Origin of the sequence: Kitasatospora sp. NPDC051984 (genome assembly GCF_044593455.1) — a bacterium.
GTDB lineage: Bacteria > Actinomycetota > Actinomycetes > Streptomycetales > Streptomycetaceae > Kitasatospora.
In genome coordinates, this window is record NZ_JBIUCB010000005.1 from 1 (window position 1) to 55903 (window position 55903).

51 protein-coding genes (1 of these 51 cut by a window edge) are annotated in these 55903 nt (G+C 72.3%); 22 read left to right on the plus strand and 29 right to left on the minus strand.

Features of this window, described 5'->3' with window-relative positions; genetic code table 11:
• Positions 1-489: 489 nt before the first annotated feature.
• Complete coding sequence (locus ACIHEI_RS11475; protein ID WP_396606430.1) at positions 490-1713, minus strand: PucR family transcriptional regulator; 1224 nt, start codon at positions 1711-1713, stop codon at positions 490-492.
• A gap of 170 nt (positions 1714-1883) precedes the next feature.
• Between ACIHEI_RS11475 and ACIHEI_RS11480 the strand changes: the two genes are divergently transcribed.
• Complete coding sequence (locus ACIHEI_RS11480; RefSeq protein ID WP_396606431.1) at positions 1884-3221, plus strand: lipase family protein; 1338 nt, start codon at positions 1884-1886, stop codon at positions 3219-3221.
• Between the two features lie 60 nt (positions 3222-3281).
• On the opposite strand, the gene ACIHEI_RS11485 is transcribed toward ACIHEI_RS11480, so the two are convergent.
• Positions 3282-3881: an HdeD family acid-resistance protein gene (locus ACIHEI_RS11485; protein WP_387859471.1), complete on the minus strand. Its 600-nt coding sequence runs from the start codon at positions 3879-3881 to the stop codon at positions 3282-3284.
• A gap of 164 nt (positions 3882-4045) precedes the next feature.
• Between ACIHEI_RS11485 and ACIHEI_RS11490 the strand changes: the two genes are divergently transcribed.
• The 3 genes from ACIHEI_RS11490 to ACIHEI_RS11500 all read left to right on the plus strand — a co-directional run bounded on the left by ACIHEI_RS11490 (position 4046) and on the right by ACIHEI_RS11500 (position 10801).
• Complete coding sequence (locus ACIHEI_RS11490; RefSeq protein WP_396606432.1) at positions 4046-5887, plus strand: NAD-binding protein; 1842 nt, start codon at positions 4046-4048, stop codon at positions 5885-5887.
• Positions 5888-5937: 50 nt separating this feature from the next.
• A complete protein-coding gene (locus ACIHEI_RS11495; protein WP_396606433.1) occupies positions 5938-6954 on the plus strand; it encodes a VanZ family protein in 1017 nt (338 codons plus the stop codon).
• A gap of 241 nt (positions 6955-7195) precedes the next feature.
• Entirely contained in the window at positions 7196-10801 is a 3606-nt protein-coding gene (locus ACIHEI_RS11500) for a HEAT repeat domain-containing protein (RefSeq protein ID WP_396606434.1), read from the plus strand.
• Positions 10802-10860: 59 nt separating this feature from the next.
• Here the strand turns inward: ACIHEI_RS11500 and ACIHEI_RS11505 are convergent, their stop codons facing one another.
• The 7 genes from ACIHEI_RS11505 to ACIHEI_RS11535 all read right to left on the minus strand — a co-directional run bounded on the left by ACIHEI_RS11505 (position 10861) and on the right by ACIHEI_RS11535 (position 18820).
• Positions 10861-11637, minus strand: coding sequence for an enoyl-CoA hydratase (locus ACIHEI_RS11505; RefSeq protein ID WP_387635113.1), 777 nt, complete (start codon positions 11635-11637; stop codon positions 10861-10863).
• 95 nt (positions 11638-11732) lie between these two features.
• Positions 11733-12770 (minus strand): enoyl-CoA hydratase/isomerase family protein, encoded by a 1038-nt coding sequence (locus ACIHEI_RS11510; RefSeq protein ID WP_396606435.1) that lies wholly within the window; start codon positions 12768-12770, stop codon positions 11733-11735.
• A 159-nt stretch (positions 12771-12929) separates the two neighbouring features.
• A complete protein-coding gene (gene fahA / locus ACIHEI_RS11515; protein WP_396606436.1) occupies positions 12930-14144 on the minus strand; it encodes a fumarylacetoacetase in 1215 nt (404 codons plus the stop codon).
• Positions 14141-14950, minus strand: a complete 810-nt coding sequence (locus tag ACIHEI_RS11520; protein ID WP_392944752.1) for a hypothetical protein — start codon at positions 14948-14950, stop codon at positions 14141-14143. The genes fahA and ACIHEI_RS11520 overlap by 4 nt, the downstream gene beginning before the upstream one ends.
• Positions 14929-16116, minus strand: a complete 1188-nt coding sequence (locus tag ACIHEI_RS11525) for a homogentisate 1,2-dioxygenase (protein WP_396606437.1) — start codon at positions 16114-16116, stop codon at positions 14929-14931. Before ACIHEI_RS11525 ends, ACIHEI_RS11520 begins: the two co-directional genes overlap by 22 nt.
• A 41-nt stretch (positions 16117-16157) precedes the next feature.
• Entirely contained in the window at positions 16158-17369 is a 1212-nt protein-coding gene (hppD, locus tag ACIHEI_RS11530) for a 4-hydroxyphenylpyruvate dioxygenase (RefSeq protein WP_387635100.1), read from the minus strand.
• Positions 17370-17503: 134 nt separating this feature from the next.
• A complete protein-coding gene (locus ACIHEI_RS11535) occupies positions 17504-18820 on the minus strand; it encodes a phosphoribosyltransferase family protein (RefSeq protein ID WP_396606438.1) in 1317 nt (438 codons plus the stop codon).
• A gap of 194 nt (positions 18821-19014) precedes the next feature.
• On the opposite strand from ACIHEI_RS11535, the gene ACIHEI_RS11540 reads away from it, so the two are divergent.
• Positions 19015-19467: an SPW repeat protein gene (locus ACIHEI_RS11540; RefSeq protein WP_392944747.1), complete on the plus strand. Its 453-nt coding sequence runs from the start codon at positions 19015-19017 to the stop codon at positions 19465-19467.
• A 63-nt stretch (positions 19468-19530) separates the two neighbouring features.
• Here ACIHEI_RS11540 and ACIHEI_RS11545 read toward each other — a convergent pair whose 3' ends face one another.
• On the minus strand, positions 19531-20937 hold the full coding sequence (locus tag ACIHEI_RS11545) for a class II fumarate hydratase (RefSeq protein WP_396606439.1): 1407 nt from the start codon (positions 20935-20937) through the stop codon (positions 19531-19533).
• Positions 20938-21051: 114 nt separating this feature from the next.
• On the minus strand, positions 21052-22047 hold the full coding sequence (locus ACIHEI_RS11550; protein ID WP_396606440.1) for a chitinase: 996 nt from the start codon (positions 22045-22047) through the stop codon (positions 21052-21054).
• A gap of 183 nt (positions 22048-22230) precedes the next feature.
• Here ACIHEI_RS11550 and ACIHEI_RS11555 point away from each other — a divergent pair, with 183 nt between their 5' ends.
• The 8 genes from ACIHEI_RS11555 to ACIHEI_RS11590 all read left to right on the plus strand — a co-directional run bounded on the left by ACIHEI_RS11555 (position 22231) and on the right by ACIHEI_RS11590 (position 29319).
• Positions 22231-23424 carry an acyl-CoA dehydrogenase family protein gene (locus ACIHEI_RS11555; RefSeq protein ID WP_396606441.1) on the plus strand — a complete coding sequence of 398 codons (1194 nt, stop codon included), beginning with the start codon at positions 22231-22233 and terminating at the stop codon, positions 23422-23424.
• 43 nt (positions 23425-23467) lie between these two features.
• Complete coding sequence (locus ACIHEI_RS11560) at positions 23468-23827, plus strand: hypothetical protein (RefSeq protein ID WP_396606442.1); 360 nt, start codon at positions 23468-23470, stop codon at positions 23825-23827.
• 60 nt (positions 23828-23887) lie between these two features.
• Positions 23888-25093 (plus strand): helix-turn-helix domain-containing protein, encoded by a 1206-nt coding sequence (locus tag ACIHEI_RS11565; protein WP_396606443.1) that lies wholly within the window; start codon positions 23888-23890, stop codon positions 25091-25093.
• Positions 25094-25188: 95 nt separating this feature from the next.
• Positions 25189-25650, plus strand: coding sequence for an ATP-binding protein (locus ACIHEI_RS11570; RefSeq protein WP_396606444.1), 462 nt, complete (start codon positions 25189-25191; stop codon positions 25648-25650).
• 4 nt (positions 25651-25654) lie between these two features.
• Positions 25655-26800, plus strand: a complete 1146-nt coding sequence (locus ACIHEI_RS11575) for an adenosylhomocysteinase (protein WP_396606445.1) — start codon at positions 25655-25657, stop codon at positions 26798-26800.
• Positions 26784-27332 (plus strand): NUDIX hydrolase, encoded by a 549-nt coding sequence (locus ACIHEI_RS11580; RefSeq protein ID WP_396606446.1) that lies wholly within the window; start codon positions 26784-26786, stop codon positions 27330-27332. Before ACIHEI_RS11575 ends, ACIHEI_RS11580 begins: the two co-directional genes overlap by 17 nt.
• Positions 27333-27481: 149 nt before the next feature.
• The gene (locus tag ACIHEI_RS11585; protein ID WP_392944703.1) at positions 27482-27967 is read left to right on the plus strand and encodes a hypothetical protein; all 486 of its coding nucleotides are present in this window, start codon (positions 27482-27484) and stop codon (positions 27965-27967) included.
• Positions 27968-28047: 80 nt separating this feature from the next.
• Positions 28048-29319 carry a multidrug effflux MFS transporter gene (locus tag ACIHEI_RS11590; RefSeq protein WP_396606447.1) on the plus strand — a complete coding sequence of 424 codons (1272 nt, stop codon included), beginning with the start codon at positions 28048-28050 and terminating at the stop codon, positions 29317-29319.
• A 267-nt stretch (positions 29320-29586) separates the two neighbouring features.
• Here the strand turns inward: ACIHEI_RS11590 and ACIHEI_RS11595 are convergent, their stop codons facing one another.
• The 14 genes from ACIHEI_RS11595 to ACIHEI_RS11660 all read right to left on the minus strand — a co-directional run bounded on the left by ACIHEI_RS11595 (position 29587) and on the right by ACIHEI_RS11660 (position 44104).
• The gene (locus ACIHEI_RS11595) at positions 29587-30687 is read right to left on the minus strand and encodes an LPXTG cell wall anchor domain-containing protein (protein WP_396606448.1); all 1101 of its coding nucleotides are present in this window, start codon (positions 30685-30687) and stop codon (positions 29587-29589) included.
• Positions 30688-30917: 230 nt separating this feature from the next.
• Entirely contained in the window at positions 30918-32966 is a 2049-nt protein-coding gene (locus tag ACIHEI_RS11600) for a carbohydrate binding domain-containing protein (protein WP_396606449.1), read from the minus strand.
• A gap of 285 nt (positions 32967-33251) precedes the next feature.
• Positions 33252-34166 carry an ABC transporter substrate-binding protein gene (locus ACIHEI_RS11605; protein WP_387635069.1) on the minus strand — a complete coding sequence of 305 codons (915 nt, stop codon included), beginning with the start codon at positions 34164-34166 and terminating at the stop codon, positions 33252-33254.
• A complete protein-coding gene (locus ACIHEI_RS11610) occupies positions 34163-34876 on the minus strand; it encodes an ABC transporter permease (protein WP_396606450.1) in 714 nt (237 codons plus the stop codon). The genes ACIHEI_RS11605 and ACIHEI_RS11610 overlap by 4 nt, the downstream gene beginning before the upstream one ends.
• Positions 34873-35535 (minus strand): ABC transporter permease, encoded by a 663-nt coding sequence (locus tag ACIHEI_RS11615; protein WP_396606451.1) that lies wholly within the window; start codon positions 35533-35535, stop codon positions 34873-34875. Before ACIHEI_RS11615 ends, ACIHEI_RS11610 begins: the two co-directional genes overlap by 4 nt.
• On the minus strand, positions 35522-36586 hold the full coding sequence (locus ACIHEI_RS11620) for an ABC transporter ATP-binding protein (protein ID WP_396606452.1): 1065 nt from the start codon (positions 36584-36586) through the stop codon (positions 35522-35524). The genes ACIHEI_RS11615 and ACIHEI_RS11620 overlap by 14 nt, the downstream gene beginning before the upstream one ends.
• A gap of 76 nt (positions 36587-36662) precedes the next feature.
• Positions 36663-37061 carry a rhodanese-like domain-containing protein gene (locus ACIHEI_RS11625; RefSeq protein WP_387635059.1) on the minus strand — a complete coding sequence of 133 codons (399 nt, stop codon included), beginning with the start codon at positions 37059-37061 and terminating at the stop codon, positions 36663-36665.
• Positions 37055-37555, minus strand: a complete 501-nt coding sequence (locus ACIHEI_RS11630; RefSeq protein WP_396606453.1) for a cysteine dioxygenase — start codon at positions 37553-37555, stop codon at positions 37055-37057. The genes ACIHEI_RS11625 and ACIHEI_RS11630 overlap by 7 nt, the downstream gene beginning before the upstream one ends.
• A 399-nt stretch (positions 37556-37954) precedes the next feature.
• A complete protein-coding gene (locus tag ACIHEI_RS11635; RefSeq protein WP_396606454.1) occupies positions 37955-38155 on the minus strand; it encodes a hypothetical protein in 201 nt (66 codons plus the stop codon).
• Positions 38152-38538, minus strand: a complete 387-nt coding sequence (locus tag ACIHEI_RS11640; RefSeq protein WP_396606455.1) for a hypothetical protein — start codon at positions 38536-38538, stop codon at positions 38152-38154. The genes ACIHEI_RS11635 and ACIHEI_RS11640 overlap by 4 nt, the downstream gene beginning before the upstream one ends.
• Positions 38539-38634: 96 nt before the next feature.
• Positions 38635-40095 carry a sensor histidine kinase gene (locus ACIHEI_RS11645; protein WP_396606456.1) on the minus strand — a complete coding sequence of 487 codons (1461 nt, stop codon included), beginning with the start codon at positions 40093-40095 and terminating at the stop codon, positions 38635-38637.
• Positions 40092-40796, minus strand: coding sequence for a response regulator transcription factor (locus ACIHEI_RS11650; RefSeq protein ID WP_396606457.1), 705 nt, complete (start codon positions 40794-40796; stop codon positions 40092-40094). Before ACIHEI_RS11650 ends, ACIHEI_RS11645 begins: the two co-directional genes overlap by 4 nt.
• 62 nt (positions 40797-40858) lie before the next feature.
• Positions 40859-41287 carry a DUF4440 domain-containing protein gene (locus tag ACIHEI_RS11655; RefSeq protein WP_387635047.1) on the minus strand — a complete coding sequence of 143 codons (429 nt, stop codon included), beginning with the start codon at positions 41285-41287 and terminating at the stop codon, positions 40859-40861.
• Positions 41288-41395: 108 nt separating this feature from the next.
• Entirely contained in the window at positions 41396-44104 is a 2709-nt protein-coding gene (locus ACIHEI_RS11660) for a DUF6923 family protein (RefSeq protein WP_396606458.1), read from the minus strand.
• Positions 44105-44316: 212 nt separating this feature from the next.
• Between ACIHEI_RS11660 and ACIHEI_RS11665 the strand changes: the two genes are divergently transcribed.
• The 5 genes from ACIHEI_RS11665 to ACIHEI_RS11685 all read left to right on the plus strand — a co-directional run bounded on the left by ACIHEI_RS11665 (position 44317) and on the right by ACIHEI_RS11685 (position 47192).
• Complete coding sequence (locus tag ACIHEI_RS11665) at positions 44317-44685, plus strand: VOC family protein (RefSeq protein WP_396606459.1); 369 nt, start codon at positions 44317-44319, stop codon at positions 44683-44685.
• Between the two features lie 187 nt (positions 44686-44872).
• Positions 44873-45403: an RNA polymerase sigma factor gene (locus ACIHEI_RS11670; RefSeq protein ID WP_396606460.1), complete on the plus strand. Its 531-nt coding sequence runs from the start codon at positions 44873-44875 to the stop codon at positions 45401-45403.
• Positions 45400-45657, plus strand: coding sequence for a hypothetical protein (locus tag ACIHEI_RS11675; RefSeq protein ID WP_396606461.1), 258 nt, complete (start codon positions 45400-45402; stop codon positions 45655-45657). Before ACIHEI_RS11670 ends, ACIHEI_RS11675 begins: the two co-directional genes overlap by 4 nt.
• A 144-nt stretch (positions 45658-45801) precedes the next feature.
• Entirely contained in the window at positions 45802-46743 is a 942-nt protein-coding gene (locus ACIHEI_RS11680; RefSeq protein WP_392944672.1) for a terpene synthase family protein, read from the plus strand.
• Positions 46744-46910: 167 nt separating this feature from the next.
• Positions 46911-47192, plus strand: a complete 282-nt coding sequence (locus ACIHEI_RS11685) for a S26 family signal peptidase (protein WP_396606462.1) — start codon at positions 46911-46913, stop codon at positions 47190-47192.
• Positions 47193-47198: 6 nt separating this feature from the next.
• On the opposite strand, the gene ACIHEI_RS11690 is transcribed toward ACIHEI_RS11685, so the two are convergent.
• A complete protein-coding gene (locus ACIHEI_RS11690; protein WP_396606463.1) occupies positions 47199-47729 on the minus strand; it encodes an NUDIX domain-containing protein in 531 nt (176 codons plus the stop codon).
• A gap of 137 nt (positions 47730-47866) precedes the next feature.
• Here ACIHEI_RS11690 and ACIHEI_RS11695 point away from each other — a divergent pair, with 137 nt between their 5' ends.
• Positions 47867-48133 (plus strand): GlsB/YeaQ/YmgE family stress response membrane protein, encoded by a 267-nt coding sequence (locus tag ACIHEI_RS11695; RefSeq protein ID WP_387635029.1) that lies wholly within the window; start codon positions 47867-47869, stop codon positions 48131-48133.
• 62 nt (positions 48134-48195) lie between these two features.
• On the opposite strand, the gene ACIHEI_RS11700 is transcribed toward ACIHEI_RS11695, so the two are convergent.
• Entirely contained in the window at positions 48196-49095 is a 900-nt protein-coding gene (locus ACIHEI_RS11700) for an ADP-ribosylglycohydrolase family protein (protein ID WP_396606464.1), read from the minus strand.
• A 546-nt stretch (positions 49096-49641) separates the two neighbouring features.
• On the opposite strand from ACIHEI_RS11700, the gene ACIHEI_RS11705 reads away from it, so the two are divergent.
• Positions 49642-50889: a M20 family metallopeptidase gene (locus tag ACIHEI_RS11705; RefSeq protein WP_392944665.1), complete on the plus strand. Its 1248-nt coding sequence runs from the start codon at positions 49642-49644 to the stop codon at positions 50887-50889.
• A 106-nt stretch (positions 50890-50995) separates the two neighbouring features.
• On the opposite strand, the gene ACIHEI_RS11710 is transcribed toward ACIHEI_RS11705, so the two are convergent.
• Positions 50996-52402, minus strand: a complete 1407-nt coding sequence (locus ACIHEI_RS11710) for a M1 family metallopeptidase (protein ID WP_396606465.1) — start codon at positions 52400-52402, stop codon at positions 50996-50998.
• 26 nt (positions 52403-52428) lie between these two features.
• Positions 52429-53331, minus strand: a complete 903-nt coding sequence (locus ACIHEI_RS11715) for a M28 family peptidase (RefSeq protein WP_396606466.1) — start codon at positions 53329-53331, stop codon at positions 52429-52431.
• A gap of 156 nt (positions 53332-53487) precedes the next feature.
• Here ACIHEI_RS11715 and ACIHEI_RS11720 point away from each other — a divergent pair, with 156 nt between their 5' ends.
• Positions 53488-54204: a response regulator transcription factor gene (locus ACIHEI_RS11720; RefSeq protein WP_396606467.1), complete on the plus strand. Its 717-nt coding sequence runs from the start codon at positions 53488-53490 to the stop codon at positions 54202-54204.
• Positions 54194-55903, plus strand: partial view of a sensor histidine kinase gene (locus tag ACIHEI_RS11725; protein ID WP_396606468.1) — the 5' portion only. It continues 120 nt past the right edge of the window; only the first 1710 of its 1830 coding nucleotides appear in the window; it begins with the start codon at positions 54194-54196; its stop codon lies off the right edge, out of view. The genes ACIHEI_RS11720 and ACIHEI_RS11725 overlap by 11 nt, the downstream gene beginning before the upstream one ends.

Genomic DNA, 55903 nt, shown 5'->3' on the forward strand with positions numbered 1-55903 from the left:
TGCCCTGCGGTTCTCGGGCTTGCGGCGCGCAGCGCTTGCCCTGCGGTTCTCGGGCTTGCGGCGCGCAGCGCTTGCCCTGCGGTTCTCGGGCTTGCGGCGCGCAGCGCTTGCCCTGCGGTTCTCGGGCTTGCCGCGCGCAGCGCCCGCGCTGCGGCTCTCGGGCTTGCCGCGCGCAGCGCCTGCCTTGCGGCTCCCGCGCATCGGCCGCGCGCAGCGCCTGCCCTGCGGCTCCCGCGCTCGCCGCGCGCACTCCAGCCTCGTTGTTCTCCCGCGCTTGCCGCGCGCAGCGCGTGTGCCGCTGCCTGCCCTGCCCCGCGCGTCGCTCCTGCTTTGTTGTTCTTCCGCACCGGCCGCGCGCAGCGCTTGTGCCGCCGCTTCTTCCGCCCCGCGCGCAGCGCGTGTGCCGCCGCCCGACCCGTTCCGGGCGTGGCGCCTGCATCGCCGTTCTCCCCGCCAGTTGCGTGCAGTGCGGTTGGCGGGTGGGGTGCGTCAGAGCACGGTGTCGTGGGCCGTGAGGGCGGCGTGCAGGGTGAGGAGGTCGGGGCCACGGGTGGTGTCGAGGCCGGTGAGGTCGGCGGTGCGGCGGAGGCGGTAGTCGACGGTGTTGGGGTGGACGAGGAGGTGGGCGGCGGTGCGGCGGCGGTCGAGGCCGCAGGTGAGGAACGCCCGGAGGGTGTCGAGGAGTTCGGGACGCCCGGTGAGCGGGGCGAGGAGCGCGGCGAGGGCGTCGCGGGCCGGTCCGGGGCGGCTGAGCTGGTATTCGAGCAGGACGTCGTCGAGCAGGTACAGGCCGGGCCCGCGGCCGAGTTGCCGGATCTCGGCGGCCAGCCGGACGGCGTCGGCCACCGCGGCGGGCGGCGCGGTTGTCGCGGCGGCGATCAGCGGTGCGCCGCAGGCCCGGGCGAGCCGTTCGACCAGGGCGGTGAGCGCGTCCCGTTCGAAGGGGGCGGCGGGCAGCAGCACTGTTCCCCCGTCGGCGGCGAGTGCGGCGAGCGGGACGCCGTCCGGGTTGCGGCGCTCCAACTCGGCGCGCAGGCGGCGGAGTTTGCGTCGGGCGGCGACCGAGCGGTTGACGCCGGGGCGGGATTCGTCGGGGTGCGGTCCGATGGCGAGGGAGAGCACGACGTAGCGGGCGGGGAGCCGGATGCCGGCCCGGTCGGCGGCGGTATGCGGGTCGCCGCCCTCGAGCAGGCGGGAGAGCAGGGCTTGCCGGGCGACCTGTTCGTCGCCGAGTGCGGCCTGCCGTTCCTGTACGTAACCCGCGGCGACCTCGCAGCTGACGGCGTGGAGGTAGCCGAGCAGGCGGTCCTGCGCGGTGGCGATGTCGGGCAGGTCGGCGGGTGCGGCGGCGGTGAGCAGGCGGGCGGCGCACAGTTGGGCGCCGAGGTGGTAGGCGCCGACGACGGATTCGAGTGGGACGCCCTCGTCCGCCCGCCGCGCGGACGATTCGCGGATGCGGGCGAGTTCGTCCTCGCCGGGCGGCCGTCCGGTGCGCATGACGTCGGCGAAGGCCCGGATGGCGCGTTCGACCTGGCGGGTGATCTCGCCGCGGAGTTGTTCGGGCGGCAGCGCGTGGTAGGCGGGGAGGCGGTCGAGCAGGCGGGTGGTGACTTCGGCGGCGAGTTCGGGGGCGAGGGCGAGCAGCCGCTGGTGGACCGGGGTGCCGTCGAAGTGTGGTTCGGGGGCGGAGTGTTGGGCGTTGGGCGCGGTCACAATCCACCTCGCGAATCTCTGTGCAGCGGCCCGGCGACGTGGCCGGTCGACGCGTCCATGATGGTTTCCCCGGAGGTTACCTACCCGTAGGTAACTCGCGCGATCCCCCCTCGACCCCCCGTCAGGTCGCGCCCCGTCCCCCAGCCGGAACCGTCAGAAACGGGAGAGCCATGTACCGAGCCGTAGCCCGGACGATCGCCACCGCCCTCGCCGCCGCCGCTCTCGCCACCGCGGCCCCCGCCGTCGCTGCCACGGCCGCCGTCACCGCCACGGCCGCCTCCGCGGCCACGGACACCTTCTACGCGTACGACGGCAGCGCCCCGCTGTCCTCGTTCGCCCCCGGCACCGTGCTGAAGACCCGCACCCTGTCGTACCACCTGCTGGGCATACCGACCCCGGTGCAGGCCGTGCAGCTGCTGTTCCGCACCACCGACGCGCAGGGCCGCCCGTCCGCCGGGGTGACCACCGTGGTGCGGGGGCTGGGCAGTGACGGGTCGAAGGCGGTGTCGTACCAGTCGTTCTACGACTCGCTGAACCCGGCCGACGGCCCGTCCCGGGCGATCGCCGGCGGCCTCACCCTCGGCGGGGCGATCCCCAACGCGGAGGCGCTGTTCGTGGTGCCGTTCGTGCTGCAGGGCTACGACGTGGTGATCCCCGACACCGAGGGCCAGACCGCCGACTTCGCCGCCGGGCCCGAGTACGGCACCACCACGCTGGACTCGATCCGCGCGGTCTCCGCCTCCGCGGCGACCGGCATGAACGCCAACACCCGGTTCGGCCTGCTCGGCTACTCCGGCGGCGCGATCGCCACCAACTGGGCCGCCGCCCTCGCCCCCGGCTACGCGCCGGACGTCAACCGCCGCCTGGTCGGCTTCGCCGAGGGCGGACTGCTGGTCGACCCCGCGCACAACCTGAGGTACGTGGACGGCGGGGTGGTGTGGCCCGGCGTCATCCCGATGGCGATCATCGGCGTCGCCCGCGCCTACGACCTCGACCTGACGCCGTACCTGAGCGACTACGGCAAGCAGGTGTACGCGAAGATGCAGGACGCGTCGATCGTCAACGCGCTCGGCCAGTACCCCGGCCTGACCTGGAAGAAGCTCGCCAGGCCGGAGTACTCCGACCCGAACTCGGTCCCCCCGTTCCTGGCCGCCGTCAACAAGGTCAACCTCGGCTCGGCCGCCACCCCCACAGCCCCCGGCTACCTCGCCCAGGGCAACGCCGGCGTCCTGGAGGGCACCTGGTCCAACCTGCCGGGCATCGGCACCGGCGACGGCGTGATGGTGGCCGGCGACGTCCGCGCGCTGGCCCGGCAGTACTGCGCCACCGGCAACGGCCGGATCACCTACCAGCAGTACGACCTGCTCAGCCACCTCGGCGCGGCCGTCCCGTGGGCACCCACCGCCGTCGGCTACCTGAACGACCGGTTCGCCGGGAGGACCGCGCCCAGCGACTGCGGCCGCATCCCCGCCGGCAACTCGCTCGCCCCCGAGCAGCCCGCCCGGTAGCCGATGTGACGAAGGGCCCGCCGGGAGCGTCCCCGGCGGGCCCAACGTGCCGACAGCGTCTCAGAGTTCGCGCGGGTACAGCTTCGCGGCGCCGCGGATCCGCATCGCCGCGACCACCTCGGTCACGCCGACCACCAGCAGCGCGACGCCGGCCAGGATCGCCAGCGCGGTGATCGAGTGAGCAGGGAACACCATCAGCAGAATGCCCGCCAGGATGTACAGCACGGAGACGAAACCCTGCCAGCCGCGGGCCGGCATCAGCGGGTCGGAGGCCACCGCGGAGAGGTGCGTGATGCCGCGGAACAGCCAGCCGATGCCGATCCACAGGGCCAGCAGCAGGATCGACTGGGCGGCCGACCGGAAACACAGCAGGCCCAGCAGCACACAGATCGCGCCGCTGACGAACGCCAGCACCCGCAGCGCCGTCGCGACGTGCGTACCGAACGCGGCGACCACCTGCACGATGCCGATCACCACCAGGTACACGCCGAACAGCACGCCGACCACCCACAGCGTCTGCTTCGGCCACACCAGGATCATGATTCCCAGCGCCAACGAGATCAGACCGCCCGCCAGCACCACCTGCCAGGCCATCCGGGCCAGTTGCTGGAACGGTCCGACCAGGCCGGGACTGTCGTCGGTCCGATAGGGGTCTGCCATGGCTCCTCCGGGGTTGCCGCTGCGAAACAGGGATCGCTTCCAGCCTCGACGCCCGCCCCGCCTCCGGGCGCGGCGGACTACGCCGAACGGGGCAATCTCCCGGTGCGGATCCGATACCGTCTGTTCACCCTGGTGTCCTGACGGGGCGTCTACCATCTGACGCTATGACTGATCAGGGGCGGGGGAGCCCACAGGCCGCGGCCGGCACGGCCGACACAGGGGACAGCGACAGGACAGGACCGAACGGTGGCGAGGGCGGGCCGGTCGAGGGGCACTACATCGTCTGCGGCGGCAACTCGATCGCCTACCGACTGATCCTCGAACTCACCGAGCAGTACGAAGTGCCGGTGGTCGCCGTGCTGCCCGACCGCTCGCGCGAATACGGGCCGGCGATAGCCGAGTTACCCGGTGTGGCGGCCGTACTGGAGTACTCCACGCTGACCGGCGAGGCGCTCGGCGCGGCCGGTGTCGAACGGGCCCGCGGCATCGCGCTGATGGACGGCACCGACCAGGAGAACATCCACGCCGCGATGGCCGCCGAGAACCGCAACCACGGCGTCCGGATCGTGCTGCGCATCTTCAACCAGCGGCTCGGCGAACACCTGGAGAAGCTCCTCCCCAACTGCGCGGCCCTGTCCGCCTCCGCCACCGCCGCACCGGCCTTCGCCAACGGCGCCCTCGGCCGCCCGCACTCCGTCGAGGTCGGCGGACGCCACCTGTACGTCGCCTACGACGAGGACATCCACAGCAACCAACTGTGCCTGGTCGCCGACCGGATCGACCGTCAGGACCTCACCCAGCTGCGGCTGCTGCCCGACACCGGCGGCCGCGCCGCAGACTTCATCCGGATCGCCGAACGCTTCGGCAGCGGCGAAGGCCCGATCGAACTCGGCCGCCCCGACCTCGCCCCCGCCCCCGAATCCGGCGGCCTCGCCGCCCTGCAACCCCTCGACGCCGAACCGGCCCTCCGCCAGCCCTGGCGCAACCGGGCCAAGTGGTGGCTGCTGGACAGCCTCAAGTACTTCACCAACACCCGGCTGCGGGTCATCCTGATCACTGCCTTCGCCGCCATCGTGGTCGGCGCAGCCGTGCTCTACTACCGCACCCAGCACCCGCCCGGCCTCGGCTGGACGCTCTACTCCACCCTGCTCGACGCGGCCGGCGCCGCCCAACCCGACCTGCCCACCGACCAGGCCCTCGGCGACCCGTGGGCCCGCGCCGCCCAGGTACTGATCACCTTCTGCGGCATCACCTTCGTCCCGCTGGTCACCGCCATCGCCGTCGAAGCCCTCGCCAGCGGACGCCGTGGCCTGCCCCGCCCGCCCGGCGCCCGCACCCGCGACCACGTCATCGTGGTCGGCCTCGGCAACGTCGGCACCCGGGTTGCCACCCTGATCCACGCCACCGGCCTGCCCGTGGTCTGCCTGGAACGCGACCCGCAGGCCCGCGGCATCGCCGCCGCCCGCGCCCTCGGCATACCCGTCCTGATCGGCGACGGCCCCCTGGAGGCCCAGCTCAAGCAGGCTCGGGTCAAGCACGCCCGCGCCGTCGCCGCCGTCACCTCCGACGACGCCGCCAACCTGGAAGCCGCCCTCGAAGCCCGCGCGGTTCGGCCCGAAGTCCGCATCGTGGTCCGCCTGTTCGACGACGACTTCGCCCACCACGTGTACGCCACCCTCGGCAACGTCGCCTCCCGCTCGGTCTCCTACCTGGCCGCCCCCGCCTTCGCCGCCGCCCTGATGGGCCGCGAAGTCCTCGGCACCCTCTCGGTGTTCCGCCACGTCCTGCTGATCGCCGAACTCACCGTCGAGGAAGGCTCCGCGCTGGACGGCCGCAACATCGGCGACCTGGAATCCACCGGCGGCGTCCGCGTGGTCTCCGTCCGCCTGCAACGCCGCGCCGACGCCTACCAGTGGAACTTCGCCGACCGCTCCCGCCGCCTCACCCCCGGCGACCACATCGTCGTCGCGGCCACCAGGGCCGGGCTGGCCCGTATCATCCAGTAGTCGTGTACGGTCCAACGCGACTGTAACCAACGAAGGTTGACGGAGCATCAATGATCGGCGCGGTCCTGAACAACAACGTCGTCCTGATCCCGGCCTTCCTGGTGCTGGCCCTGCTGCTCGGCCCCGCCGGGTGGAAGCTCGCCACCCGGCGGAGCCTCCCCCGGTGGCCCACCGTGCTGCTCGGTGTCGCCCTGGCCGGCGAACTCGCCGCCACCCTCTACCCCACCGGACCCGGCGGCAGCCAGGACCCGTCCTGCACCTGGGGCGCCGACCTCGCCTTCACCCTCGGCGCGGAACAGGGCCAACTCAACCTGCTGATGTACGTCCCGATCGGCCTGTTCGCCGTCCTGGCCTTTGGCCGCCCCGCCCTGGTGGCGGTCTCCGTCCTGGCCCTGACCGCCGTCACCGAGACCGTCCAGGGCATGCTCCCGTTCATCGGCCGCGCCTGCGACAGCGGAGACCTCGCCGCCAACGCGCTCGGCGGCCTGGCCGGCGTACTGCTCGGCTGCGCCGTGCGCCTCGTCCAGCGCCGCCGGATACGGCCCGCCAGGCGGGAGTTGGCCTTCGGCTCTGCCCTCGCCGTGGCGCTCGGGGCGCCGGTACTGGCCCTGCACTTCCTGGTGCTGGAGCCGACGGCCGCCATCGGAGCCTCGGCAGCCACCGGCCACCAGCGCGAACTCGCCGCCCGGGACGCCGAGTTGCTGTTCGGCCCCGGTAGCAGGGTGGTCGCGGTGCAGTACCAGCTGGACGGCCCCGGGATCGAGCGAGTGGTCGTCACCGGCGAGCACCAGTTCTTCACCCTGGATTGGCCGTCCGGGCTGCTGCTCAGCCTCGACGGCGGATTCCTCCCCGACGAGCCCGACCCCGGCCCCGCCACCGAGCAACAGGCCCGCGAAGCCGCCGACCGCTTCCTCGCCCAGTGGTCCCCCGCCGCCACCGGCGAACCTCAGTTCGCCCCCCACGGCGGGCAGGGCGGCCGCCGACGCTTCACCTACGCGCTCGGCAGCGGAACGGTCCACGTGGACGTCGATCGGAACAGCCGGGTGGTCGAGTTCCGCCGGGACTGACCAGCCGGTCCGGTGGGTTGGCGCACACCGGCCGGCGCGGGCAGAGCGACGAAGACGGTACCGAGGTGGACGCGAGGATCCGTCGGCACGTCGATTCGCCCTGAGATCGACAACTGGAACCGAATGGTCGAATTCGGTCGGAGCCGATCACGGGCCTGCCGTTGACACTCGGTTGACCGGCGAGTGCCTCTACCCTGCTCATCTACAGCTGGTCGGGTGGGCGAGGGAGTGACCGTTGGAGATGGGGCCGAAGAAGCTGGCGCTGCGGCTGGCGCTGGCGGGGCTGCGAGGAGAGGCCGAGGAGGGCTTCAAGGAGCGCTGGAACCGGGCGTGCAGTCAGACGGACCTGAAGAAGGCCGTTCGCGTCACCGGACTGCCCGGAACGGAAACTTTCGCCGGCCAGCGGATCAGCGAATGGCTTCCCCCGGACGACCGGGCCCACGACGCCCGCATCCCGCACAACCTGGACGTGCTGATGGCAGTGGTGGCGGTGTGGTCCTCGTGGGCCGGTGCCCCTTCCCTGACCGGTACGGGTGAGGTCGACCGCAGGTGGATGGGCGGCCAGGCGGGCCGTTGGCGACGGCTCGTCGAGGATGCCCGCGCCGAGCGAGCGGGCACTCGAGCGATCCGCGTGGAGACGGCATCCCAACTCACCGATGCGGTGGGGCCCTACCTGGAGCGGGTCCGCGTGGTGCACCGGCGGCTGAACCTCGACGTCCTCGGCCCCACCAGCCGGTCGGGCGAACAGCCGGCGATCGAGATCCGGCAGGTCTTCATGCCGCAGCAGTGCCGCGCCTACCTGTCCCATGTCCCTGGCGAGGTGCGCCGACTCCTCTTCGCGGACAAGGTGCCGGACGCCGAACTGCCGCCCGGCCTGGCAGCCGACGACGCCACCAGGCTGCGCATGTCGTACCACTCGCAGCCCGCCAGGCCCGTCCTGGAGGTCCTGGCCGGCGAGGCGGGCCGACGGCTGGTGGTCCTGGGAGACCCCGGTGCCGGGAAATCGACTCTCTCGAAGTACGCGGCGCTCGCGCTGGCCGGCGCGATGGAGGAGATGCCACCCGAACTCGCCCCACTGGCAGGGCTGGTGCCGGTCGTGGTGGAGCTCCGTCACCTCGCGGAGGAGCGCTGGCGCGATCGCTGCCTCGAAGACTTCCTGGACCATGCGAACAACGAGGACCGGATGGGCATCACCCGACGGCTCTTGGACGAACTCCTCGCCACCGGCCGGGCTGCGGTGTTCTTCGACGGCCTCGACGAGATCTTCGACCCGAAGATCCGGGCCGAGACCGCCCGTCGGATCGCAGCCTTCGCCGCGGACCACCCGCAGGTGCGAACGGTGGTCACCTCGCGCGAATTCGGCTATCGGTCCAACGACTTCGCCTCCGCCGGCTTCACCCAGGTGATCCTCCAGGACTTGACCCGCCCGCAGGTGGAGGAGTTCATCCGCCGCTGGTACTGTGCCGCGCACCCCGAAAAGCCCTCTCTTTCCTCCCAGTTGACCCAGCGACTGCTGGGCGCGGTCCGTGGAGTGCGAGCCGTCGCCGAACTCGCTGGGAACCCACTGTTGTTGACCATCCTCGCGTCCGTGGGCCTGGGTCGGACCATTCCCCGGGAACGACGTGCGGTCTACGCCCACGCCGTGGACGTGCTCACCGAACAGTGGGACAGCGGGGCGAAGTTCCTCACCCCGCACGCCCCGGCTTCCAGCGGCGCAGTGGAAGCCTTGGAGTGGCTCGAGCCCCGCAATCGCCGCCGGCTCCTGCAACGCATCGCCCGCCACATGCAGGAGGGAACGGGCAGTTCAGCCGGCACGTACCTCAAGGACACCGAACTCATCGGCCTGATCAGCGACTTCCTGCAGCAGTCGACCAGCCTTTCCCGTTCCTCGACCGAGATCGCTGCGCAGCACCTCGTCCAGCGTCTCCGGGTGCGGAACTTCCTGCTGGCCCACTTCGGCGACGGTGTCTACGGATTCGTCCACCGCGCGTTCCTCGAGTACCTCGCGGCCGAGGACCTTCGGGAGCGGGTCTTCAAGGAGGGGATGAGCCGGGAGGAACTGCTCGAACTCCTGGGACGACGGGCCGAAGACCCGACATGGCACGAGGTCCTGCTCCTGCTGGTCGGCGGGCTCAGCCACCGTCAGGTTGCGTCATTCATCGCCCTGCTGCTCCGCCGGCACCGAGAGCGTGACGGGCGCGGGGACACCTCGATGCTGATGCTGGCGATCCGGGCCCTGGCGGAAGTGGACGAGACCGATCTCCGGTCCGGTTCCCGGGACGGAGACCCCGATTCGTCCGTAGCAGCCCAGAGTCGCGCCGTCATCGATGCGTTGATCGGTGGATTCAATCGCGCCGGGTTCCTGGACGTCAGGGCTGCGCTGCCCGCCCTGGCGACGTTCGACCGCTTCTGGGTGGACCGGGACCGGTTCCTGCGCTGGTACTACGCGCACTCAACCGTCCGAAGCATGTACTCGGCCAGCAGCGTGGCGGCGGCTCTCAGCCGGGACGAGGCCGAGTCGGCCAAGCAAGCACGTCACCCATGGGACTACTACCTGCGCAGTGCCGCGTTGGAGGTGCTGGGCGAGCGGTGGCCCGACGAGAAGAGCCGTGCTCTGGTGACGGACGCGGTCTCCGATCCGAAGTGGTTTGTCCGTGACACGGCGTTGGAGGTGCTGGGTGAGCGGTGGCCCGACGAGAAGAGCCGTGCTCTGGTGACCGACACGGTCTCCGATTCCGAGGAGCTCGTTCGTGGTTCGGCGTTGAGGGTGCTGGGTGAGCGCTGGCCCGATGAGAAGAGCCGTGCTCTGGTGATGTCCGCGCTCCTCGACCCCGAGCAGCCCCGCGCAACTGCCTTGAGGGTGTTGGGTGAGCGGTGGCCCGACGAGGAGAGCCGTGCTGTGGTGATGTCCGCGCTCCTCGACCCCGAGCAGCCCCGGGGGGCCGCGTTGGAGGTGCTGGGGGCGCGGTGGCCCGACGAAGAAAGCCGAGCCCTTGTGATCGCCTGGGCTTCCAGCCCTGAGCAGCCGGTCGGTGGTTCGGCGGTGCGGGTGTTGGGTGAGCGGTGGCCCGACGAGGAGAGCCGTGCTGTGGTGACGGAGGCGTTCACTGACGCCGAATCGCCTGTTCGTGACGTGGCGTTGCGGGTGTTGGCGGAGCGGTGGCCCGACCAGGGGAGCCGTGCTCTGGTGACGGACGCGCTCTCCGATGCCGAATCGTCTGTTCGTGAAGTGGCGTTGCGGGTGTTGGCGGAGCGGTGGCCCGACGAGGAAAGTCGCGCGTTGGTGACGGACGCGCTCTCCGACTCCGAACGGTTTGTCGTCGCTACCGCATTGAGGGCGCTGGTGGATCGCTGGCCCGACGAGGAGAGCCGCGCGCTTGTGGTGAAGGCGCTCTCCGCCCCCGAATCGTTTGTCGGTGGCACGGCATTGAGGGCGCTGGTGGATCGCTGGCCCGACGAGAAGAGCCGCGCAGCCGTCACGGCTGCGCTCTCCGACCCCGATTCGCCGATCCGGGAGGATGCGTTGTGGGCACTGGCCGATACGTGGCCTGACGACGACACCTGCCGTGTCATCGCCGCCATCGCCACGGCGGAGGAGGGCGCCACCGCTCGAAGCATTGTCACTGCCCATATGGCGGCTCAGTCCCCGGACAAGGCATGGCGAGTGATCGGAGAGACCCTCGAAGCGGAAGATCAGCCACTGCTCAAGGTGCAGGCCGTCAAGTTGCTCGCACTGCTCTGGCCGGACGAGCCCGGGACAGTGCCCCGGATTCGGGCCTTGACCACCCACGCGGATGAGAACCTGTGCCGCACTGCCGACGAAGCGCTGAGGTGGCTGCAGCGCTAGCCGCGGACCCGCTCCGCCAACGCCTTCTGCCGGGGGCGGAGCGAGCCCTCTTGCTGCGGCTACTTGTTGGTGAAGGAGGCCGGCCGCTTCTCCGCGAAGGCGGTCATGCCTTCCTTCTGGTCGGCGGTGGCGAAGGCGGCGTGGAAGAGGCGGCGTTCGAAGCGGACGCCCTCGGCGAGGGTGGTTTCGAAGGCGCGGTTGACGGATTCCTTCATCATGACGGCGGCGGGGAGGGACATCGCGGCGACGGTCTCGGCGACGGAGAAGGCTTCGGGGAGGAGCTGGTCGGCGGGGACGATGCGGGAGACCAGGCCGGCGCGTTCGGCTTCTTCGGCGTCCATCATGCGGCCGGTGAGGCAGAGGTCCATGGCCTTGGCCTTGCCGACGGCGCGGGTGAGGCGCTGGGAGCCGCCGATGCCGGGGATGACGCCGAGCTTGATTTCGGGCTGGCCGAACTTCGCGGTGTCGGCGGCGATCAGGATGTCGCAGAGCATGGCCAACTCGCAGCCGCCGCCAAGGGCGTAGCCGGCGACGGCGGCGATGACGGGCTTGCGGAGGCGGCCGAGTTCGTCCCACGGGCCGAGCCAGTCGTCGAGGTAGACGTCGGGGAAGCGGTTGTCCTGCATCTCCTTGATGTCGGCGCCGGCCGCGAAGGCCTTCTCGGAGCCGGTGATCACCATGGCGCCGATTTCCGGGTCGCGGTCGAAGGCCTTGGCGGCCGCCACCACCTCGGTCATCAGCTGGGTGTTGAGCGCGTTGAGCGCCTTGGGGCGGTTGAGGGTGATGATGCCGACCCGGCCCTTGCGGTCCACCAGGATCGTCTCGTACTCGGTCATCGCCGCAAATCCTCTCCACGCTGAGCGGAACACTGACGGTGGATACGATCTCGGAACGCCGCCCCGGATGCCAGTCTCGACAGGCGAGACGATGGTCACCTCGGCAAAGACAGGTCTCCGCCCTCGGGGGTCCCGAAGAAGCGTGCGACGTCGGCGGCGGTGACCTCGGAGAGCGACGCGGGGCTCCAGCGCGGGTTGCGGTCCTTGTCGACGACCTGCGCGCGGATGCCCTCGACCAGGTCGTGGTGGGTGAGGGCGGCGCAGGAGATCCGGTACTCCTGTTCGAGGGTGGCGGCCAGCGAGGGCAGGGAACGGGCCCGGCGCAGGGCGGCGAGGGTGACCTTGAGCATGGTGGGGGACTTGGCGAGGAGCTGTTCGACGGCTTCCTTGGCCTCGGGGAGGCCGGTGGCGTGGAGGCGGTCGAGGATCTCCTCGATGCTGTCGGCGGCGTAGCAGTGGTCGATCCACTCGCGCTGCGAGGCGAGTTCGGAGGCGGGGGCGGGCTGGGCGAGAGCGGCGACCGCGGCCACGGGGTCGGAGGCGGAGAGCAGGGAGGGCAGCGCGGAGGACGGGACGAAGTGGTCGGCGAAGCCGCAGTACAGTGCGTCGCCGGCGGTCATGGTGGCGGCGGTGAGGCCGATGTGGGTGCCGAGTTCGCCGGGGGCGAGGGCGAGCAGGCGGCTGCCGCCGACGTCGGGGACGAGGCCGATGCGGGTTTCGGGCATGGCGACGGCGGTGCGTTCGGTGACGATCCGGATCGCGGCGTGCGCGGAGAGGCCGACGCCGCCGCCCATGGTGATGCCGTCCATCAGCGCGAGGTACGGCTTGGGGTAGCGGGAGATCAGTTCGTTGAGGGGGTACTCGACGCGGAAGAACGCCCGGCCGCCGGCGCCGCCGAGCTTGGCGTCGTCGTGGATGGCGCGGATGTCGGCCCCGGCGCACAGCCCGCGTTCGCCGGCGCCGGTGAGCAGAACGGCCGAGATCCGGTCGTCCGTGGCCCAGGCGTCGAGCGCGGCGCGGACGGTCTCCAGCATGCCGTGGGTCAGCGAGTTGAGGGCGCGTGGGCGGTTGAGGGTGATCCGGCCGGTGCGGCCGGTCCGCTCGATCAACACGTCCTGGGGGGTGTCCGTCATTGCTGCCACCGCTCCGTCCCGGAAAGTTCGAGAAAAGTACGACGATCTTCCGGTGCACGGTACCGGGCCGGCTCGGTCAAAGAGCGGGCGGGACTCTCACCCGAACAGCGGCGAGCTGCGGGCGCGCCGTTGACGCACCCGCAGCCCGAGTGAGACAGATCAGCCGACGATCTGCCCGGTGACCTCGCCGAAGCCGACCCGCAGCCCCCCCGGGCCGGGGGCGGTGGCGCTGATGGACACCTCGTCGCCGTCCTCCAGGAAGGTGCGGGTGGTGCCGTCGGGGAACTTGAGCGGGTGTTCGCCGTTCCAGGTCAGTTCGATGAGCGCGCCGCGGGTGTCCGGTTCGGGGCCGGAGACCGTGCCGGAGGCGTACAGGTCGCCGGTGCGCAGGCTGGCGCCGTTCGCGGTGAGGTGGGCCAGCTGCTGGGCGGCGGTCCAGTACATGGAGGCGAACGGCGGGCGGGAGATGGTGCGGCCGTTGAGCGCGACCTCGATCGCCAGGTCCAGGCCCCAGGGTTCGGCGTCGCGGTCGTCGAGGTACGGCAGCGGTTCGACGTCGCGGGCCGGCGGGGTGACCCGGGCGTGCTGCAGGGCCTCCAGCGGGACCACCCAGGGGGAGACCGAGGTGGCGAAGGACTTGCCGAGGAACGGGCCGAGCGGCACGTACTCCCAGGCCTGGATGTCGCGCGCCGACCAGTCGTTGAGCAGGCAGACACCGAAGACGTGCTCGGCGAAGTCGGCGAGCGCGACCGGCGTGCCCATGGCGCTGGGCGTGCCGACGACGAACGCGACCTCGGCCTCGATGTCGAGGCGGCGGCTCGGTCCGAACGAGGGAGCCGGGTCCGCGGGGGCCTTGCGCTGGCCGTGTGGGCGGGTCACCGGGGTGCCGGAGACCACGATGGTGCCGGAGCGGCCGTGGTAACCGATCGGCAGGTGCTTCCAGTTGGGGGTGAGCGGCTCCGAACCCGGGCGGAAGATCTTGCCCAGGTTGGTGGCGTGGTGCTCGGAGGCGTAGAAGTCGACGTAGTCGGCGACCTCGAACGGCAGGTGCAGCCGGACGTCCGCCAGGTCGAGCAGGCAGGGCTCGACGGCCGCCCGGTGGGCGGGGTCGGTGAGCCACTCGGTGAGCGCGGCGCGCACCGACTGCCAGGTCGAACGGCCCGCCGCCATCAGCGGGTTGAGCGTTCCGGATTCCAGCAGCTCGGACGGGCTGCCGACCGCGCGGGCGGCCGCGCCGGCGTCCAGCACCTGCTCGCCGATCCGCACGCCGATCCGCCGGCCGGGCCGGTCGGGGGCGGTGAACACGCCATAGGGCAGGTTGTGCACGCCGAACGGCGAGTCCGCGGGCAGATCGAGCCAGGTGGTGGTGGTCAAGAGTTCTCCAGGAGGCCGAGTCGGGCGAGGTCTTCCAACGGCTCGGCGATGCTACAGGTGCCGAAGGCGGTGAACGCGGAGCGGATCCGCGCGGTCTGGTGCTCCGTCAGCGACTGCACGGCGGTCGCCAGCCGGGCCCCGTCGCGCTCGGCGAGCAGCTCGGTGGCCTCGGCCCGGTCCGAACTCCCGGCCGCCAGCAGCACGTTGAGGAAACCGTGGTGCTCGTAACCGGTGCCGAGGTCGGTGTGCCGGACGGCGTGGTGCAGGCCGGCCGTACATTTGTACGCCAACTCCCGCTCGGCGCAAGCCACTTGGAAGGAAGCGAGCTCGGCGACGCTCGGGAACGCCGCGAAACTCAGGCCGCCGGTACGGTACTTGGCGCGGTAGCGGGTGCCCGCCAGGGCGTCCAGATCGGAGAGCGTGAAAGAGCGAGACACCTCGACGGCCGCGCCGACGCCGTCCGGCAGCAGCGCGTCCAGCTCCGCCACCGCCGCCCGCACGTCCGCGCCGGCCAGGTACTCCACGCCCGCCAGCGGCAGGCCCGCCGCGGCCTTCAGCGCCTCCGCCAGCCGGCCGGTCGGCACCGTCACCACGATCGGGAACTCCGGTGCCGCCGAAGCGAGTTCGTCCAGCTTGTCGACCGGAGCGAGCAGCGGGCCCACCGCCCCCGCGTACGGGGCGGCGCGGTGCGCCCGGTGCGCGGGGACGGCCTCGGCCAGCGGCAGGTCGCCGGGCGGGAAGACCGCCGCGTCGTCGAACAGCCCCCGGTACAGCTCGGGTACGTTCATCGCCTCGCCCAGGTCCATGCGTAGTTCGGGTCCTCGCTGGCGGTGGCGGCCTCGCCGAGCTCCAGCGGGCGGAAGGTGTCCACCATCACCGCCAGCTCGTCGAAGAACTCCACGCCGATCGAGCGCTCGTACGCGCCCGGCTGCGGGCCGTGGGTGTGGCCGCCCGGGTGCAGCGAGATCGACCCCTGTCCGATGCCGGAGCCCCTGCGGGCCTCGTAGTTGCCGCCGCAGTAGAACATCACCTCGTCGCTGTCCACGTTCGCGTGGTAGTACGGGACGGGGATCGACAGCGGGTGGTAGTCCACCTTGCGCGGCACGAAGTTGCAGATCACGAAGTTGTTGCCCTCGAACACCTGGTGGGCCGGCGGCGGCTGGTGCACCCGCCCGGTGATCGGTTCGAAGTCCGCGATGTTGAAGGCGTACGGGTAGAGGCAGCCGTCCCAGCCCACCACGTCGAACGGGTGGTCCGGCACGGTGTAGCGGGTGCCGGCCACGCCGCCCGGGCCGCGGTGCTTGACCAGGACGTCCACCTCGCCGCCCTCGACCAGCAGCGGGCCCTCGGGGCCGCGCAGGTCGCGCTCGCAGTACGGGGCGTGCTCCAGCAGCTGCCCGTACTTGGAGAGGTAGCGGCGGGCCGGGGTGATGTGGCTGTTCGCCTCGATGCAGTAGGCGCGCAGCGGCTCGTCCCCGGTCGGCACCCAGCGGTGCGTGGTGGCCCGGGGGATGATCACGTAGTCGCCCTGGCCGACCGTCAGGGTGCCGAAGACCGACTCCAGTACGGCGGTTCCCGACTCGAGGTACACGCACTCGTCGCCCAGCCCGTTGCGGTACAGGTCGCTGGGCGCGCCGGCCGCGACGTAGGAGATCCGCACGTCGGCGTTGCCGAGCACCAGCCGGCGGCCGGTGACGACGTCCGCCGACTTCCACTCCTGGCCGGGGAACAGCTCGTGCAGCTTCAGGTGACGGGGGAGCAGCGGCAGGTTGGCGGTGGTGGACTGGTCCGGCAGCTCCCACACCGCGGCGGCCGTGACCGCCGACGGGATGTGCCGGTGGTACAGCAGCGAGGAGTCCGAGAAGAACCCCTCCTCGCCCATCAACTCCTCGTAGTAGAGGCCCCCTTCGGGGGTGCGGTGCTGGGTGTGCCGCTTGGGTGGCACCGAGCCCAGCTGCCGGTAGTACGCCATCGTCCCGCTTCTCCCTCGTCGCCCTGGTTACCGACTGCCCGTCAGAGGTTGCCGCGCCGGTCCTGCTCGCGCTCGATCGCCTCGAAGAGCGCCTTGAAGTTGCCCTTGCCGAAGCCCAGCGAACCATGCCGCTCGATGAACTCGTAGAAGACGGTCGGCCGGTCGCCGATCGGCTTGGTGAAGATCTGCAGCAGGTAGCCGTCCTCGTCGCGGTCCACCAGGATGCCGCGGGACTTCAGCTCCTCGATCGGGACGCGGACCTTGCCGATCCGCTCGCGCAGCTCCGGGTCGTCGTAGTACGAGTCCGGGGTGTTCAGGAACTCGACGCCGCGCGAGCGCAGCACGTCGACGGTGGTGAGGATGTCGTTGGTGGCCAGCGCCATGTGCTGGCAGCCCGGGCCGGTGTAGAACTCGAGGTACTCGTCGATCTGCGACTTCTTCTTCGCGATCGCGGGCTCGTTCAGCGGGAACTTCACCCGGTGGTTGCCGCTGGCGACGACCTTCGACATCAGCGCCGAGTAGTCGGTGGCGATGTCGTCGCCGACGAACTCCGCCATGTTCACGAAGCCCATCACCCGGTTGTAGAACGACACCCACTCGTCCATCTTGCCGAGCTCGACGTTGCCCACCGCGTGGTCCAGCGCCTGGAACAGCCGCTTCGGCGCGCCTTCGGGGCGGACCACGGTCGACTCCTTGGCGACGTAGCCCGGCAGGTACGGGCCGTGGTAGCGGGAGCGGTCGATCAGGGTGTGGCGGGTCTCGCCGTACGCGGCGATCGCGGCGCGGCGGACGGTGCCGTGCTCGTCGGAGACGTCGTTCGGCTCCTCGAGGATGGTGGCGCCCTGGGCGCGGGCGTGCTCGATGCACTTGTCCACGTCCGGGACCTCCATGGCGAGGTCCACGACGCCGTCGCCGTGGCGGCGGTGGTGGTCCAGCAGCGGGCTGTCCGGCAGCACGCCGCCCTTGATCACGAAGCGGCAGGAGCCGGAGCGCAGCACGAAGGCCTTGCGGTCGCGGCGGCCGGTCTCCGGGCCGGAGTAGGCGACCAGTTCCATGCCGAACACGGCCTGGTAGAACTGCGCCGTCTGGGTGGCGTTGCCGACCACGAAGACGACCGCGTCCTGGGCGGTCACCGGGAACGGGTCGGTCGAGGCGTCGTACTCGACCAGGCCCACCAGAGTGCGCAGCTGCTCGGCCGTCAGTCCGGCCGCCAGCTCCTCGGGAGTCAGTTCAACAGCGGCGTCGGTGGTCATTGGTGCGTTCCTCCACGTCGAGTCGGGTTGCGAGGAGCTTCCTCTAGCTCGGTGAGGTGGGCAACAGGTCCGATTCCGGCTGCTCAATGTGTACAAGGTGAGCAGCTCGGGGCCGCTCCCACTGGGCGGATTGCTCAGTGCTCGGGCCGATCCCCTCCAGGTTGACGCACCGTGAGGTGTCCGGCGAACCACCGCGCGGCCAGGTCGGCGACCGCCTCCAGCGCCCCCGGCTCCTCGAACAGGTGGCCCGCACCGGGGATGACCTGCAGCTCGCTCTCACAGCGCAGCTCGGAGCGGGCCTGCCGGTTCAACTCCACCACGTCCTGGTCCGCGCCGCCCACGATCAGCAGCGTCGGCGCCGTCACCAGCGGCAGCCGGGCCCGCGCCAGGTCCGGGCGGCCGCCGCGGGAGACGATCGCGCCCGGTTCGGCGTCCCGTTCGGCCGCCGCCCACAGCGCCGCGGCGGCGCCGGTGCTCGCCCCGAAGTAGCCGAACGGCAGCCCCGCCAGCGGCGGGTGGCGGCGCACCGTGCGGGTCGCCTCGGCGAGGCGGCCGCCCAGCAGGCCCGGGTCGAACACCTTCCAGCGGTCCTCGGCCTCGCTCGGTGTCAGCAGGTCGAACAGCACCGTGGCCAGGTCCTCCCGGTGCAGCCGCTCGGCGACCTGCCGGTTGCGCGGGCTGCGCCGGCCGGAGCCGCTGCCGTGCGCGAACAGCACGACGCCGATGGGGTGTTCGGGCACCGCGATGGCGGCCGGGCCGGTCGGGAAGGCCAGTTCGTGGGTGGCCACCGTCAAGTGCCGCGGCCGGTTCGCCTGTTCGAGCGCCGCCAGCACCTCGTCGTCCGTGGTCTGCCGGAAGTCCTGGTAGAACTCGCCGACGGCCATGAACCGGGACGGGGTGTGCACCGCGACGAACGCGTCCGCCGCGCCGGCCAGCCGGGACGTCCAGTCGGACGGGGCGACCGGCACCGCCAGCACCACCCGCGCCGCGCCCCGGGCCCGCACCAGTCGGCAGGCCGCCAGCGCCGTGGAACCCGTCGCCACCCCGTCGTCCACCACCAGCACGGTGCGCCCGGTCAGCGGCACCGGCGGCCGGCCCTCCCGGTACGCGGCGGCGCGGCGGGCCAGCTCGGCGCGCTCACGGGCCTCGACCGCCGCGAACTGCTCGGGCGTGATGCCGGCCATGTCCACCACGGTCTGGTTCACCACCCGGGCGCCGTCCTCGCCGACCGCGCCCATCGCCAGCTCCGGCTGCTCGGGCACCCCCACTTTGCGGATCACGCACACGTCCAGCGGTGCCCCCAGGGCCGCCGCCACCTCCACCGCCACCGGCACCCCGCCGCGGGGCAGCGCCACCACGACGGCGTTCCGCGCGTCGGCGGCCCTGGCGGGGGTGTCGGTGAGTGCGGCGGCGAGTCGGCGTCCCGCTTCGGTCCGGTCGGTGAAGTGCATGAGGGAACCTCTCCGTTCTCCACCGTACGCGCGCGGGGAGGGAGCGGAGAGGTCGGGACGGCAGGGCACCGAACAGGACAGAACGGGTGATAAGTAAAAAATAAGGATTAACCGGCCGATAGCGTTAGTTTCACCTCAGACCGGGTACCGGCCAAGTGGTTTCGCATTGGCCTGACAACGAGGAGGTGATCCAGGTGTCTACCCAGCTGCCGTCGGGCATGGAGCATCACCCGGACATCCTGGAGATGCGTGAACACGCCGAACGGGCGACATCCACGAACGCGGGGCAGGGGACGGAGGCACTGGCGATCTGCGCCGGTCTGTTCCTCGCCATCTCGCCGTGGGTGGTCGGCTTCAGCGGCTTCACCAACCTGGCTATCAGCAACCTGGTGCTCGGTATCGCCTACACCGTCCTGATGGCGGGCTACGGCCCGGCATGGGGCCGCACGCACGCACGCGCCTGGGCCTGCGCGGTCATCGGCGTGTGGACGATCATCGCGCCCTGGGCCGTCAACGGCGGAGCTCACATCCGCCGGACCATCCTCACCAACACGATCACGGGCGGCGTCATGACGCTGCTGGCCCTGGCCGCGGTCGGAATGGTGTTCGCCGGAGCTTCCGGCGCGGCCTCGCGGCGACGGCACTGACGCGTCGCGTGACCAGACGTCCGCCCCGGCCCATCGCCGGGGCGGACCTCTGTTCGCAGGCCCTTATGCGGGCCGGGTCATCCGCAGCACGTCGAGCGCCTCGTCCAGCTGGGCCTCGGTGAGCAGACCGCGATCCAGATAGCCGCGCTCCACCACGACCTGGCGGATGGTCTTGCGCTCGGCGAGGGACTGCTTGGCGACCTTCGCCGCCTCCTCGTACCCGATGTACCGGTTGAGCGGGGTGACCACCGACGGGGAGGACTCCGCGTACTCGCGGGTGCGCTCCGCGTTCGCGGTGATGCCGTCGACGGTGCGGTCGGCCAGCAGGCGGGCCGCGTTCGCCAGCAGGCGCACCGACTCCAGCACGTTGCGGGCGATGACGGGGAGCATCACGTTCAGCTCGAAGTTGCCGCTCGCGCCGGCCACCGTGACGGTGGTGTCGTTGCCGATCACCTGTGCGGCGACCATCAGCACCACCTCGGGCAGCACCGGGTTGACCTTGCCCGGCATGATCGAGGAACCCGGCTGCAGGTCCGGCAGGTTGATCTCGCCCAGGCCGGTGCGCGGGCCGGAGCCCATCCAGCGCAGATCGTTCGCGATCTTGGTGAAGCCGGTGGCCACCGTACGCAGCTGGCCGCTCAGTTCGACCAGGCCGTCGCGCGCGCCCTGCGCCTCGAAGTGGTTGCGGGCCTCCGTCAGCGGCAGCCCCGTGGCCCGCGCGACCTCGGCGATCACCGCGGCGGAGAACCCGGGCGGGGTGTTGATGCCGGTGCCCACCGCCGTTCCGCCGAGCGGCAGTTCGGCGACCCGGGGCAGGGCGGCCGTCAGCCGCTCCACGCCGTAGCGGACCTGCGCCGCGTACCCGCCGAACTCCTGGCCGAGGGTGACGGGCGTGGCGTCCATCAGGTGCGTGCGGCCGGACTTCACCACCTCGGCGAACTCCCCGGCCTTCGCCTCCAGCGCCCCCGCCAGGTGCTCCAGCGCCGGGATCAGCTCGTGCACCACGGCCCCGGTGGCCGCGATGTGGATCGAGGACGGGAACACGTCGTTGGACGACTGCGAGGCGTTGACCTGGTCGTTCGGGTGCACCGGGCGGCCCAGGCGCTCGCTCGCCAGGGTGGCGATCACCTCGTTGGTGTTCATGTTCGACGAGGTGCCGGAGCCGGTCTGGAACACGTCCACCGGGAACTCCGCGTCCCAGCGGCCCTCCGCGACCTCCTCGGCCGCCGACCGGATCGCTGCCGCGACCGGCTCCTCCAGCACGCCGAGGCGCGCGTTCACGGTCGCCGCCGCCGCCTTGATCCGGGCCAGCGCCGCGATGTGGGCGCGCTCCAGGCGCTGGCCCGACACCGGGAAGTTCTCGACCGCGCGCTGGGTCTGCGCCTGCCACTTGGCCGCGGCCGGCACCCGCACCTCGCCCATCGAGTCGTGCTCGGTCCGCCAGCCCTGCTCGTTCTTGCTGTCCGCCATGGTTGGGACACCTCCTGGTCCCGTCAGCCTTCCACGGGCCCCGGGCATTCCCGCGGCTGCGGACGTGTGTGTCGGCCCGCGCCATCCCCCACGGTGGCGCGGGCCGACGCGGCATCAGCCGTGGTAGGAGGCGATGACCTTGGTGAACGCGTAGGCGGACTGGCCGATCCCGCTGCACGTGTCGCCGGCGGAGGTGCCGGACGGGCACGGGCGGTCACGGTTGACCGCCCAGAAGGTGAACCGGGCCAGGTGGTGGGCCTTGGCGTAGTTCAGCATGGTGGTGAAGTCGGCGGTGGAGACCGTCTCGTCGGCCTCGTCGGTCTTCCCGTTCATCGAGGAGATCCCGATGTGCTTGTACGCCGTCGCCGAGTCGTAGCCGTAGGCGCTCGCCACCGCGTTCTTCAGACCGTCGGCGGCCTGGGTGGAGACGGTGCCCATCGCGCCGCTGTGGCCGCCGAAGTCGAACGGCATGACGGTCCAGCCGTCCACCGCGAGGCCGGCCGCCGCGCCCTTCTTGACCAGGTCGGTGCCGGCTGCGTCCGGGCCGGAGGGCGTGGTGCCGAAGGTGACGTACACCTTCAGGCCCGGGTTGTTGGTCTTGACGGTCTTCAGCGCGCTGATCACCCGCTGCCGGACCGTCGCGTTGGACGCCTCGGTGTTCTCGATGTCGATGTCGATCGCCTTCAGCCGGTAGGCGTCGATCACCTTCTGGTACGCGCCGGCCAGCGCGGAGGCCGAACTGCACTTCTCGCCCAGCTTGTTGCCGTCCCAGCCACCGAACGAGACCAGCACGTCGCCGCCGGCGGCGCGGATCGCGTCGATGGTGCGCTGGTCGCTGCCGCCGGTGAGCGCCCGGGAGCCGTCCCACTTCGGGTTGCAGCCGCCGTCGGAGAGCATGAAGGCCAGCGTGAACTGGGTGGCGCCGGTGGCCTGCATCACCTGCACCGGGTCCTGCGGGCTGCCCCAGCCCAGGTACTCGTACGGGGCGTTGAGGCCGACCGGGTCGGGGGAGGCGGCCTGCCCGGCCGGGGCCAGGGCGAGTGCGCCGGCCGACAGCGCGGCGGTGACGGCGAGGGCGAGCAGCGGACGGGCGGGGGCGGGGATGGCCATGGGTCACCGTTCCGGGAGTCGCGGACGCGGCGGGGCGAGGGGTCGCCCGACCGCTCAACTGTTAGGAAAGTTTCCTGATCTGACAGGGAATCAGCTCGCCCTGTCCGCGTCAAGACTCCGGGCCCGACGGGCGGCATACTCCTCGGTAGCCCGTTCCGCGCAACCCTCCGAGGAGCCCGTCCGATGGCCACCACCCCCGACTCCGCCTCCCGTCGCCCCGACCCGCTCGACCTGCTCGGCGTCGACGAACTGCTCACCGACGACGAGCGGTTGATCCGCGACACCGTGCGCGCCTTCACCGACCGGCACATCCGGCCGCACCTCGCCGACTGGTTCGAACAGGGCACCTTCCCGGTCCGCGAGATCGCCCCCCAACTCGGCAAGCTCGGCGTCCTCGGCATGCACCTCGACGGCTACGGCTGCACCGGCTCCACCGCCACCGAGTACGGCGTCGCCTGCATGGAACTCGAGGCCGCCGACTCCGGGCTGCGCAGCTTCGTCTCGGTGCAGGGCTCGCTCGCCATGCGCTCCATCCACGCCTTCGGCTCCGAGGAGCAGAAGCTGCGCTGGCTCCCCGAGCTGGCCGCCGGACGGGCCGTCGGCTGCTTCGGCCTGACCGAACCCGAGGTCGGCTCCGACCCGGCCGCGATGCGCACCCGGGCCCGGCGCGACGGCACCGACTGGATCCTCGACGGCGCCAAGATGTGGATCACCAACGGCTCGGTCTCCGACGTCGCCGTGGTGTGGGCCGCCACCGAGGACGGCGTGCGCGGCTTCCTCGTCCCGCAGGGCACCCCCGGCTTCACCGCCCGCGACATCCCCGGCAAGCTCTCCCTGCGCGCCTCCGTCACCAGCGAACTCGCCTTCGACGCCGTCCGCTTGCCCGCCGAGGCGATGCTGCCCGACGCCCGCGGCCTGCGCGCCCCGCTCTCCTCGCTCGGCGAAGCCCGCTACGGCATCCTGTGGGGCACCGTCGGCGCCGCCCACGACTGCTTCCGGGCCGCCGTCGACTACGCGCGCGACCGCGAACAGTTCGGCCGCCCCATCGGCGGCTTCCAGCTCACCCAGCAGAAACTCGTCGACATGGCCCTCGAGCTGGAGAAGGCCTACCTGGTCGCCGTCCGGATCGGCCGCCTCAAGGACGAGGGCCGCGCCCAGCCCGCCCACATCTCCTTCGGCAAGCTCAACAACGTCCGCACCGCCCTGGAGATCGCCCGCACCGCCCGCACCATCCTCGGCGCCAACGGCATCACCACCGCCTACCCCGTGCTGCGCCACGCCAACAACCTCGAATCCGTCCTCACCTACGAGGGCACCTCCGAGATCCACACCCTCGTCCTCGGCGAGGCCATCACCGGCGAGTCCGCCTACCGCTGATATTCGCTGGTCAGAGCCCTGGCGCGCCCCCTACGGTGACACCATGACGACGCACCGGCCCCCGGCCACCACCACCCTCTGGCGCCCCACCGGCCCCGAGGAACTCGCCCTGGTCGCCGCCTCCGGCTGGCGCGCCTGGCCGCCCCGGCTGCCCGAACAGCCGATCTTCTACCCCGTCCTGAACGAGGACTACGCGGTCCGGATCGCCCGGGACTGGAACGTCCCGGCATCCGGCGCCGGGTACGTCACGCGCTTCGAGGTCGAGACGGAGTTCCTGAAGCGCTACCCCGTCCAGCAGGCCGGCGGCGAGACCATCCTCGAACTGTGGGTCCCCGCCGAGGAGCTGACCGAGTTCAACCGGCACCTGGTGGGCGAGATCCAGGTGGTCCACGAGTTCCGCTGAGTCCCCTCCGGGCGGGGCGGTACCTTCCGGGTACGGCCCGGCACCCGGAAGGGGATCAGGATGACGCAGTGGAGTGACTACACCACCGGCGAGCGCATCAAACTGCTGCGCGGCCCGGACCTGACGCAGGAACAACTCGCCGAAGCCTCCGGCCTGTCCGTGGCGACGATTCGCAAGGCGGAACGCGACCTCGGCGGCAGCCTTCACACGCTGCTGAGGATCTCCGCCGCGCTGAACGCCGATGTCTCAGTGATCCTCGGCCAGCAGGCGCCGCGACGTGCGATGCGCGGCGCCGACCGCGCGATGCTTCGCGAGCTGTCCCGCGCCGTCCACGACACCGCCGCCGGTGTCGGTGTGGACGTGCAGCCACCGGCGCCGGCCGAGCTCGCCGCCGGGCTTGCCGCCGCGTGGGAGACGTACCGCGCTGGTGACTTCGCCGGCGCGGGCGTGCGTGTCGCCCCCGCCCTGCGCGAGGCCGCCGCCGCCTTGCGGGCCGCCACTGCGGACCAGCGGGGAACAGCGGCCGGCATCCTCGCGGACGCGTACCGGCTCGCCGCGTACGTGGCCAACCAGTTCGGTGCCCGCGATCTCGCGTACGCGGGCATCGGCCACGCGCAGGACCAGGCCGACCGGGCCGGGGACGTCGTCCGCTCGGCCATGGTCGCGTCCGGCCGGTCGTGGATCTATCTGCGGGACTCCCGCCTCGGCCAGGCCGAGCAGACGGCACGCGCGTCGTACGAGTCCATCGAGCCCCGGTACGGCGACCGTGATCCCGGACTGCTCGCCACCTACGGATGGCACGTGACCTTCGCCGCCGTGGTCGCTGCCAGGAGCGGTGACATCGCCGGTGCGGACGACCTGCTGTCCCAGGGGCAAGCGGTCGCGGCCCGGATGGGCCGGGACGTCACCGTGAACGGCACGGCGTTCGGCCCGACCACGGTCACCGCGCAGGCGATCGGCATCAGCGTCTCCACCGGCCGCCCCGGCAAGGCCCTCGGCCTGTTCGGATCACTCGGCGACCCGTCCAGCCTCACCCCGTCCGCGCACAACCGGCTGATGCTCGACGTCGCCCTCGCCCAGGCGGAGACCCGGCAGTCGGACAGCGCGTTGGACACCTTGCTGGACGTCTGCTCGGCGGCACCGGGCTGGGCCCGCCACCAGGCCCTGCCGGGAGTGATCGCCCAGAAGGCGAGCGCGGGCAGCGCGACCACCGCCAAGCTGCGGAAGCTGTCGGCGATCCTCGGGACGTCCATGGTCATCAGCTGACTGATACGGGGCGTATCACTTCCGTCCGATATGACTTCGGGAAGTGATACGCCCCGTTCGTTCACCGAAGGTGTGTTCCCGGCCACAGTTGGTGCATGCTGACGCTCCATCAAGGACCTCCTCCTCCACCGGGTGTGGCCACCCTGCGCCTGCGGTGCCGGCCGGAGTCGGCCGCGGCGGCCCGCCGCCTGGTCCACGCCAAACTCACCGAGTGGGAGCTGCCGGACCTGGTCGACGACGCCCGCCTGATCGTCACCGAACTGGTGGCCAACGCGGTAGGTATCGGAGGACGGACGCACCTGGTCGTCGGTGTTCGCCGCCCCACCGCCGCCACTGTGCGGCTGCTCGTCCGCGACGGCTCGACACTCCTTCCGGTGCGGACCGAGGCCGGGCCCGATGCCGAGTCCGGACGCGGTCTCGACCTGATCCACCACCTCACCCAAGCCAAGTGGGGCGTCCGTCTCCGGCCCTGGGGCAAGGTCGTCCACGCCGAGCTGTCCACCACCCGCAGCCTGGGCCCTGTCGAGCCCAACACGCCAACGAACGCGAGAGGTTAGCGTGATGGAAGAACTGGAAGCATCCCGCGTCGGGCACTTCTTCCGCAGCGTCACCGAACGATTCCCGGCGGCGCCGGACACCGCGTCGATCGTCGTCACGCACCTGGTCGACGGAAGGCCCATCTTCCTGTCCGCCGCCGCCCGCGCGACCGATCTGCGTGCCATCCTTCCCAAGCCCCGATCCGTACAGGCCGACGTCCTGACGCCGGCGGAGAAGGTGGCCACCTGCGACCCGCTCTCACGGGCCGACTTCTCCGACCCCGGGTTCGTCCTGGAGTACTTGGAGAACCGGGCGCCCGGCCGGAATCTGGTGATCGCCGACGTCGGCGGCTATTTCGCCCCGGCCCTCGGCCGCATCGCGAAGGAGTACAGCGGCCGGATCGTCGCGGTGGTGGAGGACACCGAGAACGGACACCAGCGGTACGCCGCCCTCGACGACCAGCCGGTGCCGGTGTTCTCGGTGGCCCGCAGCCCGCTCAAGGTGGCGGAGGACTACCTGGTTGGTCACTCCGTGATCTTCTCCGTGGAAGCCCTGATCCGGGGCCACGGCGACATCATGAGCTGCCGCCGGGCCTGCGTGATCGGATTCGGGAAGATCGGCTCCAGTGCGGCATCCCTGCTGCGGGCGAAGGGTCTGCCGGTCGTGGTCTTCGACGCCGACCCGGTCAAGCGCACCCAAGCCCTGTCCATGGGCTACCAGGTGGCCGGGATGCTGGCGGAGGCCACTGCCGGCGCGGGTATCGTGATCGGTGCGACCGGGAACGTGAGTCTTTCGGCCGCCGATTTCTCCCGGCTCGCGAACGGTGCCTACGTGGCGTCCGTGACGTCCAGTGACGACGAGATGGACCTGGACAGTGTCGCCGACCTGTACCGCCGCACGAGGGTCGCGCCGCACGTGACCCGGTACGACACCACGGGCCACTACTTCTACTTGCTGGCCGACGGAAACGCCGTCAACTTCGTGCACGGGGCGTCCGCCGGGTCGTTCATCTACCTGGTGCAGGCAGAGATTCTGGCGGACATCGGCCTTGCAGCGAAGGGCAGTTACGCGTCCGGAATGCACGAGGCCGATCCGCAGACGCGTATGTTCATCGCGGACAGCTGGCTCACTACCTTCACGCAGGAGCATCCCCATGCCCATCACCGCTGAACACATCCGGGCCACCGTTGACGCGTACCTGGAACGCCGTCCCGGCGACCGGGGACGCCTCGGTCGCCTGCTGGCCGCGCTGGAGGACGGCGCCGACCTCACCGACCGGTCCGTGATGCGCGGGCACGTCACCGCCGCCGTCTTCCTGGTCCGGGAGGACGGGAAGGTGCTCCACATCGCGCACAACGCGACCGGGAAGTGGCTGGTACCCGGCGGCCACCTGGAGACGGTTGACGACACCTTGGCCGGCGCCGCGCTGCGGGAGCTGACGGAGGAGACGGGGATCCCGGCCGACCAGGTCACGTTGGGGGAATTGGTGGACATCGACGTGCACCCGATCGCGGCGAACCCGGCCAAGGACGAGGGCGACCACTTCCACTTCGACGTGCGGTACGCGGCCGCGCTGTCCGGCCGGAGTGAGATCCGCCTGCAACTCGAAGAGGTGGCCGGGTTCGCGTGGAATCACCTGGACCCCGAGCAGTACCGTGCCGCTGCCGAGCGGATCACGTCAGGGGTGCCTGCGGGCAACTGACAGGTGAGGAGCGGACTCCCCCTTCCGGGTGGGGTGGGGTCCGCCGGAAGTCGGGGGCCGGGGGCGGGGGGTCAGCCTGCGGGACGATCCAGGTCGGTACCTGGTGCGCATGGGCGGGGGGTCGGGGCGGGGCCACCATGGAGGGGACGGTGAGCGGCGGGACGGGGTGGGCAGGGATGGGCGGCGCGCGGCAGGCGACGGCTTTGGTGTTCGGCGGGGCGGCCGTCGCGGCGCTGGTGGTGATGGTCGCACCGGCCACCATCCAGGAGGCGCAGGACCGGATGGACCAGACCCTGCGCTTCCCGACGGGCGCCGCCGCCAAGGCGGCCGGCAGCCAGGTGCCGGGCTGGCTGCCCGACACGGCGGTGCGGATAGCGTTCCTGACGGGCAGCCAGGACGGCGACCGGCTGATCCGCGCCACGCTCCCCGACCGCGCACTACCCGCCGGCTGCACCGAGGGGAGGCCGGTCGGCAGCGTCCACCTGAGCGCGCACTGGTTCCCGCGCGACACCCCGCAGCGCGCCACCGCGCACTGCGGCCTGTACGACGTCGCGCTGATCGGCGATCAGCTGTACGGCTGGCAGGACGCCGCGGTGGTGGCCAGCGCCCGGCCCGGCGGCGTTCCCGTGCACTGAGACAGCGCGGGGCCCGGCCTTCCGGGCGACCCGGCGGATGCGATAGGACGGTGCGCATACCCGCCACCCCGAGGAGCACCATGCCAGGCCCGACCGTCGATGCCGACGGCGACCAGACCGTCCCCGCAGCCCCCGGCCGACCCGACTCCATATCCGGCGCACTGAGCAAGGCCCCGTTCGTGGCGGCCACCGTGGCCGTCCTGGGCAGCCTCGCCGCGCTCGGGCCGACCACCACCGACCTGTACCTGCCCGCCCTGCCCGAGCTGACCGCCGACCTGCACTCCACCGCCCCGGCCGCCCAGCTCACCCTGACCGGCTCGCTGCTCGGCATGGCCGCCGGCCAACTGCTGTTCGGCCCGCTCAGCGACCGGATCGGCCGCCGCCGCCCGCTGCTGGCCGGTCTCGCCCTCTACACCGTGGCCAGCGTGATGTGCGCCCTGGCCACCTCTATGCCGATGCTGGTGGCCGGCCGCGCGCTCCAGGGCGTGGCGGGCTCCGCAGGGCTGGTGATCGCCCGGGCGATCGTCCGCGACCGGCTCGAAGGCGTCGCGATGATACGTTTCCTCGCCACCATGGGCCTGATCTCCGGCCTCGCCCCGATCCTGGCCCCCGTCGTCGGTGCCCAGTTGCTGCACATCACCGACTGGCGCGGCACCTTCTTCATCCTGACCGTGCTCGGCGCGCTGCTCACCGTCGGCTCCGCGCTCGGCATCCGCGAGACCCTGCCACCCGAACGCCGGCACGGCGACGGTCTGGGCACCACCGTCCGCGCCATCGGCGGGCTGCTGGGCGACCGCCCGTTCCTCGGCTACCTGCTCACCAGCACCTTCGCGTTCGGCGCGCTGTTCGCGTACGTCGGCGGCTCGTCGGTGGTGCTGCAGGACGTGTACCGGATCTCCCCGCAGACCTACAGCCTGGTGTTCGCCGTCAACTCGATCGCGCTGCTGGCCGTCACCCAGCTGAACGGCCGGGTGCTGGTGCAGCGCTTCCCCGGGCCGGTGCTGCTGCTCTCCGCGCTGACGGTGGCCGTGGCGGCCGGCGTCGCGGTGGTGCTGTGCACCACCGTCTGGGACACCGGCCTGGCCGGGGTGTGGCCCGCGCTCGCGGTGCTGATGGGTTCGATGGGTGTGATCATGCCGAACGCCAACGGACAGGCCCTCACCATGGCGCCGCACGCGGCGGGTTCGGCGTCCGCGCTGCTCGGCACCGGCACCTTCCTGTGCGGCTCGCTGGTCGCCCCGCTCAGCAGCGCCGGCGGCCACCCGTCCGCGACCGCGCTCGGCGTGATCGTGCTGGGCTGTTCAGTGCTGGCGCTGCTGTCGTTCCTGCCGCTGGCGACCCGCCGGGAGTGACGGGCCGTCGGCGAACCGGCGTCCGGGCAGGCAGGTCGGAGGCGGCGCCGGGCGCCGAGCGGTGGTGACGGGCGCAGCACTCCGTCCGTCACCACCGCACCGCAGGGCATCGCCTCACTGCCCGTCGCGGACGGCGGCCGATCCCCGGTGAGGGCCGGCCGGGGGCCAGTGGCAGCGGCCGCCGCTCCCGAACCGGACGGCGGCCGCTCCCGAACCGGACGGCGGCCGCGGCGTGACCACGGGAGCAGGAGGCGGCACCGGCCGGCGTCAGTGCCTGCGGCGGGTGCGGCCGACGCGGAGCAGCGCGGCGCCGGCCGCGGCAGTCAGCGCGGCGACGGCGGCCAGCGGACCGGTCGTGGAAGCGCCGGTCTCGGGAAGCTCGGGTGCCGCCGGCGTGCGGGTCGGCTCCGGTGAGGTGGACGCCTCGCCCGTCGGCTCCGGTGAGGTGGACGCCTCGCCCGTCGGACTGACGCTCGGTGACGGGCTGGGGCTGGGGCTGGGGCCGCAGGGAATCCACTGGAGCAGGACCTCGCCGTCGCCGCTGCGCACCCCGGTGGTGAACTGGGCTCCGGCGGGGCCGAGGCTGGAGCCGCCCCCGCCGCCGCCACCGTCGAGCGTGCCGGTGGTGGACGAGCCGCCCGCACCGCCGCCGTGGGCGCCACCGCCGCCGCCTCCGCCGCCGCCCATGTGGGGGTCGGCGAGGTTGAGCGCGCCGGATCCGCCGATCATGCCATTCGCGTCGCCGCCGGCCGCGCCCGGCTGGTCACCGGCGAAGGCCGGGGTTCCGCCGGCCCCGCCCCCGCCGCCGTCGCCGCCAGAGGCGCCGCCCTGGCCGCCGCCCGGGGTGGTCGGCGTCTGGCCGGGCTCGCCGCTCTGGCCGCCGTCGCCGCCGCGTCCGGTGTCGGTGTTGGCGAAGCTTCCGGCGCCGCCGCCTCCGCCGCCCGCGACGATCACCGTGATGTCGTCGAGGGACACGGCCGTCGCCCCGCCGCCGCCGGCCGCGGTGGCGCCGTTGCCGGGAATCGGGACGCTGCCGTAGGCGCCGCCCTGGCCGCCGCCACCGTATCCGCCGTGCGGCGGACTGCCGTCGGTGAGGCTGCCGCCGCTCCCGGCACCGGCCACGTTCACCGTCAGCACCTGGCCGCCGTGGACGTCGAGCGTCGCGCGGACCTCGCCGCCCAGCCCGCCGGACGAACCGTAGACCGCGGTACCCCCGGCCCCGCCGAAAGCGGTGACATCCACCTGGCACACGTCGTCGGGCACCGTGACGGTCTGGGGGCTGCCGGTGAACCCGAGGTCCACCGTCCCGTCGGGGCCCTGCACCGCCGACGGCAGTGCCCGGGCCGCGAAGGCGGCGGGCACGGCCACGACCAGACCGGAACTCAGAGCAACCGCGCACGCTGCGCGCACGGTGGGATTTAGTCGTCTCATATGCCCACAGTAGATTCGCGGACGGTGAGCACATCGACACGCTAGGTAGTCAATCGGGTGTGTCGGCCGCACCGCGGCGAGCGGAACCGGGGACAACGGGCCGCGCCCGGCCGGTGGCGGGGAAGGAGCCACCGCCCGGGTGCGGCCGTTTCATTGATCGGGGAGCGTCAGGCGATGGAGAAGTCGTCGCCGTAGACCGCGCCCTGGCCGTACCAGCCGTGCAGGTAGACCGTGACGGTGCCGCTGGCGCCGGTGGTGAACGGGACGCTCACCTTGGTCCAGGAGCTGCCGTTGGCCCAGGTGGAGGCGGTGGCGCCGCCGGTGACCCCGACGTAGGAGTACGGGCCCTGGACCCAGGCGGTCAGGGTGTACGAGTGGTTCGGGGCGAGGGCGACGGTCTGGTCGCACTCACCGGTGGTGCCGGCGGTCGGGGTGACCTGGAGCGCCTTGGAGCCGCTGTGCACGGGGCTGCCGACGACGGCGGCGCCGCTCTGGCAGGTCCACGGGGCGAGGCTGCCGGACTCGAAGTCACCGTTGACCAGGCCGGTGGGCGGGGTGACGCCGGTGACGGTCAGCGCGTACGTCGCGGTGTGGGTCTGGCCCGCGCCGGTGCCGGTGACGGTCAGGTTGTAGGTGCCCGGGGCCGCCGAGGCGGTGGTGGCGACGTTCAGCGTGGCGGAGCCGCCGGCGGTGACGCTCGCCGGGCTGACGGTGGCGGTGACGCCGGCCGGGGCGCCGGAGACCGACAGGCCGACGGCCTGGGCGGTGCCGGAGGTGACGGCCGTGTTGATCGTGCTGGTGGCGGAGGAGCCGGCCTGCACGCTGCCCGCGGCGGGGGAGAGCGACAGCGAGAAGTCGGAGGCGGTGGTGCCGCCGGTGACGGTCAGCGTGTACGTCGCCGAGTGGGTGCCGCTCGCGCCGGTGCCGGTCACGGTCAGCGGGTAACTGCCGTTCGGCACGGCCGAGGTGGTGGAGACGTTCAGCGTGGCGGAGCCGCCGGCGGTGACGGTGGAGGCGCTCAGCGAGGCGTTGAGGCCCGGCACGGGCTGGGTGGCCACCGACAGGTTGACGCTCTGCGCGGTGCCGGAGGTGACGGCCGTGTTGACGGTCGTCGAGGTCGAGGACCCCGCCACGACCGAGCCGGTGGCCGGGCTGAGCGCCACCGAGAAGTCGTTCGCCGGCACGGTCGAGCTGGTGAACTGCGAGAAGATGTGGCTGAAGTCCCACTTGTTCTGCGCGATGCCTGAGCAGTCGTCACGGCCGCCGGTGCCGGCGCAGCCGCCGTTGTCGCGCTGCAGCGCCCAGAAGGACAGCGTGTTGATGCCCTTGGAGACGGCCCAGTTGTAGACCGTGGTGGCGTTGGCGACGGTGAAGGTCTCGGCGGCGCCGAAGTCGTCGATGCCGGGCATCTCGATGATGCCGATCATGCCCCAGATCTGGGCGGAGGTCTTGGTCGGGTACAGCTTCGCCAGCTGGTTGTACAGGCCCTGCGCGGAGGTCTGGGTGTCCGCGGCCATGTCGTGCGGCTGGTTGTCGTAGTAGTCGAACGTCATCATGTTGACGACGTCGATGCGCGCGTTGTTGGTGACGGCGTTCTTCAGCACCGCGAGGCCGCTGGAGGCCAGGCCGGTGGTGGTGGTCGGCAGCGTGTAACTGAACTGGATGGAGCGGCCGTTGGCGGCGGCCCAGTCCTCGACGATCTTGATCGCCTTGTTGCGGCGGTCGATGCCGGCCGTGTTGGTCAGCGAGTTGTCCTCGATGTCCAGGTCGATCCGGGAGACGTCGTAGGTGGTGATGACGTTCTCGAACTGGGCGGCGATCTGGTTGACGTCGGTGCACGAGTCGGCGATCTCGGTGCCCGTGTTGTCGGCGGTGTAGCCGCCGAAGGACGGGATCACGTCGCCGCCGTTGGCACGGATGGTCGCGATGTCGGCGCCGAACACGGAGTTGGACACCGGCATCGTGGTGTCGCCGTTCCACAGCGCGGTGCAGGAGCCCTTGGTGGCGGCCTGCAGGAACGCCATGGTGAGGTGCTTGACGCCGGACTGGGAGGCCAGCGCGGCCGGGCTCTCGCCCGTCCAGGACTCGAAGTACGGCGCGAAGACATGCTGCGGCAGCGGAGTGGCGGCCTGCGCGGGGGCGGAGATCAGCCCCAGCGAGGCGGCCGCCATCGCGCCCGTGGCGAGCAGCGCTTGGAGTGGTCGGTGAAGGCGCATCGAGGCTCCATCAGGCATGGGTGGATGGCCTCGTGCCGCAGTTCGGGCACGGGGCAAGGGTGGTCGGCCTGGTACAGGGAGTGCCGGGGTGGTGCGGGGCGTACGAAGCCCCGGCCGGTGGTCACACCCCCACGATGCGTTTCCGGTCGGGAAAACAACGCTCCCATGGTTGGTCTGGACCACTCATCTGTCAAGACTCCTAACTGTCCGTCCCACCAGGTGTCCTGACATGCCGTCGGCCCCGCACCCGAGGCCGAGGGGTGCGGGGCCGACGGGCGGCGCGGGTCAGTTCAGGCCGTTGCTCTTCAGCCAGTCCTTGGCGACCGCCGACGGGTCCTCCTTGTCCACCGCGACGCGCTTCATCAGCGCCGTCAGCCCGGCGGTGTCCAGCTTCGCCGAGACCGCGTTCAGCGCGGCCGCCCCGGTCGGGTCGATGCCCGTCTTGTTCACCAGCGGAGTGACGTTCTGCGAGCTGAACAGGTTCTTCGGGTCGCTCAGCGACACCAGCTTCAGCTGGACGATCTTCGGGTCGGTGGTGAACACGTTGCCGACCTGGACGGTGCCGTCCTTGAGCGCGTTGGCGGTGGTGTCCGCGGTCGGCTTCCACTCCTTGAAGGTGACCCCGTACACGTCCTTGAACTGCTGCTCCCGCCGCGACTTGAACTCCGGCGGGCCACCCACCACCAGGTCCTGCGCCTTGCCCGCGAGATCGGCGATCGACTTCACACCCAGCTTGTCGGCCGTCTCCTGGGTGACCGTCAGCGAGTCCTTGTCCTCGGCCGGCGCCGAGTCGAGTATCCCCAGCGCCGCCGGCAGCTTGGACGCCAGCTCACTGTTCACCGCGTCCTTGCCGGTCGCCGTCGACTTGGCGTCCAGGTACCCGAGCAGCGCACCGTTGTACTCCGGCAGCACCGTCAGCGCACCGGACTGCAACTGCCCGTACAGCACCTCCCGGCTCCCGATGTTGAACTTCTCCTCGACCTTCACCCCCTTCGCCCGCAACGCCTGCGAGTAGATCGACGCCAGCAGCACGTTCTCCGGGAAGTTCGCCGATCCCACCACCACGGTCTTCCCCGAACCACCGGGCGCGGCAGGGGACTTCGCGGCCAACGGGTCGCCCCCGCCGGAGGAGGAGCAGGCCGCCGCGCCGAGCATCAGCGCGGCGACGGCGACGGCGGTTCTGACCGGACGGGAAGTCATATCGAGTCCTTTGCAAGTGCGGGCAGGCCCGCGGGTTCGTCAACAGGGGCGGTGCGCGCGCCGCGTGGCGTCGCGTGCCGGATGAGCAGGGCGAAAAGGAGCTGGACGGCGACGGCGAGCAGGACCACCAGGAGGGCGCCGCCGACAGTGGTGGGGAAGTTGCGGGTGGCGAGGCCGTCGATGACGTAGCGGCCGAGGCCGCCGAGGCCGACGTAGGCGGCGACGGTGGCGGTGGCGATCACCTGGACGGCGGCGGTGCGGGCACCCGCGAGCAGGGTGGGCAGAGCGGACGGGAGGCAGACCTGGAAGAGCGTCTGCGGGTGGGTCAGGCCGATGCCGCGGGCCGCGTCGCGGACGTCCGGGTCGGTGCCGCGGATGCCCTCCGCGGTGGCCACCAGCAGCGGCGGCGCGGCGAGCGCCGTCAGCGGGAGCAGCACCGCGGTGTCGCCGACGCCCGCGAGCAGCACCGCCAGCGTGACCAGGCCCAGGGTGGGCAGCGCGCGGGCGACGCCGGTCAGCGCCGTGACCAGGAACAGGCCGCGCCCGGTGTAGCCGATCAGCAGGCCCAGCGGCACCGCGAGCAGCGTGGCGAGCGCCAGCGCCTCGGCGGAGAACACCAGGTGTTCCAGGACGCGGTTGAGGATCGAGTCGGGCCCGCTCCGGTGCGCCGGGTCGGCGAAGAAGTCGTGCAGCCAGCCGAACCAGTTCACCGCGCCACCCCCGCCGCCCACGGCGCCAGCACCCGGCGGGCCGCGACCAGCAGCAGGTCGCAGACCAGCGCCAGCAGCGCCACCAGCACGATCCCGGCCAGGATCGGAGTCGGGAAGGTCCGCTGGAAGCCGTCCACGAACAGGTAGCCGAGCCCGCCCCGGCCGATCAGCGCGCCGACCGCCGCCAGCGAGATCGAGGACACCGCGGCGACCCGCAGGCCCGCTATCAAGTACGGTACGGAGGCCGGGAGTTCGACGGCGGCCAGCCTGCGCCACGGCCCATAGCCCATCGCCGTGGCGGCCTGCCGCACCGGCTCCGGCACGGCCCGCAGCCCGTCCACCGTGGTCGGCAGCAGCACCGCCAGCGCGTAGAACGTCAGCGGCACCATCACGGTCTCCCGGGTGGCCAGCCCGGTGTACGGGATCAGCACCACGAACACCGCCAGCGAGGGCAGCGCGTACACCACGTTGAAAACCGCCGCGAGCGGCTGGTACAGCCGCGGATAGCGGGTGCAGGCCAGGCCCAGCGGCACCGCCAGCAGCAGGCCGATCAGTACCGGGACCAGCGCGATCACCGCGTGGTCGCCCGTCAGGCCGGCCAGGTAGCCCAGGTGGTCGCCGAGCCAGTGCCAGCGCACCAGCGGCTCACCGTCCAGCATGGTTCACCTGCGCCCCCGCCTCGTGCGTGTCCGTCCCCGGCTCGGCGAGCGCGGCTACCACGGCGGCCCGGCTCGCGGTGCCGATCGCCCGGCCCTCGGCGTCCACCGCCACGGCGTGGCCCGACGGGGCCAGCACCGCGGCGTCCAGTGCCGAGCGCAGGTTGTCCCGGGCCGGGGCGAACACCGGCACCGGGTGGCGCCGGTCGCCGCGCACCCAGTGCTCCGGGCGGCCGTCCGCGTCGAGCGTCAACGCCCAGTCGTCGTAGGCCGGTTCGAGCTTGGCGAGCGGGACGTCGGCGGCCGGGCGCAGACCCAGGCCGCGCAGGCCCCGGTCGCGGCCCAGGAAGGCGGCCACCCCCGCGTCCGCCGGGGCGGTCAACAGGGTGTGCGGGTCCGCGAGTTGGGCGATCTCGCCGTGCTCGCGCAGCACCACCACCCGGTCGCCGAGCCGTACCGCCTCCTCGATGTCGTGCGTCACGAACAGCACCGTCTTGCCCAACTCGGCCTGTAGGCGCAGCAGTTCCTCCTGCAGCCCGGCGCGCACCAGCGGATCGACCGCGCTGAACGGCTCGTCCATCAGCAGCACCGGCGGATCCGCCGCCAACGCCCTTGCCACACCGACGCGTTGCTGCTGGCCGCCGGAGAGCTGCGCCGGGTATCGGCGGGCGGTCTCCGGCGGCAGGCCGACCAGCTCCAGCAGCTCCGCCGCCCGGGCCCGGGCCCGCTTGCGGTCCCAGCCGAGCAGCCGCGGCACGGTGGCCACGTTGTCGATCACCCGGCGGTGCGGGAACAGTCCGGCCTGCTGGATGACGTACCCGATGCCGCGCCGCAGTTGGGCCGCCGGCAGGGTGGCGACGTCGGTGCCGTCAAGAAGGACCTTGCCTCCGGTCGGCACCACCATCCGGTTGACCATCCGCAGGATGGTGGTCTTGCCGCAGCCGGACGGGCCCACCAGGACCGTGGTCCGGCCCGCCGGTACGTCGAGGTCCAGGCCTCGGACGGCAACCGTGCCGTCGGGGTGGCGCTTGGCGGCGCCCTCGAATCTGATCACGGAAGGGTCCTAGCGATGGCCGAGCGAATAATCGAACACTGATCTGAATACGTCTGTCCGGCTTCCCATGAGCCGGTCACCGCAAACCTTGATCCACCGAACGGGTGGGCAGGCCGGCCGCAGCCCAGGCCACGAACCCGCCGTCCAGGTCGGTCGCCCTGAACAGGCCCAACTCCCGTAGCGAGGCTGCCGCGAGAGAGGAGGCGTAGCCCTCCGAGCAGACTACAATCCACGGCACGTCGTGTCCGGTTGCTTCGGGAATCCGGTGACTGCCCGTCGGGTCGAGACGCCACTCCAGCACGTTCCGTTCGATGATCAGCGCACCCGGAATCTCACCCTCCCGGGCACGCTGTGCGGCCGGACGGATGTCCACCAACCGTGCGCCGGCCGTCACCGCCGCCCACGCCTGCTCCGGCCCCGGCCGCTCGAGGCCCGCGCGGGCCCGCGCCACCAGCTGATCCACCGTCGTCACCACTGCTCCGGTCCTTCCGTCGCCGTGCGCACCAGGCCGCCGGCCCGCAGCTCGTACCGGGACATCTCGCTCAGCGGCGGCGAGTACGCGTGCAGCGTCACCGCCGGCCCCGGCGAGGTGTTGCGCACATCGTGCAGGTACTGCGGCCCGAACGCCCGCTCGGCGCCCGCCGTCAGCCGGCGCGAGGTCAGGCCGTGCTCCGGACCGGCCAGCGCCAGCTCCTCCAGCTCGCCCAGCGCCACCGTGAACGCCCCGCGCGAGCCGCCGTGGTCGTGGAACCCCGTCGACTGCCCCGGCAGCCAGCTGATCAGCCACACCTCGTAGTCCTGCGCCAGTTCCAGCCGCTCGTACCACCGGTCCTCGGCGGCCAGCCGCACCCGGTGCAGCCAGCGCTCCGGGCGTTCGGCCAGGTCGCGGACGATCCGGCGCAGCGCGTTCGGCGACAGCGGCGGGCGGGCGGGGGCATCGAGTACGGGGGCGGCCGGGACGGCTGGCATGGGTCTCCTCCGGGGAGTGCCGGGGCAGCCGTCGCCGGAGCTCGGCGGGCGGCTGGAAGGCAGGTGGGCGTACCGCCGGACGGGCGGATTCGGGGGGTGCTGCGTGGGATCGCGCGACGGCCCTGGCTCGACTCACAGGGGCGTGCGGAGGTTACCGAGGGAAGGTCAACAGGCACACATGTCGCTCGCCTGGCGTCGCAGATCGACGTGCAGGCGGCAGACCAGGAAGGTGCCGGGGTTCATGCCGCCGATGCTTCAGGACGCGGTGGCGGCGCGTCAAGTTCCGCCACGCTCTGATCGAATGCTGAGCACTTCTGTCTCGCCAGCCGAGAAAGCGGCAAAAAACCGGTGGCCCGCGCTCCGGGGAGAGCACGGGCCACCGGGGTTCTCGGGGTGGGTTCAGTTGTCCTGGCCGGCGTTCTCGTCGGCCTGGGCGGCGGCGCTGTCCGCCGCGTCCACCTTCTGCTGCATCTGCTGGACCTGCGAGCCGTCCGGCCCGTCGGCGGGCGCCGCGGTCGGGCCGCAGGCCGTCAGCAGGGCCGCCGAGGCCAGCGCGAGCGCGGCCAGTGCGGCGGCCGCGGCGGTGGGGCGACGGGTCACTTGGAGGCCGCCGGGGCGTTCTTCGCGCACCAGTCCGCGACCGACTTCAGGTCCGCCTTGCGGGTGTCCAGGGTCGACACCAGGCCGCGACGCGCCGTCAGGCGGTCGTTCAGGTACTTCTCGACCTCGGTGTGGCCGGCCTTCTTGGCGTTGTCCACCCGCTGCTCCAGGTGGGCGATCGAGCCGTTCACGCTCGCGTCACCGTGCAGCCGGGTGAGCGCCTTGTCGATCTTCTCCTCGGTCTTCGGCAGCCGCTTGCAGATCGACTTCGCCCCGTCGCCCTTCGGCGCCGACCCGTTCGCCGCCTGTGCGGGCCCCGCCGCCAGCAGCGCGCCCGCCAGTGTGAGCACTCCGGCCGCGGCGACCGTCCGGTTGATCCGCATGGCAGTCCCCTTCCCACTTCTCACGGCCGGACCGCCCGGCCGTGGACGCGACCGTACGGGGGCTTCTTGTGGAAACCCTGTGGAACGCCCGCCCGGTCAGGAAGCTGTCTCCGCCGGCTCCTCCGCCGCGGTCAACCAGGCGCGGGGAGCGGGGAGTTCGGGCGCGGGGGCGTGCTCGCGGAGCAGCGGGAGGCGGAGGTCGAGGCGGCAACCCGGGGGATCGGGGCGGGTGGTGGCGGTGACGGAGCCGCGGTGCAGGGCGGTCTGTTGGGCGACCAGGGTGAGGCCGAGGCCGGAGCCCGGGCTGTCCGGGCGGCGGTGGAAGCGGTGGAAGACGGCGGCGCGTTCGGCGGGCGGGATGCCCGGGCCGCGGTCGTCGACGGTGAGGTGCGCGGCGCCGCCCTCGATCCGCAGCCGGACGTCCACCTCGGCGGGCCGTTCGGCGGTGCGGCCGTGCACGGCGGCGTTGCCGAGCAGGTTGTCGAGCAGGATGCGCAGGCCCGCCTCCCAGCCGAACACCCGTACCTCCGAAGGGAGTTCGGTGCGGAAGACGGCCCCCGGGTGGCGGCGGCGGGCCTGCTCGACGGCGGCGTCGACCAGCTCGGCGAAGTCCACCGGGGCGAACGCGGAAACCTCCACCAGGTCTCCCCGGGCGAGCGTGGACAGGGCGCTCAGCAGGTCCACCGTGCGGGCGTGGTCCTGCTGCAACTCGGCCAGGATCTCGGCGCGTTCGGCCTCCGGCAGGTCCGGGTGCGTGGAGAGGATGTCCAGGTTGGTGCGCAGGCTCATCAGCGGGGTGCGCAGTTCGTGCGAGGCGGCGGAGGAGAACGAGCGCGCGGTGTCCAGGGCCTGTGCGGTGCGGGCCGCCTGCTCGTCGTACCGGGACAGCAACAGGGCAATCGCACCGGAGAGTTCGTCCACCTCGGCGGTGCCCGTGCGGGAGTGTGCGAACACCGCGTGCCCGGTCCGCGGGTCCAGCACGGCCGCCCGGCGGCCCAGCCGGCGCAGCGGCAGGGTGGCGCGTTCGGCCAGTGCGAAGGCGATCAGGCCGGAGAGCGGCGCCGCCACCAGCGCCACCAGTAGCACCCGCTGCCGCACCGCCCGCAGTTCCTCGGCCGGCTGCCCGGCCGGGGAGAGCACCCACAGCGTGCCGGTGGTGTCCCCGCTGTTCAGCTTCACCGTCAGGACCCGCCAGGCGTTGCCCCGCTCGTGGACCGTCACGGTGCCGGCGGCGGGCAGCAGTTGGGGATCGTCGGGCTGTGATCCGGCCGCCAGCAGGACGGAGCCGTCGGCGGTCGTGACGCGGACGCCCGCGTCCAGGGCGGCGTCGAGCAGCTTGCGCTGCTGGTTCTGCTCGGCCTTCGGCCTGCCCTTGCTGCCGGCGGCCAGCAGGGCGCGGGCGTTCGGGAGCAACGCGGCGGCGCGGTCGCCCAGTTGGGCGTCCTGGCGGCGGTGCAGGTCGGCGTTGACCAGTGGCAGCAGCAGGGCCGCGGCGGCGGTCACCAGCAGCGGCACCAGCAGCGCGGCGCCGAGCGCGATCCGGGTGGAGAGCTTCAACGCGCGCCGCCCTCACCGGAGTCGGGGACGCGCAGGACGAAGCCGACGCCGCGCACGGTGTGGATCAGGCGGGGCCGCTGCCCGGACGCCTCCAGCTTCCGGCGCAGGTAGGAGACGAAGGTGTCGACGGCGTCGCTGCGGACGTCGAAGTCGTAGCCCCAGACCCGGTCCAGCAGCAGTTCCCGGGAGAGCACGATGCCCGGGTTGCGGGCGAACTGGGTGAGCAGCTCGAACTCGCGCCGGGTGAGCCGGAGTTCGTCGTCCTCCCAGAACGCCTCGCGGGTCTCCGGGTGGATCCGCAGCGGGCCCACCCGGAGCAGGCCGGAGGGCTGGGGCGGCCGGCGGCGCAGCAGGGCGTGCAGGCGGAGCACCAGCTCCTCGAGGGCGAACGGCTTGACCAGGTAGTCGTCCGCCCCGGCCTGCAACCCGGCCACCCGGTCGGCGAGTTCGTCCAGCGCGGACAGCATCAGCACCGGGGTGTCGTCGCCGCGGGCCCGCAGCGTCCGGCACACCTCGGTGCCCGCCAGGCCCGGCAGGCCCACGTCGAGCACCACGACGTCCGGTGGCGCGTCCGTGAGTTGTGCGAGCGCGCCGGGCCCGTCCGCGGCGAGCGCCACGGCGAAACCGCTCAGCCGCAACCCCCGCTCCAGACTCCGCCGGATCGCCGCGTCGTCGTCCACCACCAGTACCCGCCCGACCATCCTGGCCACCTCCGGGACGACTGTGGCACAGGCCCGCCGCGGCCCCGGACCCGGGGACGGGACTACGGCTGCGGATCGTCGTCCCAGGCGAAGGCCGTGATGCGCCAACCGTCGGGGGTGCGGGCGAACTGCATGGTCTTGGTGCCGCCGCCTTCGTAGCGTTCGCCGTCGAGCAGGCCGGACTTGCGGTACTCGAGCATGCGGCTGGCGACGGAGCCGGCGATCTCGGTGTTCTCGCTGGTCTCCCACTCGTGGAACTCGGTCAACCGGCCGCTGGAGAACAGGAGTTCGCGGGGTTCGATGAACTCTTCGAGGGTGAGGGTGAGGTACCGGGGCGCGGTGATCACGATGATGCTGCCGGGGAGCATCAGGCGGCGCAGCCGGGCGACGTCGGCGGGGCGGCCGTCGCGGTTGTCGAAGGCGTCGAAGAACTCGGCGGTGAGGCGGTCGAGTTCGGCCTTCACCTCGGGGTGCGGAAGCGGGAGCGACATGCGCCGAACAGTAACATTTTACTGTCCCTGGTGGGTGAAATACCGGGGGCGGGCCCGTCGTTGAGACGGACCCGCCCGGTCGATCAGTCAGTGGTCAGCGGTCGGAGGTCAGTGGCGCTGCCCCTTCCGGCGCCACCAGAGCAGTCCGCCACCGATGAGCAGCAGCAGGCCGGCAGCGACCGCGGCCGGGACGGTGAGGTCCGAACCGGTCTCGGGCAGGCGCTCGTGCTCGCCCTTCTCACCCTTGTGGTGGGGCTTGCTGGGCTTGGGCTTCGGGGTCGGGCTGGGCGACGGGCTGACGACCGTCGTCTCGGTGGCGCAGGTGCCGGCGCAGGTGCCGTCGTCGCCGGGGGTGGCCAGGTTGCGCAGGACCATGTTGCCCGTGTCGGGGTCGTTGACGGTCACGCTGTAGGTGATGGTGGTGCTCGCGCCGACTGCCAGCGGGCCGGACCAGGTCAGGAGGTCACCGGTGACGGTCGCGCCGTTGGTGGCGTCGTTGTTGTAGGTGGCGTCGTCCAGGACGTCGGCGAGGTTGTCGGTGAAGGAGGCCGGGTCGGCGTCGGTGAAGTCCGAGCCGCCGGTGTTGGTGACGGTGACGGTGTAGGTGACCTTGTCGCCCGGGTCCGCCGTGTTGGTCGAGACGGCCTTGGAGACGGTGAACGCCGCGGGCGGGATGACCGGGGTGCTGGTGGTGCAGTCGGCCGCCGTGGTGCAGTGGCCGAAGTGGTCGGGCGCGGCCAGGTTGGTCAGCTTGGCGCCGGCCGGGACGTCCTGGTCGGCCGTGACCGAGTAGGTGACGATCACGCTGCCGCCGACCGGCACGCTCAGGTCCCAGGTCAGCGTGTCGCCGGTCAGGGTGCCGCCGTCGCTGGCGTCGTTGTTGTACGTGGCGTTGTCGAGGACGCCGGTCAGGTCATCGGTGATGTGCACCGCGGGCGCCGAGCCGGGGCCGTTGCCGAACGGGACGTCGCCGGTGTTGGTGACGGTCAGCGCGTAGGTGACGATGCCGCCGGGGGCGACCGAGGTCGGCTCGGCGCTCTTGCTCAGCGAGTACTCGGCGACGCGCGTGACCCGCGAGCAGATCTCCGCACAGTGGCCGGTGGCGCCGGGGACAGCCGCGTTGCGCAGCACGTGGTCACCGGTGCCCGGGTTGTTGACCACCACCTCGTAGGTGACGACGTGGGTCTCGCCCACGGCCAGCGGGCCGGACCAGGTGATGCTGCCGTTGACGGACTGGGCGCCACCGGTGAGGGACGCCGGGTCGAGCGTCGCGTCGTCCAGCACGTCGGTCAGGTTGTCGGTGAACGACGCCGGGTGGGCCGCCGGGTAGTCGATCAGCCCGGTGTTGTGGATGGTGACGGTGTACTTCACCCGGTCACCGGGGCCGGCGAAGTTCGGGGCCTCGATCGAGGCGTTCTTGGAGATGGAGAACGAGGGTTCGCCCGTGCCGCCGGTGCCGCCGGTGCCGCCGGTGCCGCCGGTGCCGCCGGTGCCGCCGGTGCCGCCTGTGCCGCCGGTGCCGCCTGTGCCGCCTGTGCCGCCTGTGCCGCCAGTGCCGCCTGTGCCGCCTGTGCCGCCGGTGCCGCCGGTGCCGCCTGTGCCGCCTGTGCCGCCGGTGCCGCCTGTGCCGCCCGTGCCGCCTGTGCCGCCCGTGCCGCCGGTGCCGCCCGTGCCGCCCGTGCCGCCGGTGGAGGTCGAGGTGTTGTTGGAGAGGTTCGGGTTCGACTCGTTGCCGATGATCTCAGTGGTGTTGCTGATCCCGTCGGTGGTGCAGTCGGTGCCCGCCTCGGCCGGCGCGGTGCCGGTCACCACGATGCCGGTGTGGCTCCCGTTGGCGAGCGGGGCTCCCGCGCACTCCAGGAAGTGGTGGCCGTCCGGGTCCACGGTGATGGTGCAACCGTCCGTGGGGGTGGTCGGGTTGAGCACGGTGCCCGGCAGTTCGTCGTTGACGATGAAGCCGGAGGAGTCGCCGGGCCCGTGGTTGGTCACCGTGAGGGTGTAGGTCAGCGTCTGGTTGGGGCTCCAGTCGGTGGGCCCGGACTTGGTGATCCCCAGGTCGACGGGCAGACCGGGGTAGGAGGCGCCGTCGTTCTGGGTGGAGGCGGGGCCGGGGGTGGACGAGACGAGGATCGCCGACGGGGTCGCGGAGCCCGGGTTCACCAGCTTGAGCTGGAAGACCCTGCCAGTGACATTGTCGGAGATGCCGATGTTGCCGTTGCCGTACACCCACTGGGCGCCGAACGGGTCGGTGGGCAGCTTGGGTGCGGCGAAGTTGATGACCTCGCCGGTGGTCGGGTTGATCCGGTAGATCCGGTTGGTCGGCCCGTACACGCCCCAGATGTAGCCCTGCGTGTGGACGAAGTCCGACAGGTTCGGCACGTCGGCGTTCAGCGCGATGTGGGTCGTGGTGTGGGTGACCACGTTGACCGCGTACAGGTTGCGGTCGGTGACGGCCAGGCGGACGTACAGCAGGTCGCTGGTGGCTCCCTCGCCGAAGGTGCCCTGGTTGTAGTTGGCCGCGTTCGACGGCAGACCGACCTGGCCGAGGTTGGTGGCCGCGCCGTCCTGGCCGATCCGCACCAGGCCGTTGTTCTCGTTGATCGCGTACAGGAACATGTCGGCCAGGTGGAAACCCATGGCGTTGTAGCCGAATGCGGCGGTGCCCTGCTTCACGAAGACGATCTGACCCGGACCCTGCACCGCCTCGTACAGCGTCGTGGGCTCGCCGCGGGCCGGGCCCTGTGCGACGAACACCAGGGCAGGGCCCGCCGGGAACGGGTCGCCCGGTGCCGCTTGGGCCTGCTGAGGCCCCAGCATCGGGAGACTGGCGGCCGCCAATCCGCCTGCAACGATCAATCCGACCCACCATCGACGCGCCATTGCGGCCGTCCTCCGTTCGCTGTTCGGGAATGCCGGGATCGTAGGCTGGCGAATCAATATAAAACGGGCATTTCGGGCCGAACGGGGGCATGTCGGCAGAGCGTAAATGCCGTTGCGGGCAGGCGATATGGAGGGTGACGATTTGTCATATGAGCTCTGTAATTCGTCATGTGACCATTGACTGCCTCGACCCCTACACCCTCGGCTCCTTCTGGGCGCAGGTGCTCGAACAGCCGCTGCAGCCCGAGGACTTCCCCGGAGACCCGGAGGCGCTGATCGCGGGCGCGAACCTGCTGTTCATCAGGGTGCCGGAGGCCAAGGCCGGCAAGAACCGGCTGCACGTCGACCTCCAGCCGCAGGACCGAACCCGGGACGAGGAAGTCACCCGGCTGCTCGGCCTGGGCGCGACGCTGGTCGACGACCGGCGCAACGCCGACGGCACCGGCTGGGCCGTGCTGGCCGACATCGAGGGGAACGAATTCTGCGTGGAGCGCAGCAAGGCCGAACGCGAGAACTGAGACGGGCCGGGGCGATCGGGGCTGAATCCTTTTCGGCGGCCGCCCCCTCTTACGGGCACACGTACCGGCGGACGGCCGCCGGACACGACAGCTCGGAGGAACCTCATGGTGGTGGCCATCGCCATCGGCGCCGGCGCGGTACTGCTGTGCACCTGCGTCCTCGTGCTCAAGTCGAAGCGGGGCAAGCGTGGTTGAGACGTCCTGGCCGCCCGAGGAAGTGATAGCCGCGGCCCGCTGCGGCGACCCCGAGTCGATCGACGCGCTGGTGGCGGGCGCCCACCCCACGGTGCGGCGGTTCGCCCACTCGCTGTGCGCCAGCCCCGAGGACGCGGAGGACGCCGCGCAAGAGGCGCTGATCATCCTCTACCGCCGGATCGGCATGCTGCGGGCCACCGGCGCGCTCGCCTCCTGGCTGTTCCGGATCGTCCGCAACGAGTGCCTGCGGCGGGTCCGCCCCGCACCGGCCGCGCCCGAGGCGCCGGCCGGGGAGGCGGACTCCGCCGAGCAGGAGGCGCTGCGGCGGCTGGACACCGAACGGGTCGCCGCGGCGATCGCCGCGCTGCCCGCCGACCAGCGGCGGGTGCTGATCATGCGTGACCTGCAGGGGTACGGCGGCCGGGCGGTCGCGGAGGCGCTCGGGCTGAGCACCGCCGCGATGAAGTCCCGGCTGCACCGCGCCCGGGCCGCCGTCCGGGCCGAACTCGCAGGCCCCCGATGAGCCGGCCCGGCGACTTCGCCAGCGCCACCCTGACACGTCATCTGATGCGCGGCGGCCTCGGGTTCGGCGCGATCGTCGTCGGATTCGCGCTGCTCCCGGTGGCCGGACCTGTCTCCCTGCTGCTGGCGCCGCTCGGGCTGGTCGCGCTGCGCGGCTGCCCGATGTGCTGGGCGATCGGCCTGGCGCAGACGCTCTCCCGGGGACGGCTGCGACGGGCGTGCCACGACGGGCAGTGCACGCTCCGGCGGAGCTGACACCGAGGCGCCGGGCGCATGATCGGATGAACGGGTGGATCGGCCGGGCGGGGGAACGGCCGCCGGTTCTGCACCGCAACTCGGGGGCGTTCGACCAGACTTCGTCACGTCGAACGCCCCCGAGCGGCGGAGGAACCAGCCGTCATGAGCCCAGCCAGCGCGTACCTCGCACCGACCGGGCCGATGGCCGAACTGCTCGCCCGGACACCCCTGTTGACGCCGCACCCGCACACCGACGCGCTGCGCGCCGAGATCGCGCACTGGCTCACCGGCACCGGCGTCCTGGACGCGGCCGCCGCCGCCCGCTGCCTCGACCGGGGACACCTGGACCTCGCCGCCCGCAGCTGGGGCGACGTCCCCGCCGGGCCCGGACTGCGGGCCGCCACCAAATGGCTGGTGCTGACCCGGATCCTCGACGAGCACATCGAACTGGACGAACCGGGCGACACGGCCCGGCGGACCGTCGGCGCACTCCGGGCACTGACCACCGGCGGCCAGGTACCGGCCGTGCGGAGCGAGGACGGCTCCGCGCTGGTGCGGGCGTTCGAGGGGCTCTGGCGGGACAGCGCGACGCTCGCCGGACCCGACTGGCAGAACCGCTGCGGCGCCGACTTCCGGTCCCACCTGGACAGTTCACTCGCCCGGCTGGGCGCCGGGCCGAGCGTCCCGACCGTCCCGCAGTACCTGACCCAGTACGGCCGCGACGGCGCGGTACGGTGCGCCGCCCACTGGGTGGAACTCGCCCACGGCCTCGACCTCCCCGAGCAGTTGTACCGCCACCCGCAGCTCGCCGACCTGTTGGCGCGCTTCCAGCACCTGGTCTGCTGGATCGGCGACCTCGGCGCCGGGAGCGGGATGGTGCGCGCCCTGGAGGTGCACCGCGGACTGTCGCCGCACACCGCCGCCGCGCGGGTCGCCGAGCTGTGCGCCGCCGAGCTCACCACCCTGGAGTTCCTCGCCGACGGCCTCGCCCGCGGCTCCCACTGGCCCACCCAAGCCCGCCGCCACGCCCGGGGGTTGGTCCGCCACGTGCACGCGCTGATCCACTGGACGGCGACCGCGACGGGTCACGCACAGGAGATTTGACAGAAGATCATTTGAACCGTCACGCTCACCGCCACACGGGGCCGGTCGGTGAGGGGGCGAACGATGGTGCCGGCGCGAATGCGCAGACACTGGTGGCGAGTTGCGCTCGGGGTGCTCGGGGTGCCGGCGGTGTCGTTCGCTGCCGCCCTGACGGCCAGTGGTTCCGCGTGGACCTGCCCACCGGGCGCGGCCAGGACCGGCCCGCCAGCCCCTGCTGCTCCGCCGACGGCCGCGGGCAGGCGACCGCGGCGGCCCAACTCGTCCCGCCCGGCAAGCTGTTCGTCATCGGCGACCACTCCGAGGTGGCGGAGGACTCCCGCGCCTACGGCTGGGTCGACGAGGCCGCGGTGACCGGCCGGGTCGGCTGGGTCGTTCTGCCACTGCTCGGCAACGGCCCGCTGCCCTACGACGCCGGCCTGGTCGCCGTAGATCCGCCGCCCGGGAGTTGACCGCCGTCAGGCGGCCTCGTCGAGCAGCAGCGCGAGCACCCCGACCAGGGTGGCGCTGCTGACGATCTCGCGGCGGGCCACCAGGGCGCGCAGCTCGGACAGCGGGACCCACGCGATTCGGTCGGACTCGTTCTGTTCGGTGGGCGGGCCGGTGAACTCGGCCGGTTCGGCGCGGAACACGAAGTGCTCGGAGTCGGTGATGCCCGCGGCCGGCTGGGCGTAGATCAGCGGGCGTACGTCCGACACCCGCCAGCCGGTCTCCTCCAGCGCCTCCCGGGCCGCCGCGGCCGCCGGGTCCTCACCGGCCTCCACCAGGCCCATCGGCAGTTCCCACGCCCAGGTGTCGGTGATGAACCGGTGCCGCCACAGCATCAGCACCTCGGCACGGTCGTTCACCACCGCCGCCACCGCGAGATGGCGCAGCTTCACCACGTGGTGCTCGAAGCGCTGCCCGTCCGGCAGTTCGACATCCGCGACCCACACGTTCAGCCACGGGTCCTGGTACACCGGGCGCTCCCCGTACACCTTCCACCGCACCCCGCCACCCCTTTCGTCCCCCGGACGCTACCGCACCCCGCGCGCGCCGCGGCCGGAACCGAACGGTTGCGCCAGTCGTCCTTGTGGAGGAGAAGCGCGACGGGATTGGCCCTCGTGGCGAAGGGCAGGAGAACGGCATGGGCATCGTCAGTTGGATCATCCTTGGGCTCCTCGCCGGAGCCATCGCCAAGCTGCTGCTCCCCGGCAAGGACCCGGGCGGCATCGTCATCACCACGCTGATTGGGATCGCCGGCTCGTTCATCGGCGGGTGGCTCTCCTCGAAGTTCCTGCACAAGTCGATCAACGTGCACTTCTTCGACCTGCCCACGTGGATCTCCGCGATCGCCGGCGCCCTCGCCCTGCTCATCGTCTACCGGCTGCTGTTCGGCAGGTCACGCGACTGACGCGGCGTCAACACGGTGCCCCGGCGAGCTGGTTGCTCAGCGGGGCATTCGCGTGGTGCGGGTCAGAGCGGCGGCAGGGGCTCCTGCGCGGCCGACCAGGCGGCCGGGACGCCGGCCAGGCCGGTGCGGGCGCCGACCACGCCGGCGGCGACGGCGCAGGTGGTGTCCATGTCTCCCCAGCCCGCGACGGTGTGCCAGAGGGTCTCGACCAGATCGTCCGGGTGACCGGCGGCGGACCAGAGCGCGAACGGGACGGTGTCCTGCGCCGAGACCAGGTGGCCGGAGCCCAGCACCACCGCGGCATGCCGGATGCTGGTCTCCGCCGGGAGGCGGGCGGCGATCCGCAGGCCGGACCGCACCTCGGACTCCGGCAGCAGCGCCGCCACCTCCTGAAGGAAGTCGGCCCGGGGAGCCGCCGCACCGCCGCGCGAGCGGACCGCCAGCGCCGCGGCCAGTGCGACCGCCTGCGCGCCCGCCACCGCCTCCGGGTGCGCGTGGGTGGCCCGGGCGGAACGTTCGGCCTGCGCGGCGACCACCGCCAAGTCGTCCGCGAACCACGCGCCGAGCGGCGCCACCCGCATCGCCGCGCCGTTCCCGTGCGAGCCCTGCCCGCCGAACAGCGCGCCGGTGACCGCGAGATGGTCCTCGCCCGCGTGCACCGCGCGCAGCACCTGGTGCATCGACGGCCCGTACTTGCGGTGCGGCACCGCCATGTACTCCCGCGCGAACTCCCTTGCCAGCGCGGCCGGTTCGACCTCGCCGCGGTCGCGCAGGTGGCGCACCAGGACGAGCGCCATCGCCGTGTCGTCCGTCCAGTGCCACGGCCCGGGCCTGGTCAGCCGGCCCGCGACCTCCGCCGACGCCTCGTCCACCGGCGGGTGGAACCAGCGATCACCGAAGGCATCGCCCAGCGCCAGACCGTGAAGGCTGTCGAGGGCGGGCGGCGGGACGGGGGACAACATGGCGACTCCTCGCGGGGGCGGGTGAACGTCACCGATTCTGGCTGCTCGGCGGGCCGCCCGGCGAACCGATTTCCTGGAGACGGATCCGGTGTCACCCTCGGACGGGGGTTCGCTCGATCGTGGGCGATTCGCGCTGCCGATTCGCCCCCGCGGGTCCAAGGTGGGAGACGGACGCGCTCGGAAACCGCGTCCCGCTCGCCGTGCCAGGCCCGGGTTCTGCGGCCGTTCCACGGCCTTGACGACGGGTGGAGCGACGAGTGCGCGGACGGTGGGCACCTCGCCGGGAGCTGATCGAATCTTCTAGGCTCGCTTCCCGGTCCCTGCCGAGGCGCCCGTCCGTGCCGAGGAACAGAGACCGACGTCCCCGGACCCCGGGCCGAGCCGGGGTCGCGGACCGAGCGAGGAGGACGCAGTGCTGCCCAGTCCCAGGTCGAATCGGACACCACGACCCAGCCCGAAACGGTCCAGCCCGAAGCCGCAACAGATTCCCGCGACGCCCGTCCCGGCCATACCTCCCAGTGCCCCGCGCCCCACCGGGGGTGAACGGTGAGCCGCCATACCGTGGCCCCCGAGCCACATCCCGCCACCCCCACGGCCGACGAACTGCCCGTAGCGGCACCAACGTTGGCCACCGCCGCACTACCGGGCCTGCCCCACACCCTGACCAGCAGGGCCCGCACCCTCACCGCCGCCGTCCGCAAGCGCTGCGCGGACCTCGCCCGGATCGAAACCCCGTCCGGCGACGCGCCCCGGCTGAACACCCTCGCCGAAGAACTCGCCACCGGCTACGCCGCCACCGGCGCCACCGCCACCCGCGAGAACTGCGCCCACGGAGACCACCTGGTACTCGACTGGCCCGGCCGGCACGAAGAACTCCCGCACCTGCTGGTGGTCGGCCACCACGACACCGTCTGGCCCGTCGGCACCCTCACCGACTGGCCCGTCGCGGAACAGGACGGGCGCCTCACCGGCCCCGGCATCCTCGACATGAAGGGCGGACTCGCCCTCCTCGAAGGCGCGTTCGCGCTCCTCGCCGACCTCGGCCAACGCCCGCACCGACCCGTGCGGATGATCGTGGTCTCCGACGAGGAGATCGGCAGCCCCGACGGCCGCCGCCTCGTCGAACGGCACCTGCGCGGCGCCGCCGCCGTCCTCGGCCTCGAACCCGGCCACCCCGACGGCCGCCTGAAGACCGCCCGCCGCGGCTCCACCCGGGTCCGGCTCACCGTCACCGGACGCGAGGCACACGCCGGCAACGACGCCGCCGAGGGCCTCTCCGCGATCGACGAACTGGTCGACCAACTGATCACCGTCCGCGGCCTGGGCCGACAGCCCGGCACCGAACTCAACACCGGACGCATCGACGGCGGCACCCGCGCCAACGTCGTCGCCGGCCGCGCCCAGGCCGAGATCGGGCTGCGGTTCGACACCACCGAAGCCCAGCGCCGCACCCTCGACACGCTCGCCCACCTGACCGCGAACCGGCCCGGCGCGAACGTCCGCACCGAGGTGCTGTCCTCCCGGCCCACCTGGCCCGAGCGCACCGCGAATCCGCTGCTGCGGCACGTCCGCTCACTCGCCGCGGCGCTCGGCCAGCACCTCGACGGGGCGCCCGCGGGCGGGGCGGGGGACACGAATCTCGCCGGCGCGAGGGGTCTTCCGACCCTGGACGGCCTCGGCGCGGTGGGGGCCGGGCCGCACGCGCGGCACGAGCACCTGCGGATCGACCAACTGGGGTCGCGGATCGCTCTGTTGGCGGCGCTGTTGGCTGTGCCGTTGCCTCGGCTGCGGTGAGACCGGGGGCGCGGGGAGAGCTGCGCGAGCTGGTGGGTGACCGATCAGGGGCGCTGGAGGTACCCCCGGCGCCCCTGGTGGTGCTCGGTGCTCTTCCCGGATTTCGTTACTGGGGCAGCGTGGCCAGGGTGCCTGGGTAGAGGTACTGCTTGGCGGGGAGCGTCGTTCCGTGGGCCCAGGCGTCGAAGAAGCCCTTGAGGTCCTGGCCGGACACCTGTGCGGCCAGGACCTCGAACTGCGGGAACGAGGCGTTGCCGTAGGCGTGGTCGGTGGTCCAGCGGCGCAGGGTGGTGAAGAAGGCGTCGTCGCCGACCGTGCGGCGCAGGGCGTGCAGCATCAGGGAGCCCTTGAAGTACAGGGCGGCGGCGAGTTCCTTGCCCGCGCCGGGGTCGTAGAGCCTGGTGGACCAGAAGGAGGGGTTGTCCTTGTTGTCGGCGAGCATGGCGGCGTAGAAGCCGGTGTCGAGGTTGCCGCCCTTGTGCTCCTCCCACAGCTGGTTGGCGTACTGGGCGAAGCACTCGGCGATGCAGCCGTCGCGCCAGTCGGTGAACGAGACGCTGTCGCCGAACCACTGGTGGGCGTTCTCGTGGACGACCGACGAGTCGAAGATGGCCCCGCTGTAGGTCGGCCGGCTCTGCGTCTCCAGATCCAGCGGGCCGGGGCGCGGATTCGTGGGCATGCCGACCACGATCGCGCCCGCGGAGGAGAACGGGTAGGGGCCGAACTTCGAGGCCAGGAAGGCCAGGATGTCCTGCTGTTCGGCCTCCGCGGCCGGGTCGATCGTGACGTCCGGGCTGTAGGCCGTGATGATCGGTGTGCCGTCGGGCAGTTGGGCGCGGTGGACGGTGAAGCGGTCGATGGCGACGGTGCTGAGGTACGTCGCCATCGGGCGGTCCTCGTTCCAGCGGAAGGTCGTGGTGCCGTTGGCGGTGGTGGTCGGCCCGGGCCGGCCGTTGCCGATGGCGGTCCAGCCGTCGGGGACGGTCGCGGTGAGGGCGAAGGTGGCCTTGTCGGACGGGTGGTCGTTGGACGGGTACCAGGAGGTTGCGGAGTGCGGTTCGCCCGTGACGTTCGCGCCGCCGTCGGCCAGCGTGTGCCAGCCCTCGGCGTCGGGCGTGCCCGCGTACTTCACCCGGACGGTGAAGGTGGCGCCCCCGGCGAGCGGCCGGGCCGGGACGATGTTCAGCTTGTGCTCGCCGGAGCGCGAGAACGACCGCGCCGGTGCGCCGTTCACGCTGACCGAGGCGACCGTGAAGCCCTTCAGGTCGAGGCTGAGGCGGTCCAGCGTGCGAGTCGCCCGGGCGGTGACGGTCGTGTCGCCGTCCAGGTGGTCCGTGCGGGCCGGGTCGTAGGCGATCCGGACGTCGTAATGCCCGACGTCGTAGCCGGAGTTGCCGTCGTCGGGGAAGTACGGGTCGATGCCGCCGGTCGCCGCCGAGGCGGGCAGGGCGGTCACGGCGACGCCGAGGGCGGTGGCGATCGCGAGGGCGGTGGCGGTCCGTCGAGTGCGCATATGGGCTTCCTGGGGTGTCGCGTCGGTCAGGGACGGGTGGCGGCGAGCTGCCAGAGCACGCCGATCAGGGCGTTGGTGCTGGTGGTCTCGGTGGCCGGATCGACGTTGGCGAGGGTGTCGCACGCCTGGTGGATGCAGTCCGAGATGCCGGTGCTGAAGCCGGAGGACGGGATGCCGGCGTTGCCGAACGACTCGTTGTCCGACCCGCCGATGCCGATGTCGAAGGTGGCGTGCCCGCGGTCGGCGAACCAGGAGGCGAAGGCCTGCCCGGCCGCCTCGTCGGCCTGCGGACCGTCCTGCACCACGAGCCACTGCTGGGTGTTCCGGCTGCCCGTCTGGTCGAAGTTGAGGTAGAGGTCGATCGCCTTGCGGTCGTCGGCGGACAGGCCGTTGACGTAGTCGGCGGAGCCGACCAGTCCGGCCTCCTCCGCCCCCCACCAGGCGAACCGCAGGTGCAGGGCGGGCTTGAGCCGGGCCTTGGCGACCTGGAGGGCGGTGGTCAGCACGGTCGCCGAACCGGAGCCGTTGTCGTTGATGCCCGGGCCCACCGGGACGCTGTCCAGGTGGGCGCCGGTGAGCAGCACGTGGTTCGGGTCGCCGCCCGGCCAGTCGGCGATCAGGTTGTAGCCGGCCCTGCCGTCGTGGTCGAAGCGGCGGAGCTCGGTGCGGAACCCCGCCCGGTCCAGCGCGTTCCGCACGTACGACACCGACTCCGCGTACCCCCGGGTGCCGTGCGCGCGCTTGCCGCCGTTGCGGTCGGCGATCTGCTGCAGGGCGCTCAGGTGCGGCATCACGTCCCGCTCCGAGACGGTCGGGGCGGCCGCGGCGGCCACACCCTCGGCAGGTGCGGCCGCGGCGACCGCGGACAGGGCCAGGGCCACGCCGAGCAGCCGGGTGGCGAGGAGCGACGGGCGGAGGGAGGACTTCACGCGGAGGCCTTTCGGAGCGGTACCGGGGCTCGCCCCGGCGGACTCCGCCACACTGGCCGGTCCGTGTCAGGAAGTTGTCAGGAACCGGTGGGGAAGCAGTGGGCCGTGACGTGACGTCAGATCGGCCCCCCGAGCAGGCGTTCTACGATCATCGGCATGTGCGCACACGTCGTCGTCGCCGAGGACGATCCCAAACAGGCCGACCTCGTCCGCCTGTACCTGGAACGCGAAGGGCACCAGGTCGTCGTCGTCCACGACGGCCGCGCCGCCCTGCGCGAAGCCCGCCTCGGACCGGCCCAACTCCTGGTCCTGGACGTCATGATGCCCGTGCTGGACGGCCTCGACGTCTGCCGGGCCCTGCGAGCCGAGTCCGACCTGCCGGTGCTGATGCTCACCGCCCGCACCGCCGAGGACGACCTGCTGCTCGGCCTCGGCCTCGGCGCCGACGACTACCTCACCAAGCCCTACAGCCCCCGGGAACTCGTCGCCCGGGTCCGCGCCCTGCTGCGCCGCCGCGCCCCCGCCGCCCCGCCCCGGGACACCGCGACGCCACCGGGCGCGCTGAGCGCCGGAACCCTGACCGTCGACCCGCTGCGCCACGAAGTCACCGCCCACGGACAGCCCGTCAACTGCACGCCCGGCGAGTTCCGGCTGCTGGAGGTACTGGCCGCCCAGCCGGGCCGGGTCTTCACCCGGGCCCAACTGCTGCAACACCTGCACGGCATCGACCGGTACACCACCGCCCGCACCGTCGACACCCACGTGATGAACCTGCGCCGCAAGATCGAACCGCACCCGCAGCGCCCCACCGTCCTGCTGACGGTGTACGGCATCGGCTACAAGCTCGCGGAGGTGCCGCGCGTTGCCCCGTGACACCCCGCTGCGCCGCAGCCTGACCGCCCGACTGCTCGCCCTCTCCGCGCTGGTGTCGCTCTGCTCCATCGCCGCCACGGCCTGGCTGGCCGCCCGCACCACCACCGGCGCGATCAAACAGGAACAGACCCAGGCCATCGCCGACCACACCCGGATCTACCGGCAACTGCTCGGCTACGCCGCGACCCACCCCGACTGGAACGACGCCCAGGACACCGTGCGGCAACTCGCCGCCGCCACCGGGCAGCGCATCGTCCTCGCGACCCCGCGCTTCGAACCGGTCATCGACTCCGCGGCCCCGGCCCCCGACCCCGCCGCCCTGCCCCGCACGCCCACCACCATCGTCGACCCGCTCTCCGTCGACCTCGCCATGCTGCCCGACGCCCCCGGCGACCGGATCGACGCACGCGCGGTCGGCCCGTTCCGGCTGACCCCGGGGGAGTACCAGGCGCTGCGCAACGAACTCGAGCAGCAGGCCGACTGCATGCGCACGGTGCTCGGCGTCGACGCGACCGTCACCGACGACCTCGCCGGGCGGCCGCAACTGCGCACCGCCAACGGCTCCGTCCTCGGCCGGCGCTGCGCGACGCCCATGGTGGCCAGCGCCCCCACCCGCACCGACATGGCGGCCCTCGCCGACCTCACCGCCCTCGCCAACGCCTGCCTGGCCCGCCAGCAGCTCGGACCCGTCACCCTGTCGCTGGGGCCGGACGGCGCCCCGGTCAGCAACGCCCGCCCGGACCAGCCGACCTCGGCGTGCCTCACCAACGCCCGCCGGCAGCAGCTCGTCCAGTACGTGGCGCCGCCCATGCTGCTGTTCGTCGGCACCCCGGCCGACACCGCCGGTCCCGCACCCGTCCTGACCGCCGCCCATCCCGGACGGGTCACCGAGGTCTCCGCCGTGGTGCTGGTGGTGACCGTGGCCGTCACGGTGACGGTCGGACTGCGGCTCTCCAGGCCGCTGCACGCACTCACCCACGCGGCCCGGCGGATGGCCGACGGAGACCTCTCGGCGCGGGTACGGGTCACCGGCCGCAACGAGATCTCCGGACTCGCCGCCGCCTTCAACGCCATGGCGGAGCGGCGCGGACAACTGGAGGAACTGCGCAAGGCCATGGTCGGCGACATCGCGCACGAACTCCGCACCCCGCTGAGCAACATCCGCGGCTGGCTGGAGGCCGTCGAGGACGGCGTCGCCACCGCCGACCGGGCCCTCACCGGCTCCCTGCTCGAAGAGGCCATGCTGCTCCAGCACCTCATCGACGACCTGCGGGACCTCGCCGCCGCCGACGCGGGCGAACTGACCCTGTTCCGCGAACCCGTCGACGTCGACGAACTGTTGACGCAGGTCGCCAACGCGCACGGCGCGCAGGCACAGGCGTCCGGGGTGACGCTGGCCGTCGAACCGGCCGCCGATGCCTCGGAGGTCTTTGCCGACCCGGTGCGGCTGCGGCAGGCCGTGGGGAACCTGGTCTCCAACGCCGTCCGGTACACCCCCGCGGGCGGCACCGTCACCCTGCGGGTCCGGGCCGAGAGCGACGCCGTGCTGATCGAGGTCGCCGACACGGGTAGCGGCATCGCCGAAGCGGACCTGCCGCTGGTCTTCGAACGCTTCTGGCGCGCCGAGAGGTCACGCAGTCGGCGCAGCGGGGGCAGCGGGCTCGGCCTCGCCATCGTCCGCAAGATCGCCGAGCTCCAC

Bases quoted from the DNA above. Each gene is read 5' to 3' on its own strand.
- ACIHEI_RS11480 (WP_396606431.1), top strand. From the start codon at position 1,884: ATGTACCGAGCCGTAGCCCGGACGATCGCCACCGCCCTCGCCGCCGCC.
- ACIHEI_RS11485 (WP_387859471.1), bottom strand. From the start codon at position 3,881: ATGGCAGACCCCTATCGGACCGACGACAGTCCCGGCCTGGTCGGACCG.
- ACIHEI_RS11490 (WP_396606432.1), top strand. From the start codon at position 4,046: ATGACTGATCAGGGGCGGGGGAGCCCACAGGCCGCGGCCGGCACGGCC.
- ACIHEI_RS11495 (WP_396606433.1), top strand. From the start codon at position 5,938: ATGATCGGCGCGGTCCTGAACAACAACGTCGTCCTGATCCCGGCCTTC.
- ACIHEI_RS11500 (WP_396606434.1), top strand. From the start codon at position 7,196: ATGGGGCCGAAGAAGCTGGCGCTGCGGCTGGCGCTGGCGGGGCTGCGA.
- ACIHEI_RS11505 (WP_387635113.1), bottom strand. From the start codon at position 11,637: ATGACCGAGTACGAGACGATCCTGGTGGACCGCAAGGGCCGGGTCGGC.
- ACIHEI_RS11510 (WP_396606435.1), bottom strand. From the start codon at position 12,770: ATGACGGACACCCCCCAGGACGTGTTGATCGAGCGGACCGGCCGCACC.
- ACIHEI_RS11520 (WP_392944752.1), bottom strand. From the start codon at position 14,950: ATGGACCTGGGCGAGGCGATGAACGTACCCGAGCTGTACCGGGGGCTG.
- ACIHEI_RS11525 (WP_396606437.1), bottom strand. From the start codon at position 16,116: ATGGCGTACTACCGGCAGCTGGGCTCGGTGCCACCCAAGCGGCACACC.
- hppD (WP_387635100.1), bottom strand. From the start codon at position 17,369: ATGACCACCGACGCCGCTGTTGAACTGACTCCCGAGGAGCTGGCGGCC.
- ACIHEI_RS11535 (WP_396606438.1), bottom strand. From the start codon at position 18,820: ATGCACTTCACCGACCGGACCGAAGCGGGACGCCGACTCGCCGCCGCA.
- ACIHEI_RS11545 (WP_396606439.1), bottom strand. From the start codon at position 20,937: ATGGCGGACAGCAAGAACGAGCAGGGCTGGCGGACCGAGCACGACTCG.
- ACIHEI_RS11550 (WP_396606440.1), bottom strand. From the start codon at position 22,047: ATGGCCATCCCCGCCCCCGCCCGTCCGCTGCTCGCCCTCGCCGTCACC.
- ACIHEI_RS11555 (WP_396606441.1), top strand. From the start codon at position 22,231: ATGGCCACCACCCCCGACTCCGCCTCCCGTCGCCCCGACCCGCTCGAC.
- ACIHEI_RS11560 (WP_396606442.1), top strand. From the start codon at position 23,468: ATGACGACGCACCGGCCCCCGGCCACCACCACCCTCTGGCGCCCCACC.
- ACIHEI_RS11565 (WP_396606443.1), top strand. From the start codon at position 23,888: ATGACGCAGTGGAGTGACTACACCACCGGCGAGCGCATCAAACTGCTG.
- ACIHEI_RS11570 (WP_396606444.1), top strand. From the start codon at position 25,189: ATGCTGACGCTCCATCAAGGACCTCCTCCTCCACCGGGTGTGGCCACC.
- ACIHEI_RS11575 (WP_396606445.1), top strand. From the start codon at position 25,655: ATGGAAGAACTGGAAGCATCCCGCGTCGGGCACTTCTTCCGCAGCGTC.
- ACIHEI_RS11580 (WP_396606446.1), top strand. From the start codon at position 26,784: ATGCCCATCACCGCTGAACACATCCGGGCCACCGTTGACGCGTACCTG.
- ACIHEI_RS11590 (WP_396606447.1), top strand. From the start codon at position 28,048: ATGCCAGGCCCGACCGTCGATGCCGACGGCGACCAGACCGTCCCCGCA.
- ACIHEI_RS11600 (WP_396606449.1), bottom strand. From the start codon at position 32,966: ATGCGCCTTCACCGACCACTCCAAGCGCTGCTCGCCACGGGCGCGATG.
- ACIHEI_RS11605 (WP_387635069.1), bottom strand. From the start codon at position 34,166: ATGACTTCCCGTCCGGTCAGAACCGCCGTCGCCGTCGCCGCGCTGATG.
- ACIHEI_RS11615 (WP_396606451.1), bottom strand. From the start codon at position 35,535: ATGCTGGACGGTGAGCCGCTGGTGCGCTGGCACTGGCTCGGCGACCAC.
- ACIHEI_RS11630 (WP_396606453.1), bottom strand. From the start codon at position 37,555: ATGCCAGCCGTCCCGGCCGCCCCCGTACTCGATGCCCCCGCCCGCCCG.
- ACIHEI_RS11640 (WP_396606455.1), bottom strand. From the start codon at position 38,538: ATGCGGATCAACCGGACGGTCGCCGCGGCCGGAGTGCTCACACTGGCG.
- ACIHEI_RS11650 (WP_396606457.1), bottom strand. From the start codon at position 40,796: ATGGTCGGGCGGGTACTGGTGGTGGACGACGACGCGGCGATCCGGCGG.
- ACIHEI_RS11655 (WP_387635047.1), bottom strand. From the start codon at position 41,287: ATGTCGCTCCCGCTTCCGCACCCCGAGGTGAAGGCCGAACTCGACCGC.
- ACIHEI_RS11660 (WP_396606458.1), bottom strand. From the start codon at position 44,104: ATGCTGGGGCCTCAGCAGGCCCAAGCGGCACCGGGCGACCCGTTCCCG.
- ACIHEI_RS11665 (WP_396606459.1), top strand. From the start codon at position 44,317: ATGAGCTCTGTAATTCGTCATGTGACCATTGACTGCCTCGACCCCTAC.
- ACIHEI_RS11675 (WP_396606461.1), top strand. From the start codon at position 45,400: ATGAGCCGGCCCGGCGACTTCGCCAGCGCCACCCTGACACGTCATCTG.
- ACIHEI_RS11680 (WP_392944672.1), top strand. From the start codon at position 45,802: ATGAGCCCAGCCAGCGCGTACCTCGCACCGACCGGGCCGATGGCCGAA.
- ACIHEI_RS11695 (WP_387635029.1), top strand. From the start codon at position 47,867: ATGGGCATCGTCAGTTGGATCATCCTTGGGCTCCTCGCCGGAGCCATC.
- ACIHEI_RS11700 (WP_396606464.1), bottom strand. From the start codon at position 49,095: ATGTTGTCCCCCGTCCCGCCGCCCGCCCTCGACAGCCTTCACGGTCTG.
- ACIHEI_RS11710 (WP_396606465.1), bottom strand. From the start codon at position 52,402: ATGCGCACTCGACGGACCGCCACCGCCCTCGCGATCGCCACCGCCCTC.
- ACIHEI_RS11720 (WP_396606467.1), top strand. From the start codon at position 53,488: ATGTGCGCACACGTCGTCGTCGCCGAGGACGATCCCAAACAGGCCGAC.